The sequence below is a fragment of the Streptomyces formicae genome (genome assembly GCF_002556545.1).
GTDB lineage: Bacteria > Actinomycetota > Actinomycetes > Streptomycetales > Streptomycetaceae > Streptomyces > Streptomyces formicae_A.
The window spans coordinates 8,153,736-8,210,366 of the sequence record NZ_CP022685.1 but is presented as its reverse complement, the minus strand read 5'-3'; the positions used below and the strand labels follow the sequence as shown (position 1 = coordinate 8,210,366).

General features: G+C 72.6%; 49 protein-coding genes and 1 pseudogene (2 of these 50 running past the window's edge). 29 read left to right on the top strand and 21 right to left on the bottom strand.

All coding sequences use genetic code 11. The annotated features are described in order from the left end of the window. Both KY5_RS35690 and KY5_RS35685 read left to right on the top strand, forming a co-directional pair. Window positions 1-699 carry the end of a hydroxysqualene dehydroxylase gene (locus tag KY5_RS35690; RefSeq protein ID WP_098246082.1) on the top strand. It extends 1,095 nt beyond the left edge of the window, so only the last 699 of its 1,794 coding nucleotides appear in the window; the start codon falls outside the window, past its left edge; its stop codon occupies window positions 697-699. Between the two features lie 38 nt (window positions 700-737). Next, the gene (locus KY5_RS35685; protein ID WP_098246081.1) at window positions 738-1,685 is read left to right on the top strand and encodes a DUF3048 domain-containing protein; all 948 of its coding nucleotides are present in this window, start codon (window positions 738-740) and stop codon (window positions 1,683-1,685) included. A gap of 21 nt (window positions 1,686-1,706) precedes the next feature. Here KY5_RS35685 and KY5_RS35680 read toward each other — a convergent pair whose 3' ends face one another. Then, entirely contained in the window at window positions 1,707-2,198 is a 492-nt protein-coding gene (locus tag KY5_RS35680) for a MarR family winged helix-turn-helix transcriptional regulator (RefSeq protein WP_098246080.1), read from the bottom strand. Window positions 2,199-2,352: 154 nt separating this feature from the next. On the opposite strand from KY5_RS35680, the gene KY5_RS35675 reads away from it, so the two are divergent. Genes KY5_RS35675 through pcaD form a run of 6 tightly spaced genes read left to right on the top strand, consistent with a single transcriptional unit; the run spans window position 2,353 to window position 7,639 of the window. Then, window positions 2,353-3,108: a CoA transferase subunit A gene (locus tag KY5_RS35675; RefSeq protein ID WP_098246079.1), complete on the top strand. Its 756-nt coding sequence runs from the start codon at window positions 2,353-2,355 to the stop codon at window positions 3,106-3,108. Further along, window positions 3,108-3,779 (top strand): 3-oxoacid CoA-transferase subunit B, encoded by a 672-nt coding sequence (locus tag KY5_RS35670; protein ID WP_098246078.1) that lies wholly within the window; start codon window positions 3,108-3,110, stop codon window positions 3,777-3,779. Before KY5_RS35675 ends, KY5_RS35670 begins: the two co-directional genes overlap by 1 nt. Next, window positions 3,776-4,579 (top strand): protocatechuate 3,4-dioxygenase subunit beta, encoded by an 804-nt coding sequence (pcaH, locus tag KY5_RS35665; protein WP_098246077.1) that lies wholly within the window; start codon window positions 3,776-3,778, stop codon window positions 4,577-4,579. Before KY5_RS35670 ends, pcaH begins: the two co-directional genes overlap by 4 nt. Next, a complete protein-coding gene (pcaG, locus tag KY5_RS35660) occupies window positions 4,579-5,139 on the top strand; it encodes a protocatechuate 3,4-dioxygenase subunit alpha (protein WP_098246076.1) in 561 nt (186 codons plus the stop codon). The genes pcaH and pcaG overlap by 1 nt, the downstream gene beginning before the upstream one ends. Next, window positions 5,136-6,494 (top strand): 3-carboxy-cis,cis-muconate cycloisomerase, encoded by a 1,359-nt coding sequence (gene pcaB, locus KY5_RS35655; RefSeq protein WP_098246075.1) that lies wholly within the window; start codon window positions 5,136-5,138, stop codon window positions 6,492-6,494. Before pcaG ends, pcaB begins: the two co-directional genes overlap by 4 nt. Beyond that, complete coding sequence (gene pcaD, locus KY5_RS35650; RefSeq protein WP_199843379.1) at window positions 6,491-7,639, top strand: 3-oxoadipate enol-lactonase; 1,149 nt, start codon at window positions 6,491-6,493, stop codon at window positions 7,637-7,639. Before pcaB ends, pcaD begins: the two co-directional genes overlap by 4 nt. Here pcaD and KY5_RS35645 read toward each other — a convergent pair. Then, window positions 7,627-8,286: a TetR/AcrR family transcriptional regulator gene (locus KY5_RS35645; protein ID WP_098246074.1), complete on the bottom strand. Its 660-nt coding sequence runs from the start codon at window positions 8,284-8,286 to the stop codon at window positions 7,627-7,629. The genes pcaD and KY5_RS35645 overlap by 13 nt on opposite strands. A 130-nt stretch (window positions 8,287-8,416) precedes the next feature. On the opposite strand from KY5_RS35645, the gene KY5_RS35640 reads away from it, so the two are divergent. Next, window positions 8,417-9,856 carry a DHA2 family efflux MFS transporter permease subunit gene (locus KY5_RS35640; protein ID WP_098246073.1) on the top strand — a complete coding sequence of 480 codons (1,440 nt, stop codon included), beginning with the start codon at window positions 8,417-8,419 and terminating at the stop codon, window positions 9,854-9,856. Window positions 9,857-10,404: 548 nt separating this feature from the next. On the opposite strand, the gene KY5_RS35635 is transcribed toward KY5_RS35640, so the two are convergent. Both KY5_RS35635 and KY5_RS35630 read right to left on the bottom strand, forming a co-directional pair. Then, the gene (locus tag KY5_RS35635) at window positions 10,405-11,331 is read right to left on the bottom strand and encodes an SDR family oxidoreductase (protein WP_098246072.1); all 927 of its coding nucleotides are present in this window, start codon (window positions 11,329-11,331) and stop codon (window positions 10,405-10,407) included. Between the two features lie 21 nt (window positions 11,332-11,352). Next, window positions 11,353-12,117: an SDR family oxidoreductase gene (locus KY5_RS35630; RefSeq protein WP_098246071.1), complete on the bottom strand. Its 765-nt coding sequence runs from the start codon at window positions 12,115-12,117 to the stop codon at window positions 11,353-11,355. A 68-nt stretch (window positions 12,118-12,185) separates the two neighbouring features. On the opposite strand from KY5_RS35630, the gene KY5_RS35625 reads away from it, so the two are divergent. From KY5_RS35625 to KY5_RS35610, 4 genes are read left to right on the top strand one after another with little or no spacing between them, the layout of a single operon-like run. After that, a complete protein-coding gene (locus tag KY5_RS35625) occupies window positions 12,186-12,941 on the top strand; it encodes an enoyl-CoA hydratase family protein (protein ID WP_098246070.1) in 756 nt (251 codons plus the stop codon). Then, window positions 12,938-13,810, top strand: a complete 873-nt coding sequence (locus KY5_RS35620; protein WP_098246069.1) for a CoA transferase subunit A — start codon at window positions 12,938-12,940, stop codon at window positions 13,808-13,810. The genes KY5_RS35625 and KY5_RS35620 overlap by 4 nt, the downstream gene beginning before the upstream one ends. Next, window positions 13,807-14,577, top strand: a complete 771-nt coding sequence (locus KY5_RS35615; RefSeq protein ID WP_098246068.1) for a CoA-transferase subunit beta — start codon at window positions 13,807-13,809, stop codon at window positions 14,575-14,577. The genes KY5_RS35620 and KY5_RS35615 overlap by 4 nt, the downstream gene beginning before the upstream one ends. Window positions 14,578-14,612: 35 nt before the next feature. After that, complete coding sequence (locus KY5_RS35610; protein ID WP_234363264.1) at window positions 14,613-15,755, top strand: nitronate monooxygenase; 1,143 nt, start codon at window positions 14,613-14,615, stop codon at window positions 15,753-15,755. 52 nt (window positions 15,756-15,807) lie between these two features. On the opposite strand, the gene KY5_RS35605 is transcribed toward KY5_RS35610, so the two are convergent. The 4 genes from KY5_RS35605 to KY5_RS35590 form a co-directional block, all read right to left on the bottom strand. After that, on the bottom strand, window positions 15,808-18,459 hold the full coding sequence (locus tag KY5_RS35605; protein ID WP_098246066.1) for an ATP-binding protein: 2,652 nt from the start codon (window positions 18,457-18,459) through the stop codon (window positions 15,808-15,810). 138 nt (window positions 18,460-18,597) lie between these two features. Then, complete coding sequence (locus tag KY5_RS35600) at window positions 18,598-19,755, bottom strand: acetyl-CoA C-acetyltransferase (protein WP_098246065.1); 1,158 nt, start codon at window positions 19,753-19,755, stop codon at window positions 18,598-18,600. 46 nt (window positions 19,756-19,801) lie between these two features. Then, window positions 19,802-20,446: a TetR/AcrR family transcriptional regulator gene (locus KY5_RS35595; RefSeq protein WP_098246064.1), complete on the bottom strand. Its 645-nt coding sequence runs from the start codon at window positions 20,444-20,446 to the stop codon at window positions 19,802-19,804. Window positions 20,447-20,549: 103 nt separating this feature from the next. Continuing rightward, window positions 20,550-21,332: an SDR family oxidoreductase gene (locus tag KY5_RS35590; protein WP_098246063.1), complete on the bottom strand. Its 783-nt coding sequence runs from the start codon at window positions 21,330-21,332 to the stop codon at window positions 20,550-20,552. Window positions 21,333-21,428: 96 nt separating this feature from the next. Here KY5_RS35590 and KY5_RS35585 point away from each other — a divergent pair, with 96 nt between their 5' ends. The 4 genes from KY5_RS35585 to KY5_RS35570 all read left to right on the top strand — a co-directional run bounded on the left by KY5_RS35585 (window position 21,429) and on the right by KY5_RS35570 (window position 25,969). Further along, window positions 21,429-22,616 (top strand): acyl-CoA dehydrogenase family protein, encoded by a 1,188-nt coding sequence (locus KY5_RS35585; protein WP_098246062.1) that lies wholly within the window; start codon window positions 21,429-21,431, stop codon window positions 22,614-22,616. After that, complete coding sequence (locus tag KY5_RS35580) at window positions 22,616-23,608, top strand: acyl-CoA dehydrogenase family protein (RefSeq protein ID WP_098246061.1); 993 nt, start codon at window positions 22,616-22,618, stop codon at window positions 23,606-23,608. Before KY5_RS35585 ends, KY5_RS35580 begins: the two co-directional genes overlap by 1 nt. 158 nt (window positions 23,609-23,766) lie before the next feature. After that, window positions 23,767-24,936 (top strand): anhydro-N-acetylmuramic acid kinase, encoded by a 1,170-nt coding sequence (locus KY5_RS35575; RefSeq protein ID WP_098246060.1) that lies wholly within the window; start codon window positions 23,767-23,769, stop codon window positions 24,934-24,936. Window positions 24,937-25,042: 106 nt separating this feature from the next. Further along, on the top strand, window positions 25,043-25,969 hold the full coding sequence (locus KY5_RS35570; RefSeq protein WP_098246059.1) for a DUF2510 domain-containing protein: 927 nt from the start codon (window positions 25,043-25,045) through the stop codon (window positions 25,967-25,969). Window positions 25,970-26,169: 200 nt separating this feature from the next. Here KY5_RS35570 and KY5_RS35565 read toward each other — a convergent pair whose 3' ends face one another. Further along, a complete protein-coding gene (locus KY5_RS35565; RefSeq protein ID WP_098246058.1) occupies window positions 26,170-26,754 on the bottom strand; it encodes a TetR/AcrR family transcriptional regulator in 585 nt (194 codons plus the stop codon). Between the two features lie 167 nt (window positions 26,755-26,921). Here KY5_RS35565 and KY5_RS35560 point away from each other — a divergent pair, with 167 nt between their 5' ends. Together KY5_RS35560 and KY5_RS35555 are read left to right on the top strand one after the other, a co-directional pair. After that, window positions 26,922-27,758, top strand: a complete 837-nt coding sequence (locus tag KY5_RS35560) for a phosphatase PAP2 family protein (protein WP_098246057.1) — start codon at window positions 26,922-26,924, stop codon at window positions 27,756-27,758. Further along, window positions 27,755-28,693 (top strand): DMT family transporter, encoded by a 939-nt coding sequence (locus KY5_RS35555; protein WP_098246056.1) that lies wholly within the window; start codon window positions 27,755-27,757, stop codon window positions 28,691-28,693. The genes KY5_RS35560 and KY5_RS35555 overlap by 4 nt, the downstream gene beginning before the upstream one ends. 77 nt (window positions 28,694-28,770) lie before the next feature. Here the strand turns inward: KY5_RS35555 and KY5_RS35550 are convergent, their stop codons facing one another. The 4 genes and pseudogenes from KY5_RS35550 to KY5_RS35540 all read right to left on the bottom strand — a co-directional run bounded on the left by KY5_RS35550 (window position 28,771) and on the right by KY5_RS35540 (window position 34,533). Beyond that, window positions 28,771-29,646, bottom strand: a complete 876-nt coding sequence (locus tag KY5_RS35550) for a phospholipid scramblase-related protein (protein ID WP_098246055.1) — start codon at window positions 29,644-29,646, stop codon at window positions 28,771-28,773. Between the two features lie 171 nt (window positions 29,647-29,817). Continuing rightward, the gene (locus KY5_RS43000) at window positions 29,818-30,759 is read right to left on the bottom strand and encodes a class I tRNA ligase family protein (protein ID WP_267894308.1); all 942 of its coding nucleotides are present in this window, start codon (window positions 30,757-30,759) and stop codon (window positions 29,818-29,820) included. 95 nt (window positions 30,760-30,854) lie between these two features. Next, window positions 30,855-32,390, bottom strand: a pseudogene (gene valS / locus KY5_RS35545) (valine--tRNA ligase); the annotation flags it as partial. A gap of 85 nt (window positions 32,391-32,475) precedes the next feature. Further along, a complete protein-coding gene (locus tag KY5_RS35540; RefSeq protein ID WP_098246054.1) occupies window positions 32,476-34,533 on the bottom strand; it encodes a phosphocholine-specific phospholipase C in 2,058 nt (685 codons plus the stop codon). Window positions 34,534-35,095: 562 nt separating this feature from the next. Here KY5_RS35540 and mgtA point away from each other — a divergent pair. From mgtA to KY5_RS35520, 4 genes are all read left to right on the top strand, one after another. Then, window positions 35,096-37,828 carry a magnesium-translocating P-type ATPase gene (gene mgtA / locus KY5_RS35535; protein WP_098246053.1) on the top strand — a complete coding sequence of 911 codons (2,733 nt, stop codon included), beginning with the start codon at window positions 35,096-35,098 and terminating at the stop codon, window positions 37,826-37,828. Between the two features lie 93 nt (window positions 37,829-37,921). After that, window positions 37,922-39,127, top strand: coding sequence for a serine hydrolase domain-containing protein (locus KY5_RS35530; RefSeq protein WP_098246052.1), 1,206 nt, complete (start codon window positions 37,922-37,924; stop codon window positions 39,125-39,127). A gap of 23 nt (window positions 39,128-39,150) precedes the next feature. Beyond that, window positions 39,151-39,708 (top strand): DinB family protein, encoded by a 558-nt coding sequence (locus KY5_RS35525; protein WP_098246051.1) that lies wholly within the window; start codon window positions 39,151-39,153, stop codon window positions 39,706-39,708. Then, window positions 39,705-40,355, top strand: coding sequence for a TetR/AcrR family transcriptional regulator (locus tag KY5_RS35520; protein ID WP_098246050.1), 651 nt, complete (start codon window positions 39,705-39,707; stop codon window positions 40,353-40,355). The genes KY5_RS35525 and KY5_RS35520 overlap by 4 nt, the downstream gene beginning before the upstream one ends. On the opposite strand, the gene KY5_RS35515 is transcribed toward KY5_RS35520, so the two are convergent. Then, window positions 40,352-42,943 (bottom strand): beta-glucosidase family protein, encoded by a 2,592-nt coding sequence (locus KY5_RS35515; protein WP_098246049.1) that lies wholly within the window; start codon window positions 42,941-42,943, stop codon window positions 40,352-40,354. The two genes, KY5_RS35520 and KY5_RS35515, sit on opposite strands and share 4 nt — an antisense overlap. 281 nt (window positions 42,944-43,224) lie before the next feature. Between KY5_RS35515 and KY5_RS35510 the strand changes: the two genes are divergently transcribed. The 3 genes from KY5_RS35510 to KY5_RS35500 are packed head-to-tail and all read left to right on the top strand — an operon-like array spanning window position 43,225 to window position 45,448. Further along, on the top strand, window positions 43,225-44,148 hold the full coding sequence (locus tag KY5_RS35510; RefSeq protein ID WP_098246048.1) for an NADP-dependent oxidoreductase: 924 nt from the start codon (window positions 43,225-43,227) through the stop codon (window positions 44,146-44,148). Next, the gene (locus KY5_RS35505) at window positions 44,145-44,909 is read left to right on the top strand and encodes a GNAT family N-acetyltransferase (RefSeq protein ID WP_418952842.1); all 765 of its coding nucleotides are present in this window, start codon (window positions 44,145-44,147) and stop codon (window positions 44,907-44,909) included. Before KY5_RS35510 ends, KY5_RS35505 begins: the two co-directional genes overlap by 4 nt. Window positions 44,910-44,947: 38 nt before the next feature. Then, the gene (locus tag KY5_RS35500) at window positions 44,948-45,448 is read left to right on the top strand and encodes an FBP domain-containing protein (RefSeq protein ID WP_098246047.1); all 501 of its coding nucleotides are present in this window, start codon (window positions 44,948-44,950) and stop codon (window positions 45,446-45,448) included. 4 nt (window positions 45,449-45,452) lie between these two features. Here the strand turns inward: KY5_RS35500 and KY5_RS35495 are convergent, their stop codons facing one another. Both KY5_RS35495 and KY5_RS35490 read right to left on the bottom strand, forming a co-directional pair. After that, window positions 45,453-45,842 (bottom strand): (2Fe-2S) ferredoxin domain-containing protein, encoded by a 390-nt coding sequence (locus KY5_RS35495; RefSeq protein WP_098246046.1) that lies wholly within the window; start codon window positions 45,840-45,842, stop codon window positions 45,453-45,455. 7 nt (window positions 45,843-45,849) lie between these two features. Beyond that, the gene (locus KY5_RS35490) at window positions 45,850-47,190 is read right to left on the bottom strand and encodes a 6-phospho-beta-glucosidase (protein WP_098246045.1); all 1,341 of its coding nucleotides are present in this window, start codon (window positions 47,188-47,190) and stop codon (window positions 45,850-45,852) included. A 97-nt stretch (window positions 47,191-47,287) separates the two neighbouring features. Here KY5_RS35490 and KY5_RS35485 point away from each other — a divergent pair, with 97 nt between their 5' ends. After that, window positions 47,288-48,157 (top strand): hypothetical protein, encoded by an 870-nt coding sequence (locus KY5_RS35485; protein ID WP_098246044.1) that lies wholly within the window; start codon window positions 47,288-47,290, stop codon window positions 48,155-48,157. A gap of 67 nt (window positions 48,158-48,224) precedes the next feature. After that, complete coding sequence (locus KY5_RS35480) at window positions 48,225-49,547, top strand: MFS transporter (protein WP_098247694.1); 1,323 nt, start codon at window positions 48,225-48,227, stop codon at window positions 49,545-49,547. 53 nt (window positions 49,548-49,600) lie between these two features. Here KY5_RS35480 and KY5_RS35475 read toward each other — a convergent pair whose 3' ends face one another. The 5 genes from KY5_RS35475 to KY5_RS35455 form a co-directional block, all read right to left on the bottom strand. Then, on the bottom strand, window positions 49,601-50,092 hold the full coding sequence (locus KY5_RS35475) for a thioesterase family protein (protein WP_098246043.1): 492 nt from the start codon (window positions 50,090-50,092) through the stop codon (window positions 49,601-49,603). After that, a complete protein-coding gene (locus tag KY5_RS35470) occupies window positions 50,089-51,045 on the bottom strand; it encodes a 3-hydroxyacyl-CoA dehydrogenase NAD-binding domain-containing protein (protein WP_098246042.1) in 957 nt (318 codons plus the stop codon). Before KY5_RS35470 ends, KY5_RS35475 begins: the two co-directional genes overlap by 4 nt. Window positions 51,046-51,164: 119 nt before the next feature. Further along, window positions 51,165-52,061 (bottom strand): 3-keto-5-aminohexanoate cleavage protein, encoded by an 897-nt coding sequence (locus KY5_RS35465; protein ID WP_098246041.1) that lies wholly within the window; start codon window positions 52,059-52,061, stop codon window positions 51,165-51,167. 76 nt (window positions 52,062-52,137) lie between these two features. Then, complete coding sequence (locus tag KY5_RS35460; RefSeq protein ID WP_098246040.1) at window positions 52,138-52,986, bottom strand: TetR/AcrR family transcriptional regulator; 849 nt, start codon at window positions 52,984-52,986, stop codon at window positions 52,138-52,140. 95 nt (window positions 52,987-53,081) lie between these two features. Next, window positions 53,082-56,237 carry an AfsR/SARP family transcriptional regulator gene (locus KY5_RS35455; protein WP_159072676.1) on the bottom strand — a complete coding sequence of 1,052 codons (3,156 nt, stop codon included), beginning with the start codon at window positions 56,235-56,237 and terminating at the stop codon, window positions 53,082-53,084. Window positions 56,238-56,380: 143 nt separating this feature from the next. On the opposite strand from KY5_RS35455, the gene KY5_RS35450 reads away from it, so the two are divergent. Next, window positions 56,381-56,631, top strand: partial view of an FtsX-like permease family protein gene (locus tag KY5_RS35450; RefSeq protein WP_098246038.1) — the beginning only. Its footprint extends 2,314 nt past the window's final position; 251 of the gene's 2,565 nt are visible here — the first part of the coding sequence; its start codon is at window positions 56,381-56,383; its stop codon lies off the right edge, out of view.

The window sequence follows — 56,631 nt, the reverse complement described above, 5'->3', positions numbered from 1 at the left end:
TGCGACAAGCTGGAGACGGACTGGATGACGGGCATCCAGTTCTATCTGACGGAGCGTCCGCCCGTGGTCAAGGGCCACTTCAACTGCATCGACTCGCCCTGGTCGCTGACCGGCATCGCGCAGGCGGGCCACTGGCCCGAGCGCGACTTCCCCGCCGACTACGGGGACGGCGCCGCGGTCGAGTGCCTTTCGGTGGACATCTCCGAGTGGGACAAGCCCGGCATGCTGTACGGCAAGACGGCCAAGCAGTGCACCAGGGACGAGGTCGCCAAGGAGGTGTGGGCGCAGCTCAAGGCCGCGCTCAACGACACCGGCAAGACGGTGCTGAGCGACAGCAAGCTGCACTCGTGGTTCCTCGACCCCGGCGTCGACGGCCTCGGCACCCCGAACCCGACCAACGAGGACCAGCTCCTCATCCATCCCGTGGGCACCCTGCACAACCGCCCTTCGGCCGCCACGAAGATCCCCAACCTCTTCCTCTCCGGCGACTACGTCTCGGTCGACATCGACCTGGCGACGATGGAGGGCGCCAACGCGTCGGCCCGTCAGGCGGTCAACGCCCTGCTGGAGAGGGCCGGTTCGGACCAGAAGCCGTGCACGGTCACCCCGTTGTACCGGGTCCCCGCGATCGAGCTGCTCAAGCGCCACGACCGCACCCGCTACCGGCTCGGTCTGCGCAACGCCCTGGATCTGGGCTGACGCGCTGCGAACGGGCGGGTACGGGGTAGGACCTCCGCATGAGACGGCGGACGCACACGCGGATACGGGCCGGGGCGGCGGTGGCGATCGCGCTCGCCGCCCTGATGTCCGGCTGCACGATCGAGCCCGACGGCGGGGCGGACGGCAAGCCTCCGCCGGGCGCGGGCGACGGCGGCACCGTGCTCGCCGTGAAGATCGACAACGTGGGTCCCGCGCGCCCGCAGACCGGCATCGACGCCGCGGACGTCGTCTATGTCGAGCAGGTGGAGGCGGGCCTCAGCCGGCTGATGGCGATCTTCGCCTCGCACGTGCCGGACGTGATCGGTCCGGTGCGCAGCGCGCGCGAGACGGATCTCGAACTGCTGCGGCAGTTCGACGATCCGGTGCTCGCGTTCTCCGGTGCGCAGTCCAAGCTCCTCCCGCTGATCGCCGACGCGCGCCTGCGGGCACGGCCGCCCGGCAAGGCGCCCGGCGCCGCCTACTACCGGGGCGGCGGCAAGGCCGCACCGCACGATCTGTTCCTGCGTCCCGCCGCCCTGAAGGCCGCGCCGAGCGCGGGCGGGCTCGCGAGCACCGGGTTCCGGTTCGGCCCGCGCCCGGCGGGCGGCACGCCGGAGACCCGGCGCACGGTCCGCTTCCCCGCGGCCCGCTTCACCTTCGACTGGGTGGAGTACGAGGGGCGTTGGCGCATCGCGATGGACGGCGAGCGGGCCCGTACGTCCGCGGGCAAGGAGCTCAGCGCGTCCACCGTCGTCGTGCAGTACGTGAAGATCCGCGAGTCCCGCTTCCACGACCGCTCGGGCAACGTGTCGCCGTTCAGCGAGACGGTGGGCTCGGGCACAGCGCGGGTGCTGCGGGACGGCAGGGCCTACGACGCGCGCTGGAAGCGGCCGACGGCCGAGGACGGCACGGAGTTCACGACGGCGGACGGTGCCGCGCTGCCCTTCGCCAAGGGGCAGGTGTGGGTGGTGTACGCGAAGGCGTGAGCGCGGGGGGGCCTGGCCCTGTCAGCCCCGCGCGGCCGTTGCCGGTTCGCCCGGCCGGCGCGACCTGTCTTCTCCCGGGTTGCGCAGCCCCTCCGCCGCGTCCGCGACCCGCTGGATCAGATCGAAGAACACGCCCTGCTCGTCGGCGGAGAGCGGCGCGAGGAAGACCTGGTTCATCCGCGCCGTCCGCAGGGTGAGCTTGCGGTGCGTGCGCCCGCCCTCGTCGGTGAGCCGCAGCAGATAGCGGCGGCCGTCCCCCGGGTCGCGGACCTTGTCGAGCAGTTCGCGCCGGATCAGCCTGCTGATGACCTCGGCGACGGTCGAGCGGTCGAGCCCCACCCGCTCCCCCACGGTCCGCTGGTCGAGGCCGGGTTCGGCGACCAGGGCGTTGAGCACGGCGAACTGGGGCGAGGTGATCTCCTCGGAGACCATCGTGTTCCACAGGAGGTAGTGCGCCTGCTGCAGCCGCCGGGCCAGGTGCCCGGGGTGGGTGGCAAGGTCCACCGCGGCCATGGGATTCTCCTTCGTGCTTTTGTCGGTGCACTGAACGATACCCGGCTTCGGCACGCCTGATTACCGGTTCTTGCCATGCACTTCGCCAACTCCTACTCTCACCTGAATAGTCAGTGCTCTGATTAATTGGACACGAGGAGAGGGGGCCGCACGGATGGACAAGGTGGTGGCCACGGCCGCCGACGCGGTGGCCGACGCCGGGGACGGCGCGTCGTTCGCGGTCGGCGGCTTCGGCCTGAGCGGGGTGCCGGGCGAGCTGATACGGGCGCTGCACACGGCGGGCGTCACGGAGCTGCACGTGGTGTCCAACAACTGCGGAGCGATGGACTCCGGACTCGCCGTGCTGCTCTCCGCGGGCCGGATCGCCCGCGTGACCGGCTCCTACATCGGCGCCAACAAGGAGTTCGCCCGTCAGTACCTGGGCGGCGAGCTGGAGGTCGAGATGATCCCCCAGGGCACCCTCGCCGAGCGGCTGCGGGCGGGCGGCGCGGGCATCCCCGCCTTCTACACCCCGGCCGGCGTGGGCACCCAGGTGGCCGACGGCGGACTGCCCTGGCGCTACGACGGCGCGGGCGGGGTCCAGGTGGCGTCGCCACCCAAGGAGGTGCGCGCGTTCGACGGCACGGAGTACGTCCTGGAGCACGGCATCCGCACCGACTTCGCCCTCGTACGGGCGGCCAGGGGCGACCGGCACGGCAACCTCGTCTTCGCCAAGTCCGCGCGGAACTTCAACCCCCTGGCCGCGATGGCGGGCCGCGTGACGATCGCCGAGGTGGAGGAGCTCGTGGAGCCGGGCGCGCTCGACCCCGACGAGGTGCACCTGCCCGGGATCTTCGTGCAGCGGGTCCTCGCGCTCACCCCCGAGCAGGCGGCCGACAAGGGCATCGAGAAGCGGACGGTGAGCAACTGATGGCCTGGACCCGTGAGGAGATGGCCGCGCGGGCCGCCGCGGAGCTGCGCGACGGCCAGTACGTGAACCTCGGCATCGGCCTTCCCACCCTGATCCCCAACCACCTGCCGCCGGGCGTCGAGGTGGTCCTGGAGTCCGAGAACGGCATCCTCGGCGTGGGCCCCTACCCCGCCGAGGACGAGGTCGACCCGGACCTCATCAACGCGGGCAAGGAGACCGTGACCGTCCTGCCCGGCGCCGCCTACTTCGACTCGGCGCTCTCCTTCGGGATGATCCGCGGCGGCCACATCGACGTCGCGGTCCTGGGCGCGATGCAGGTCTCCGCCCGGGGCGACCTCGCCAACTGGGCGGTCCCCGGCAAGATGATCACGGGGATCGGCGGGGCGATGGACCTCGTGCACGGCGCCCGCACCGTCATCGCCGTCATGACGCACACCACCAAGGACGGCGCGCCGAAGATCCTGGACGAGTGTGCGCTGCCGCTCACCGGCAAGGCGTGTGTCGACCGGATCATCACCGACCTCGGCGTACTCGACGTCACCGAACACGGCCTGGCGCTCGTCGAGTTGGCGCCGGGCGTCCCGGTCGAGGAGATCGCTGCGAAGACCGCGGCGAAGGTCCACGTCCCCGAGGGAATCGCCCTCCCCGCAGCACGGAGCCGCACACGATGACGACGACCACACAGTCCCAGCACCCGCCCCTGCCCCGGCCCCGGCCTCTGCCCGACGGCCTCGACCAGCGCGCGATCGACGCCGAGGCCGACAGGGCCCAGTCGGCGGCGACCCCCGGGAACCACCCGCCGCGCGACTACCCGCCCTACCGCAGCAGCCACTTCCGCCACCCCGAGCAGCCCCTGATACCGGTCCGCGACCCCGAGGCGGTGGAGCTGAGCGGCCCGGCCTTCGGCGTCACCGACGTGACGGCCCTGGACCGCGACCTGACCCGGCAGCACCAGGGCGAACCGCTCGGCGAGCGGATCACCGTGAGCGGCCGGGTCCTGGACCGCGAAGGGCGGCCCGTACGCGGCCAGTTGGTCGAGCTGTGGCAGGCCAACGCCTCCGGCCGGTACGCCCATCAGCTGGACCAGCACCCGGCTCCCCTCGACCCGAACTTCACGGGCTTCGGCCGCTGTCTGACCGACGACTCGGGGGCGTACTCCTTCACGACGATCAAGCCGGGCGCCTACCCGTGGCGCAATCACGTCAACGCCTGGCGCCCCGCCCACCTCCACTTCTCCCTCTTCGGCACCGCGTTCACACAGCGCCTTGTCACGCAGATGTACTTCCCCGGGGACCCGCTCTTCCCTTACGACCCCGTACTGCGGTCGGTGACGGACGAGTCCGCGCGGCAGCGGCTCGTCTGCGCCTACGACCACGACCTGTCCGTGCCGGAATGGTCGCTCGGCCACCGCTGGGACATCGTCCTCGACGGCCCGTCCGCGACCCTCTTCGAGGAAGGCGAGCAGCACTGATGCGGCACTCCCCCGCCCCCACCCCCTCGCAGACCGTCGGGCCCTTCTACGGCTACGCGCTGCCCTTCCCGCGCGGCGGCGAGGTCGCACCCGACGGACACGCCGACACGATCACCCTGCACGGGTACGTGTTCGACGGAGCCGGACAGCCCGTTCCCGACGCCCTGATCGAGACCTGGCAGCCCGCCCCCGACGGCTCGCGCACGGGCGCGCCCGGGTCGCTGCGGCACGATCCCGTCACCGGGCGGGTGATCGGCAGGGACGGTGTCGCGTTCACCGGGTTCGGCAGGGTGCCGACCGACGCGGACGGCCACTGGACCGTGCGGACACTGCCGCCAGGCGGCGTCTCCTACATATCGATCGCCGTCTTCGCGCGCGGGCTGCTCCATCACCTGTACACGCGCGCGTACTTGGTGGACAAGCCCGGTGACGCGCTGCTCGGCTCGCTCGACGCCGAGCGGCGTTCGACGCTGATCGCGCGGAGCGAGACGGCACGCACCTACCGCTTCGACATCCGCCTCCAAGGGGCGGACGAGACCGTGTTCCTGGAGTTCGGGTGAGCGGGCTCCTCGTGGGCGGGCTCCTCTCCCCCGCCGCCGCGGGCTCGGCCGCCGAGGCGGCGACCTCCGACGCGGCCTTCCTCCAGGCGCTCCTGGACGCCGAGGCCGCGCTGGCCCGCGCCCAGGCGGCGGTGGGCGTCGCGCCGCAGGAGGCCGCCGCGGCCATCACGGACGCGGCCCGCGACGCGGCCCGCTTCGACCTCCGCGACATCGCGCTACGCGCGCGGGACGGCGGCAATCCGGTGATCCCGCTGGTCGCGGACCTGACGGCGGCGGTGCCCGCATCGGCGGCGCCCTACGTCCACCGGGGCGCGACCAGCCAGGACATCATGGACACGGCGACCATGCTGGTCTCCGCGCGGACCCTGGACCTGATCCTCACGGACCTGACCCGCACGGCCGACGCGACGGCCCGCCTCGCCTCGGCGCACCGCGACACCCCGATGCCGGGCCGGACCCTGACCCAGCACGCGGTCCCGACGACCTTCGGCCTGAAGGCGGCGGGCTGGCGCTCCCTGACGCTCGACGCGCGGGACCGGGTGCGGGCGGTACGGGATTCGCTGCCCGTGCAACTGGGCGGCGCGGCGGGGACCTTGGCCGCGATCGGCGTCTACGGAGAGGGCGGTGGGGAGGGAGACGGGGACGGCGACCCCGCACTGCGGGTGCTCGCCGCGTACGCCGAGCAGCTCGCGCTCCGCGAACCCGCCCTGCCCTGGCACACCCTCCGCACGCCCGTCGCCGATCTCGCGACCGCGCTCGCCTTCGCCGCCGGTGCGCTGGGCAAGGCCGGGGCCGATGTGCTCACGCTGTCCCGTACCGAGATCGCCGAGGTGTCCGAGGGGTCGGGCGGCGGGTCGTCCGCCATGCCCCACAAGGCCAATCCCGTCCGTGCCACGCTCGTCGTCGCGGCCGCGCGGCGCGCGCCGGGGCTCGCGGGGACGCTGCTCGGGTCGCTGGTCGCGGAGGACGAGCGGCCCGCGGGGGCCTGGCACGCCGAGTGGGAGCCGCTGCGGGAGCTGCTGCGCCTGGTCGGCGGCGCGGCGCACGCCGCGGCGGAGCTCGCGGAGGGGCTGCGCGCGCACCCGGACGCGATGCGCGAACACCTGGGCCTGACCGGTGGGCTGATCGTCTCCGAGCGGCTCGCGGCCGAGCTGGCGCCGCTGCTCGGCAGGGCCCGCGCGAAGGCGGTGCTGACCGAGGCGGCACGGCGTACCCGTACCGAGGGCCGCACGCTCGCGGAGGTCCTCGCCGACGAACCCGCGCTCAAGGACCTGGACCTGGCCGGGCTCACCGACCCCGCCCACTACACCGGCTCCGCCGGAGCCCTCACCGACCGTGCCCTGGAGCGACGTTGAGCAGCGCACCCCACCGCAGGATCCCGCACCACACCGTCGAGGGGCCGGGCACCGCGCCCCCGCTGATCCTCGGCCCCTCCCTCGGCACCTCCACCGCCCTGTGGGACGCCGTGGCGCCCGAACTCGCCACCACCCACCGGGTGGTGCGCTGGGACCTGCCAGGACACGGCGGCTCACCGGCGGATCTGATCGGTCCCGGCGCGAGGGTCGCCGAGCTCGCGGAGCTCGTCCTCGCGCTCGCCGACGCGCTGGGCATCGACCGCTTCGCGTACGCGGGAGTCTCGCTCGGCGGCGCCGTGGGACTGCGTCTCGCGGCCCACGACCCGGAGCGCGTGGCGAGTCTCGCCGTGATCTGCTCCTCGGCGCACTTCGGCGGCGAACGGCCCTGGCGGGAGCGGGCCGAACAGGTGCGCCGCGAGGGCCTGGCCACGCTGGCGGAGTCCGCGCCCGAACGGTGGTTCACCCACGGGTTCACGGTGCCCGGCCTCGTCGCCGACCACCGCGCGGCCGACCCTGCGGGCTACGCCGCGTGCTGCGACGCCCTCGCCGCCTTCGACATCCGGGATCGGCTCCCCTCGATCACCGCGCCCACGCTGGTGCTCGCCGGGCGCGAGGACCCCGCGACGCCGCCCGCCCACGCGCGGGAGATCGCCGACGGGGTGCCCGGCGCCTCGCTCATCGAGGTCGCGGGCGCGTCCCACCTGGCACCGGCGGAGCGGCCCGACGCCGTGACCGCCGCGCTGCGCGCGCACTTCAGGGGGCCCGCCGCGCGGGGAACGGCCGTGCGGCGCGAGGTGCTCGGTGACGCCCACGTGGACCGCGCGCAGGCGAACACCACGCCCCTGACGGCCCGTTTCCAGGACTTCATCTCGCGCTACGCGTGGGGCGAGATCTGGACCGACCCGACGCTCACGCGCCGCGAGCGCAGCATGGTCACCCTGACCGCGCTCGTCGCGCACGGACACCTGGACGAGCTGGCCCTGCACGTCCGTGCGGCCCGCCGCAACGGGCTCACGCCCGAGGAGATCGGCGCGGTGCTGTTGCAGACGGGCGTGTACTGCGGGGTGCCCGCGGCCAACGCGGCGTTCGCGGTGGCGCGGCGGGTCTTCGACGAGGACGATCCCAAGGGAGGTCAGACCGCGTAGTACCCGAGGAACATGTCGACACCGGTGACGATCAGACGCTCCGTCAGGTCGTCGCTGATCTCCGTCCCGTACGCGCCGAAGACCAGGTGCGGGAAGACCAGCAGCGAGTAGAGCTGGATGACCGCGGCCTCGGTGTCGGGGATGGCCAGGCGCCCCTGCTCGGCGAGTTCGCGCAACGCCCCCGCGACCGCCGGGTGGTGGCTCTCGGGGCCGTGGTGCTCCCACGCCTTGCCGAGCGAGGGGAAGCGGTGGATCTCGCGGGCCACGAGCTGTCGCAGGGCGCTCATGTCCTGATCGGTGCGGACGGCGTCGACCCAGGCGCGGGCGGCGGACAGGAACGCCTCGCGCAGGTCGTCCGCCCGTGTGAGGCCGTCGAGCGCCGCCACCGATGACGAGGCTCCGAGGGGTTCGTCGAGCGCGCCCGCGATCACGGCGGTGAACAGCGCTTCCTTGCTGCCGAAGTGGTTGTAGACGGTCACCTTGGAGACGCCCGCCTCGGCGGCGATGGCGTCCATCCCCACGCCGAAGCCGTCGCGCAGGAAGAGCGTCCGCGCGGCCGTGACGATGGCTTCCCGCTTGCGCTCGGCGCGGGCACCGGTGGGCAGCGTCCTGGTGGTCGGCTCGGTGCCGTCCGACTTCGTGCTCATGGCCCGTACCTTAACAGCGACCTGAACTGAACAGTTGAGTTCACATGAACTGCACCGTACAGTTCATAATCGTGAGGCAGGCCGGACAACCGGCCTGCCCGGCTAAGCCCACGCCTTGGGGGAACCCGCCATGACACACCCACGCCCGCACGCACACCCACAGCCGCCCCACAACGCCCCCCACACGGCGCGTGGCAACCGCACATGGCCCCTCCTCGCCCTGCTCTGCCTCGCCCAGTTCATGCTCGTGCTCGATGTGACCGTCGTGAACGTGGCGCTGCCGAGCATGGCCGCCGACCTGGGCCTCGGCCGCACGGCGCTGACCTGGGTGGTGACGTCGTACGCGCTCTGCTTCGGCGGTCTGATGCTGCTCGGCGGTCGCCTCGCCGATGTGTTCGGGGCGCGTCGCACGCTGCTCGCGGGGCTCGCGCTGTTCACGGCCGCCTCGCTGTTCACCGGTCTCGCGCCGAACGCCGCCGCGCTCATCGCGGGCCGCGTCGCGCAGGGCGTGGGCGCCGCGCTCCTGTCGCCCGCCGCCCTCGCGATCCTCACCACGACGTTCGAGGGGCCCGCGCGGCACCGGGCGCTCGGCGTCTGGGCGGCGATCGGCGGCGCGGGCTCCGCGATCGGCGTGCTGCTGGGGGGACTGCTGACCGATGGTCCGGGCTGGGAGTGGATCTTCTACGTCAACGTCCCTGTCGGCGTCGCCCTGTTGGTGGCCCTGCCCCTGCTCGTCGCCGCCAGGACGCCGCGCCCCGCACGCCTGGACGTCCCCGGCGCGCTGCTCGCCACCGCGGGCACGGGCGCGCTCATCTACGGCCTGGTGGAGGCGGGTGACAGCGGCTGGTCCGACGTACGGACGCTGCTGCCGGTCGTGGCCGCGGTCCTCGCGTACGGGGTGTTCGCCGCGGTCGAGCGGGCCCACCGCAGCCCGCTGATCGACCTGCGGATCCTGCGCCGCAGGCCCGTCGTGGCGGGCGCGTACCTGATGCTGGTGGCGACCGCGCTGCTGATCTCGCTGTTCTTCCTGGGGTCGGTGTATCTCCAGGAGGTACGCGGGTTCGGCGCGCTGCGCACCGGGGTGCTGTTCCTGCCGGTGGCCGTCGCCACGGGGCTCGGCGCGCACCTGGGCGGGCACTTCGTGGGCCGTGCGGGCGCCCGCCCGACCGGGACCGCCGGGCTCGCGCTCGCCGCGCTCGGCACGGGGACGCTCATCGGGATCGGCTCGGAGGGCAACGCGTGGGCGACCGTCGCGCCGGGCCTCTCCGTCGCCGCGCTCGGCCTCGGCGCGGTCTTCGTCGCGGCCACCACGACCGCGCTCGGATTCATCGCCCCCGAGGAGGCGGGAATCGCCTCCGGCCTGGTCAACACCTTCCACGAGGTGGGTGGTTCGGTGGGGGTCGCGGTGGTCTCCACGGTCGCCGCGACCGGAATCGCGAACGGTTCGAGCGCCGCTTTCGGCGACGCCTTCACGGTGTGCGCGACGGCCGCCGCGGTGAGCGCGGCGGCGGTACTCGTGATCGTGCCGAGGGGGACGGCCCGCATCACGGGCGGGCCGCACGCGCACTGACGGAGCGCGGGTCCAGGGCCTGCTGGTGGTGGGGCCGGTAGGCCCTCACCAGGTGTGGGCCAGGCGATCGGGCGAACGCTGCGCGCGGCGGGCAGGGACCGTGCGCGGCGATCGGTGACCTCGCGGGCGCCCGCGCACACCTCGCCGAGTGCGGCGCCAGCCCCGGCGAAGGCCGGGCGAGGACACTCGGACAAGGGCGGCACACAGCCCGCATCGCGAGCGGGCCGCACGCGCGTCGAGGGGACACGGGCGCGGCGGACCCGCTGGTACTGGAGGCCGGGCAAAGCCCGCACCGGGCGCGGAGGCCGGGCGATCGTCCCCCTCGCGGAGACCGACGGAACACGCCCCGACAAGGGTGGGACACAGCCCTCACCACAGACGGGCCACACCCGCACTGACGGCACCGGAGCCGTGCCCCCCCCCGGCGGCGAGCGGTAGGCAGGTCCATCGGCGACGGGAACCGGACCGGCGCGTCCCGGCGACGAGCGTCACCTGGACGCCCACCGGCAGCGCGACCCGCGCGGACACGTACCCAGCCCTTCGCGGGCTCAGCGCGCCCCGTACACCGGCTGCGGCGCCTGCGCCTCGGCGAGTAGTTTCAGGGTCGCCTCGCCCGCGTCGGCGGGGGTCCACCGGGATCCCTTGTCGGTGGTCGGGCCGGGGCGCCAGCCCTCCATGACGGTGATGCGGCCCGCCTCCGCCTCGAAGACGCGGCCCGTGACCCCGGCGGACGCGGCGGAGCCCAGCCAGACGACGAGCGGGGAGACGTTCTCGGGGGCCATCGCGTCGAAGCCGCCGTCCTCGGGGGCGGCCATCGTGTCGGCGAAGGTCTGCTCGGTCATCCGGGTGCGCGCGGCGGGCGCGATCGCGTTCACCCGCACTCCGTAGGAGGCCAGTTCGGCGGAGGCGACCAGGGTGAGGCCCAGGATGCCCGCCTTGGCGGCGCTGTAGTTCCCCTGTCCGACGCTGCCCAACAGGCCGGCCCCGGAGCTGGTGTTGACCACGCACGCGTGCACGGCGCGCCCCGCCTTCGCCTCGGCCCGCCAGTACGCGCCCGCGTGCTTCAACGGCAGGAAATGGCCCTTGAGATGAACCCGCATCACCGCGTCCCAGGCGTCCTCGTCGAGGTTGAGCAGCATCCGGTCCCGCAGGAAGCCCGCGTTGTTGACGAGGGTGTCCAGGCGGCCAAAGGTGTCGAGGGCGGTGCGCACGAGGGACGCGGCGCCCTCGCACGTCGCGATGTCCCCGCCGTGCGCGACGGCTTCGCCGCCCGCCGCGCGGATCTCCTCGACGACGTCGTGCGCGGGCCCGGCCGAGCCCCCGGAGCCGTCGGGCCCCACGCCGAGGTCGTTGACGACCACTTTGGCGCCCTCGGCGGCGTACGCGCGCGCGTGGGCCCGGCCCAGGCCGCGGCCCGCGCCGGTGACGATGACGACGCGGCCCTCGCAGAGCCCGGACTTGTCGACTGACGGCATGGCAGAACTCCTCGGATGCGTTCAGTGGTTGACGGACGCCTCGGCCAGGAAGGCGGGCCGTTCGCCGCCGCCGTGCAGCCGGAGTGCGGCGCCGCTGATGTACCGGGCCCGGTCGGAGGCGAGGAAGACGCAGGCGTCGCCGACGTCGGAGGGGTCGGCGAGGCGGCCGAGCGGGACGGTGCGCGCGACGCGTTCGACGCCGTCCTCGTCGCCGTAGTGCAGATGCGCGCTCTCGGTGCGGGCGAGGCCGAGCACGACCGTGTTCACGCGCACGGCGGGGGCCCATTCGACGGCCATGGTCCCCGCCAGGTTCTCCAGGCCCGCCTTCGCCGCGCCATAGGCACCGCTGCCCGGCGACGGCCTGGTCCCGCTGACGCTGCCGATCATCGTGATGCTGCCGCCCGACTCCTGGGAGCGCATCACCTCGTACGCGGCGAGCGAGGCGTAGAGCGGGGCGAGGAGGTTCAGTTCGACGATCTTGGCCTGGCGGGCCGGGGCGGACTCGGCGAGCAGACCGAAGGGCGTGCCGCCCGCGTTGTTCACGAGCGCGTCCACGCGGCCGTGGTCGGCGGCGACTTCGGCGAAGAAGCCGTGGGCCGCCGAGGCGTCGCGCAGATCGAGCGGCCTGAACTCGGCGCTCTCGCCCGCCACTTCGACGGGCTCGTCCGGGGGCCTGCGGGCGCAGACGACGACCCGGGCACCCTCGGCGAGGAAACTCCGGGCGATTCCGGCACCGACGCCCCGGGTGCCGCCGGTCACGACGACCACCTGTCGTGTGTCAGTCATCGCTGCTACCTTTCCAACTAACAAATGTTTGGTTGAAGGCGTGTGATTGAAAGGTAGCGGATCCTCTGATGCCTGTCTCCACCTCCGTCCCCGACAAGGGCGTGGCCGTCGTCACCGTCGACTACCCACCCGTCAACGCCCTTCCCGTGCAGGGCTGGTACGACCTGGCGGACGCCCTGCGCGCCGCCGGGCGCGACCCCGGGACGCGCTGCGTCGTGCTGACCGCCGAGGGCCGCGGCTTCAACGCGGGCGTGGACATCAAGGAGATGCAGCGCGACACCGGACACGCGGCGCTGATCGGCGCCAACCGCGGGTGCTACGCGGCCTTTTCGGCGGTGTACGAGTGCGAGGTGCCGGTCGTCGCGGCCGTGGCCGGGTTCTGCCTGGGCGGCGGGATCGGCCTCGTGGGCAACGCGGACGCGATCGTGGCGAGCGAGGACGCCACGTTCGGCCTGCCCGAGCTGGACCGGGGCGCGCTCGGCGCCGCCACCCACCTGGCCCGCCTGGTGCCGCAGCACCTGATGCGCGCCCTGTACTACACCTCGCGCACCGCGACGGCCGCCGAGCTGCACGCGCACGGCTCCGTGTGGCGGGTCGTCCCCCGCGCCGAACTGCACGAGGCAGCCCTGGAGTTGGCGCGGGAGATCGCCCGCAAGGACGGCACGCTGCTGCGGTTCGCTAAGGCCGCGATCAACGGCATCGACCCCGTGGACGTGCACCGCAGCTACCGCTTCGAGCAGGGCTTCACCTTCGAGGCGAACCTCAGCGGTCTGGCCGACCGCATCCGCGACGACTTCGGCACACAAGGGGAGGGCAGGGCATGACCGGCGCGATCGACAAGAGGATGACGTCCGACGAGATCGTGGGGCGGCTGCGCAGCGGAATGACGCTCGGCATCGGCGGCTGGGGCTCACGGCGCAAACCGATGGCACTGGTGCGCGCGCTGCTGCGGTCGGACGTCACCGATCTGACCCTCGTCTCCTACGGCGGACCCGACGTCGGCCTGCTCGCCGAAGCGGGCCGGATCCGCAAGCTGATCACCGCCTTCACCACGCTCGACTCGATCCCCCTCGAACCGCACTTCCGCGCGGCACGCGAGCGCGGCGCCTTCGAACTGGTCGAGCTGGACGAGGCGATGTTCATGCAGGGCCTCACCGCGGGCGCCCAGCGGCTGCCGTTCCTGCCGATCCGCGCGGGCCTCGGCTCGGACGTCCTGCGGGTCAACCCCCAGCTGCGCACGGTCACTTCGCCGTACGAGGACGGGGAGGAGCTCGTCGCCGTGCCCGCGCTGCGGATGGACGCGGCCCTGGTCCACATGAACCGTGCGGACCGCTCGGGCAACGGCCAGTACCTGGGCCCCGACCCGTACTTCGACGACCTCTTCTGCGAGGCCGCCGACACGGCGTACGTCTCGTGCGAGCGCGTCGTGGAGTCCGCGGCCCTCACCGAGCACGCCGCGCCGCAGACGATGCTGATCTCCCGGCACTCCGTGACGGGCGTCGCCGAGACGCCCAAGGGGGCGCACTTCACCTCCTGCGTGCCTGACTACGGCCGCGACGAGCCCTTCCAGAAGGCGTACGCCACCGCGGCGGCCGACCCGGACGCCTGGGACGCCTTCCGCGCCCGGTTCCTCGCCGGTGACGAGCGCGATTACCACCTGGCCGTCCAGACCTGGCACAAGGAGCAGCGATGACGTCGACGACCGAACGGACCGCCACCCGCGCCGAGTACTGCGTGATCGCCTGCGCCGAGGCCTGGCGCGACGCGGGCGAGATCCTCGCGTCCCCCATGGGCACGGTCCCCGCGGTCGCGGCCCGCCTCGCCAAGCTGACCTTCTCCCCCGACCTGCTGCTCACCGACGGCGAGGCGCTGCTGATCGGCGACGTGCCCGCCGTGGGCGCCGCGTCGACGGTCACGGAGGGCTGGCTGCCCTACCGCAGGCACCTCACGATGGTGATGGGAGGCAGGCGGCACGTGATGATGGGCGCGAGCCAGATCGACCGCTTCGGCAACCAGAACATCTCCTGCATCGGCGACTGGGAGCGGCCCAAGCGGCAGTTGCTCGGGGTGCGCGGCGCGCCGGTCAACACGCTCAACAACCCGGTGAGTTACTGGATCCCGCGCCATTCGCCGCGGGTGTTCGTGGCGAAGGTCGACATGATCAGCGGCGTCGGCCACGACAGCGCGGCCGCCGCGGGCCCCTCGGCGACCCGCTTCCACGATCTGCGCCGCGTCGTCTCCGACCTCGGCGTCTTCGACTTCGCGACACCCGACCACGCGATGCGGCTGGTCTCCCTGCACCCGGGCGTCACCGTCGACCAGGTGCGCGAGGCCACCGGCTTCGAGCTGTCCCTGCCGGACGACGTCCCCGTCACCCGGGAGCCCACCGGCGAGGAACTGCGCCTGATCCGCGACGTGGTGGACCCGAGCGGCCTGCGCGACCGCGAGGTGCGCGCATGACGCGGGAGCCCTCCACTCCGCCACGACCAGCCTCCCTGGACACCGCACTGACCAGGCTCGTCGGCGTCCGGCATCCGATCGTGCAGACGGGGATGGGCTGGGTGGCGGGCCCGCGCCTGGTCTCCGCGACGGCCGACGCAGGAGCCCTCGGCATCCTGGCATCGGCGACCATGACGGTCGAGCAGCTCCGCTCGGCCGTCCGCGAGGTCAAGTCCCGTACGGACGCGCCCTTCGGCGTCAACCTCCGGGCCGACGCGGGCGACGCGCGCGACCGGGTCGGCATCATCATCGACGAAGGAGTGCGGGTCGCCTCCTTCGCGCTCGCCCCCTCCAAGGAGCTGATCGCCGAGCTCAAGGACGCGGGCGTGATCGTCATACCGTCGATCGGCGCGCGGCGCCACGCCGAGAAGGTCGCGGCGTGGGGCGCCGACGCGGTCGTCGTCCAGGGCGGCGAGGGCGGCGGGCACACCGGCGAGGTCGCCACGACGGTGCTGCTCCCCCAGGTCGTCGACGCCGTGGACATCCCGGTGATCGCCGCGGGCGGCTTCTACGACGGCCGGGGCCTGGTCGCCGCGCTCGCCTACGGAGCGGCGGGCGTCGCCATGGGCACCCGCTTCCTGCTCACCTCGGACTCGACGGTCCCCGACGCGGTCAAGGCCCGCTACCTCGCGGCATCCGTCAAGGACGTCACGGTCACCACGCGCGTGGACGGCCTGCCGCACCGCATGCTCCGCACGGACCTGGTGGCAGCCCTGGAGAAGTCCGGCCGCCTCGCCTCCCTCACCCGCGCGATACGCCACGCGGCGGCGTTCCGTAAGGTCTCCGGCCTCAGCTGGCCCCGCATGGCCCGCGAGGGCCTGGCGATGAAGCACGGCAAGGACCTGACCTGGAGCCAGGTCCTCCTGGCGGCGAACACCCCCATGATGCTCAAGTCGGCGATGGTGGACGGCCGCCCCGACGCGGGCGTCATGGCCTCCGGCCAGGTAGCGGGCCTGATCGAGGACCTCCCGACGTGCGCGGAGCTGGTGGAGAGGATCATGACGGAGGCAGCGGAGACGGTGACGCAGCTAGGTTCGAGATCCAGCCCGTCAGACGATCGACGACCCGAGGGACCAAAATTCAGCCCGTCAGACGATCAACGACCCGAGGGACCAAAATTCAGCCCGTCCGGCGTTTGAGGACCGGGGTCCGGGGCAGAGCCCCGAGGCAGGACCCCGGACCACATCCACCTCACCGCCGCACAAGCCCCAGATGATCCAGCGCCCGGTCGGCAAGACCATCCGCTCCGCAGGTCCGCGCCAAGGTCAACCCACGCTCGAGCTCCACCGCCGAGTCCGCGGCGATCCCGTACTCGACACGCGCCACCGCGTGCTCGTACGCACAGGGAGACGCCTCCAGATACGTCGCCGCCTGCCGGTACAGCGCGACCGACTTCGCTCCCGTCTCCAGCGACGCCGCACACCTCAGCGCCTCGCCGATCGCCGTGTCCGTGCCGAAGCGCTCGGCCTGCATGCGGGCGTCGGCGACGAGGTGCCCCGCGCGCTTGGGGTCCTCGTGGGCCAGCGCTCGGGCGAGGTCGTAGGCCCACGGAGCGAGGACGGTGTTGTACTGGCCGCGCGCGGTCAACGCCTTTGCCGTCGCCTCCAGTTCGTTGAGGCCCTCCTCCGTGCGCCCGAGCGCGAGCAGCAGCCTGCCCCGGACGGACGGCGCGTCGGGCACGTAGATCGTGGAGGCCGACGGCGGCGCGAAGCCGTACCGGTCGGCGACGGCGCCCGCCTCGTCGACGTGGCCGCGCGCGAGCAGCGTGTCGATGAGCATGCTGGCCGCCTCCCAGTGCATGGGCAGGCCCTGACCGACCCGGTCGGCCAGGCGCAGGCTCTCGCGCAGGGAGCGCTCGGCGTCGTGCAGCCGCCCGCGCCTGCGGTACACATAGCCGAGGAAGGCGTGCGACAGGGCGAGGTGACCGCCGCTCCAGCCCGCCGTCTCGTACGCCCGTACCGCCTCGGTGAACAGGCTCTCGGCGCGGTCGAGCCGGTCCGAGAAGGCGTACGAACCACCCAGCATCAGGCGGAGTTCGAAGCTCCACTCGGTGTCGGTCCAGCCGAGTCCCGGTGCGAGCCTGCCGTTGACGAGGGCGCGGTCGCAGAGCTCGACGACCAGTTCGGCGTTCTCCCCGCGGGTCATGGCGTCGAAGGCGCGCAGGATCAGCAGGGCGCGCTCGGCGTTGTCCCGGCCGGAGAGGGGTCCGGCGAGCGCGGCGAGCCGCCGGGAGCGTCCCGGGGAGTCCTCCTCGCCCGCGTGGATGCCCTCCCACATGTAGTGCACGGCCTGGAGCCGCAGCCGCGCGGGCCCCTCGTCGAGCCGCTCCGCCTCCTCGGCGATGGCTCGCAAGCCTTCTTCCAGCTGGTCGTTGTGGACGAGGGCCTGGGAGAGGCGGCAGACGGCGTCGACGCGCAGCTCCTGGTCGAGGCCGCGCACGGAGAGCGCTTCGCGCAGGTGGGAGATGGTCGTGGCGGGTGAGGTGAGCAGAGTGGCGCAGCCCAGTTCGTAGAGCACGCGCGCGTGGATCTCCGGCAGGGGCGGCTCGCGCAGGGCCCGCTCAAGACAGCGGCGGGCCGCGTCGGGCGCACCGACCGCGAGGTGTTCGGCGGCGGCCTGGCGCAGCTGGTCGACCAGCTCGGGGTCGTCGTCCGGGTGGACCTCAAGGAGATGCCGGGAGGCGGCAGCGGCGCCCTGGCCGTCGCGGGCGACGACGGCGGCCGCCACGCCGTGCATGGCGGTGCGGGTGGCCCCGGGGATCGAGCGGTAGACCGTGGTGGCGATCAGGGGGTGGACGAATTCCAGGCCGTCGTCACCGGTCACCAGGATGCGGGCCGCGCACAGACGTTCCGCGCAGCGTTCGGCGGTGTCGATGGGCATGACGGCGAGCGAGGCGGCGAGGTCGAGGGAGATCCCGCTGCCGAGGATGGCGGCGGCCCAGGCGAAGCGGGTGGCGTCCGTGCCGAGTCCTTTGAGGCGGTCGACGAGGCCACGGCCGCGAGCCGTGCGGTTGAGGGCGCGCAGTTCGTCGGCGGAGCCCTCCACGGGTTCGAGCTCGCTGTCCTGCACCTTGGCGAGGAGTTCGACCGATTCGTACGGGTTGCCGCCGGTGACCGCCCAGACCTCGCGACAGAACGGGGCGTCGGCGTGCTCACCGAGGGTGGCGCGCGTCAGGCCCGCGGCGGCGGCCGGGGTGAGGGCTTGCAGGGTGGCGAACGAGCGGGCGTGGTCGGCGACCGTCGCCAGATGGCGAGCGCTTTCCCCGATGGCCTCGCCGGGCCTGCGGGCGACCACGACGAGTACGGGCAGTTCGTCGAGGCGCTGGGCGAAGGTGGCCAGCCAGTGCAGCGTCTCCTGGTCGGCCCAGTGGGCGTCGTCGATGAGCAGGACGAGCGGCCATTTCAGCTGGGCGAGCCGTGAGACCACCTCGACGAGGCCGTCGCAGACGCCCTGCGGGTCCGCCTGGTGGCCGCCCGGCTCGGCTATGCCGAGGGCCGGACCCGCGATCTCGTACCAGTCGCCGAGGTATTCGCGTGCCTCCTCGGGCGAGAAGGAGACGAGTGCGGGCTGCAGGAGCTGGCGTACGACGTTGAACGGGACGGACGTGACCGCCTCGCCGCCGCGCACGGACCAGACCGTGGCGCGGCGGGCCTCCGCGATGCGACGCACTTCGGCGAGCAGCGCCGTCTTGCCGATGCCCGCCTCCCCGCTGAAGGTGAGCAGGCCGCCGGCCGTCGTGACATCCGCGCAGAGTTCCTCGACGGCCTGCGTCGCCGCGGCGAGTTCGTCTTCGCGCTCCCACAGCGGGGCCCAGGCGGCTCCTCCGGGCCGTCCCTGCGTCATCGCGCTACCTCCCGGGGTCGCTCAATCGACGTACAGAAGTCGAGACTAGCCGGGTCCGGGCCGCCGCGGAGGACGGTCCGCGCAGGTACTCCCGCAAGGGGTGAGGGACGTTGCTTCCGCGTGACCGCGGAGCGGGGTTCAGAGACGCTCGATGATCGTCACGTTCGCCTGGCCGCCGCCCTCGCACATGGTCTGGAGTCCGAACCGGCCGCCGGTGCGCTCCAGTTCGTGCAGGAGCGTCGTCGTCAGTTTCACGCCACTCGCCCCGAGCGGATGGCCGAGCGCGATCGCACCCCCGTTGACGTTGACCTTCTCCGGGTCGGCGCCGGTCTCCTTGAGCCAGGCGAGGACCACGGGCGCGAACGCCTCGTTGATCTCGACGAGGTCGATGTCGTCGAGCGTCATGCCGCTCTTCTTGAGGGCGTACGCGGTGGCGGGGATCGGCGCGGAGAGCATCCGGATGGGGTCCTCGCCCCGCACGGAGAGGTGGTGGACGCGGGCGCGGGGCGTCAACCCGTGTTCCCGCACGGCCCGTTCGCTCGCGATGAGCAGAGCGGCGGCGCCGTCGGAGACCTGTGAGGAGCAGGCCGCGGTGATCGTGCCGCCCTCCAGGACGGGCTTGAGGCCCGCCATCTTCTCCAGGGTGGTGTCGCGGCGCGGGCCCTCGTCGGTGGTGACCTCGCCGTGGGCGACGAGTTCGCGGTCGAAGCGGCCCTCGTCGATGGCGCGGATCGCCCGCCGGTGCGAGCGGAGTGCGAACTCCTCCATGTCCCCGCGGGATATGCCCCACTTCTCGGCGATGAGCTGGGCGCCGTGGAACTGGTTCACGGGCCGGTCCGCGTAGCGTGCGCGCCAGCCCTCGCTGCCCGCGTAGGGGCCTTCGGTGAGGCCGAGGGGTTCGGCGGCCTGCCGGGACGCGAAGGCGATGGGGACCATCGACATGTTCTGGGTGCCGCCCGCGACGACCAGGTCCTGGGTGCCGGACAGGACGCCCTGGGCCGCGAAGTGCACGGCCTGCTGGGAGGATCCGCACTGCCGGTCGATGGTCACGCCCGGCACCTCCTCGGGCAGCCCGGCCGCCAGCCAGCTGGTGCGGGCGATGTCCCCGGCCTGCGGCCCGACGGTGTCCAGGCAGCCGAAGACGACGTCCTCGACGGCGGCGGGGTCGACGCCGGAGCGCTCGACGAGCGCCGTCAGGACGTGCGCGCCCAGGTCGGCGGGGTGGACGTGGCTGAGCCCTCCTTTGCGCCTGCCGACGGGCGTGCGGACCGCTTCGACGATGTAGGCCTCGGCCATGACTGCGTACTCCTCGGTCGTGGCGCGCCGCGGGTGGTCGCGCCGCTTACGTGCGTACGGAGATGCCGTCCAGGACCATCGACAGGTACTGGCGGGCGATCTCCTCGGGGCTGTGGCCGCCGCCGGGGCGGTACCAGGACGCGGCGACCCAGACGGTGTCGCGCACGAAGCGGTAGGCGAGCCGGATGTCCAGGTCGCCGCGGAAGACCCCTTCCGCGACGCCCCGTTCCAGCGTGGTGAGCCAGGCCTTCTCGAAGCGCTGCTGCGAGTCGGAGAGGTACTGGAAGCGCTGCTGGGCGACCAGGTGCTTGGACTCCTTCTGGTAGATCGCGACGGCGGCGCGGTGCCGGTCGATCTCCCGGAAGGACTCGGTGACGAGCGCTTCGAGCGTTTCGCGCGGGTCGAGCTGGGCCTTGAGCACGTTGTCGTACCCGTCCCACAGCTCGGTGAGGAAGGTGCGGAGGATCTCTTCGAGCATCGACTCCTTGGAGTCGAAGTGGTAGTAGAGGCTGCCCGCGAGCATGCCCGCGGCGTCGGCGATCTTGCGGACCGTCGTCGCGTTGTACCCCTGCTCGGCGAAGACGTCGGCGGCGATGCCGAGGAGTTCGCGGCGGCGCTCGGGTGAGGGGCTCACCTGGGCCTTCTTCTTACTGGTCTGTGACTTGCTGGTCTGCTGTTTGGGATTCGGCACACGGTCATTCTCCGCCCACGCGCTTCGCTGGATTCACCATCGGAGTCTGCGGGCCGCCGCTGGCTGGTCGCGCAGTTCCCCGCGCCCCTTCGGGGCCCACCCTCTAGGCGTGCTGGCTGCTGACCGAGACCGTCTCGCCCGTCATGTACGACGAGTAGCCGCTGGCCAGGAAGACGATGACGTTGGCTATCTCCCACGGCTGCGCGTACCTGCCGAACGCCTCGCGTGCGGTGAGCTCTTCGAGGAGCTCGGGCGAGGTGACCTTGGCGAGGTGGGGGTGCATGGCCAGGCTCGGCGAGACCGCGTTGACCCGGATGCCGTGCGGGGCGGCCTCCACGGCGGCGCAGCGGGTGAGGGCCATGACCCCGGCCTTGGCCGCCGCGTAGTGCGCCTGGCCCGCCTGGGCGCGCCAGCCGAGCACCGACGCGTTGTTCACGATCACGCCGCCGCGGTCGGCGGCCCGCATGCGGCGCAGTGCGGCGCGGGTGGAGCGGAACGTGCCGTTCAGCGTGACGTCGATGACCTTGTCCCACTGCTCGTCGGTCATCTCGGTGAGCTCGGCGGTGCCCCCGAGGCCCGCGTTGTTCACCACGATGTCCAAGGGGCCGTGTCTGCGCTCCGCCAGGTCGAACAGCGTCTGGATCTGCGCCGCGTCCGTGACGTCACAGGGCGCCCCGTCGATCCGGTCGGCGCCGAACTCGTCGGCGAGCGCGGCCACCGACTCCTTGGTGCGCCGGGCGTGCGCGTCGCCGATGACGACGCGCGCGCCCTCCTCCAGGAAGCGGCGCGCGGTGGCACCGCCGATGCCCGCCCCCGCGGCCGCCGTGATCACGGCGGTGCGGCCCGCGAGCAGGTCGTGCGCGGGCACGTAGCCGGGTGCTTCCATGGGCGGCCCCCCGATTCCGGTCTCGGACTCTCGACTGCGTACGCCCTTCAGGCTAATCTACCAAACACTTGTTAGGGAAGGGTTGGTGGGCCACGGATGGACCTCGAATTCACCGCAGGGGAAGCCGAGTTCAGGCGGCGGGCGCGCGACTGGCTCGCCGCGCACGTGCCGCCGAGACCGCTGCCGTCACTGGAGACGGCCGAAGGCTTCGCGGCCCACCGCGCGTGGGAGCGGGAGCTCGCGGCCGACCGGTGGTCGGTGGTCTCCTGGCCCGAGGAGTACGGCGGACAGGGCGTCGACATCGTCAAGTGGCTGGTGTTCGAGGAGGAGTACTACGCGGCGGGCGCGCCGGGCCGCGTCTCGCAGAACGGCATCAACCTCCTGGCACCCACCCTCTTCGACCACGGCACCGAGGAACAGCGCGCGCGGGTGCTCCCCTCCATGGCGAGCGGCGAGGTGATCTGGGCACAGGCATGGTCCGAGCCCGAGTCGGGTTCGGACCTCGCGTCCCTGCGCTCCACCGCCCGCCGCACGGACGGCGGTTGGCTGCTCAGCGGGCAGAAGACCTGGTCGTCGCGGGCCGCGTTCGCCGACCGCGCGTTCGGCCTGTTCCGCAGCGAGCCGTACGAGAACCACCGGGACAAGCCGCACCGGGGGCTGACGTACCTGATGTTCCCGCTGGACGCGGACGGGGTGACGGTGCGTCCCGTGGGGCGCCTCGACGGCAAGCCCGCCTTCGCCGAACTCTTCCTGGACGACGTCTTCGTGCCGGACGAGGACGTGCTCGGCGAGCCGGGGCAGGGCTGGCGGATCGCGATGTCCACCACGGGGACCGAACGCGGCCTGATGCTGCGCTCCCCCGGCCGCTTCCTCGCCTCCGCGGACCGTCTCGTACGGCGCTGGCAGCAGAGCGGCGACCCCGCCGACACGGCGCTGCGCGACCGCGTCGCCGACGCCGTCATCGGGGCGCGCGCCTACGAGTTGTTCACCTGGGCCAGCGCGTCGCGCTTCGCCGCAGGGGAGACGATCGGCGCCGAGTCCAGCCTGAACAAGGTCTTCTGGTCGGAGTACGACATCGCGCTGCACGAGACGGCGCTCGATCTGCTGGGCCCGGACGGTGAGTTGACGGGCGACGAGCCGACCGAGGGCGATGCGGCGGAGGACCACGGCTGGTCCGAGGGGTACGTCTTCGCGCTCGCGGGCCCCATCTACGCGGGCACCAACGAGATCCAGCGCGACATCATCGCCGAGCGGCTGCTCGGACTGCCGAAGGGACGTCGCTGATGAGGTTCCTCCTCGACGACGAGCAGGGCGAGTTCGCGCGCTCGCTCGACGCCATGCTGACCGGCGCGGACACCGTCGCGGCCGCGCGGGCCTGGGGCTCGGGCGACCACGCTCCGGGGCGCGCCGTGTGGGCACGGCTCGCGGACGCGGGGGTCTTCGCGCTTCCGGTGCCCGAGGAGTACGAGGGCGTGGGGCCGCTGTCCGTCGAAACGGCCGTCTCCTTGGTGGAGTTGGGGCGGCACGCGGTGCCGGGTCCAGTCGTCGAGACCGTGGCGTCCTGCGCGCTCCTGACCCGCCTCGCCGAGCTGGGCGACACCGCGCCCGCCAAGCGGTTCCTGCCCTCGCTCGCCGCGGGCGGGCTCAGCGCGACGCTGACGCTGCCCGGCTGCGGGCCCTACGCCCTGGACGCGGACGCGGCGGACCTGCTGTTCACCGTGACGGACGACGGGCTGCGGCTCGCCCCCGGGCACGCGCGCGTGCGCCGTTCCCTGGACCCGGCACGGCGGCTCGCCGCGCCGCTGCCCGGCGGGGAGCGGCTCGCTTCGGGACCCGCCGTGGCCGCCGCCGCCCGGCACGCGAGGGACTGGGCCGCGCTCGCGACCGCCGCCCAGTCACTCGGCGTGGGCCTCGCGCTGCTGGAAAGGACCGTCGCGTACGTCAAGCAGCGCACCCAGTTCGGCGCGCCGATCGGCACGTTCCAGGCCGTCAAGCACCGCGTCGCCGACGTCCTGGTGGGCCTGGAGTTCGCCAGGCCGCTGGTGTTCGGCGCCGCGTTGACGATGGCGCCGGGTGATGTCGCCGCCGCGAAGGTGACGGCGGCGGAGACGGCGTACGGGGCGGCGCGCGCCGCGCTCCAGCTGCACGGCGCGATCGGGTACACGGCTGAGTTCGATCTCTCCTTGTGGCTCACCAAGGCCCGTGCGCTGCGCGGGGCTTGGGGGGATCCCGGGGTGTGGCGCGGCCGGGTGCTCGCGGCGCGCGGGGAGGGGTGAGCGGCCGGGGCGGTCGTCGCCGTGCGGCGGCCCGAGGGATGTTTGCCGAGCTCGCGGGAAGCTGCACCCCGTGCCTGTTTCGGGCAAGACGCGTTGCCCCCGCCCGTCAGGTGCGATGATCAATCACTCCGCTGAGCCGACCCGGAAGGAGGCCCCACGTGCGCGTGATCGGGCTCATGTCAGGGACCTCGTACGACGCGATCGACGCGGCAGCCGCCGATCTGACGCTCGACGGGGACAGGCTGACGCTCACTCCGCTCGGGCTGATCAGCCGGGGCTACGACGCGGGGCTGCGCGCCGGGCTCGCCGCCGCCCTGCCGCCCGCGGAGACGACGCTCGCCGACGTCTGCCGCCTGGACACCCTCATCGGCCGGGCCTTCGCCGCAGCGGCGGTCGAGGCCGACCGTGAACTGTGCGACGGGCAGGCCGAGCTGGTCGCCTCGCACGGCCAGACCGTCTACCACTGGGTGGCGGACGGGCAGGTGCACGGCACTTTGCAGATCGGGCAGCCCGCGTGGATCGCCGAGGCGACGGGGCTGCCCGTGGTCGCCGACTTCCGGCCCCGTGACATCGCGGCGGGCGGTCAGGGCGCGCCCCTGGTCAGCATGGTGGACCGGATGTGGCTGCGCGGCCGCCCCGGCGCCCCCGCCGCGCTGAACCTCGGCGGCATCGCCAACATCACCGCCCCCGACGGCACCGCGTTCGACACGGGCCCCGCCAACGCCCTCATCGACGCCGCGGTGCACGAAGCGACGGGCGGGCGCCTGGAATACGACCTGGACGGCGAGCTGGCCGCGCGGGGCACGGTCGACGAGGGCCTGCTCGGACAGCTCCTCGCCGAGCCGTACTACGGCCTGCCCGCGCCGAAGACGACCGGTAAGGAACTCTTCCACCTGCCGTATCTGCGTACGGCGTTGAAGGGGTACGAGGCGCTGCCCCCCGAGGACGTGGTCGCCACCCTCACCCGGCTCACCGCCCGCACGGTCGCCGACGCGGTCCGTTCGGTGGCCGCGTCCGAGGTCATCGCCTCCGGCGGCGGCACCCGCAACCCGGCGCTGATGGCCGCGCTGCGGGCGGAGTTGGGATCGGTCCCGGTGCGGACCTCCGACGAGCTCGGGCTTCCCTCGGCGGCCAAGGAGGCGTACGCCTTCGCGGTGCTCGGGTTCCTGACCCTGCACGGGCTGCCCGGCACCGTTCCGGCGAGCACGGGGGCACGGCATCCGAGCGTGCTCGGTTCCATCACACCGGGGCGGCGCGCCGCCTGGCCGCCCCCGGTGGCCGCGGACGCGGCACCCTCACGGCTCGTCATCAACGGCCAGGGACACTGACCTCAGGGACCCCGGAAGGCGCCGCCAGGCCCAGGACGTGGGCCTGGGCGGCCAATTCGGGCCCCCTCTCATCCTGCTTTCACGCGGGGCTCATACGCTGGCGCCCATGACCCAGATGACTCCCCCAGGCTGGTATCCCGACCCCGGCCAGACGGCCGGCGGACCTCCCACCGAGCGCTGGTGGGACGGGAGCGTGTGGACGGATCAGGTGCGCGCGGCGGGCGGCGCCGCGCACCCGACCCAGCCGGTGTATCCGGCCTATCCCGGGCAGCCGCCCGCCCCTCGGCGGCGACTGCGCGTCGCGATCGCGGCGGGCGTGGCGGCCGTCGTGCTCGCGGGCATCGGCGGCGGCGTGTACGTCCTGACCGCGGACGACGACGGGGACGGCGGCAGCGACGCCGTGGCGGACAAGCCGTCGCCCGAGGCCCCGCGGAATCCGGGGGCGCCCGAATCCCCGGGACCGCAGGCTCCTTCGCCCGAGGCGCCCGAGGGCGAGAAGGGGTTCGCCACCGACCCGGTCAACGGCATCAAGATCCCCATACCCGACGGCTGGGCGGGCGGGACCACGGAGCGGGGTGCCGCCGTACAGACCGATCCGATCCCCTGCCCGGGGAACGCCTCGGAGAAGTGCACGCGCGGCAGCGCGTACTCCCAGTCGGCCGAGGCCCTCAAGCTCGACGCCGACTCGCCCGAGGCGGCCGCGAAGGCGGACATCGCGAAGAACGCCAAGGAGGGGTACGGCGGCAAGACCTACGGCAAGATCACCTCGCACAAGGTGCTCGCCTCCAAGAAGGTCACCGTGGCGGGCCAGGAGGGCTATCTCGTCCGCTGGAAGGCCGTGACGCAGAAGAGCGACGACGGCTACGTCCAGTCGCTCGCCTTCCGCTCCCCCGCCGACAAGTCGAAGCTCGTCGTCGTCCGCATGGGCATCGACGTGAACAAGGAAGCCCCCTCGCTCTCGGCGATGGACAAGATCACCGAGGGCATCAAGCGGGGCGATGTCGGCGGCGGAGGTGCCGGGCAGAACGTGTAGCCGACGCGACCTCGGTCGGCGGGGAGGCCGGTGCGGCACCGGCTCCCGATCGACCGGGCGGGGTTCCTCACCGCTCTGGAGGAACCCCGTCCGGCCTGGTGGTGCGCGCCGCCCCCGTCCCCACGGTGCGGCGCGGGCAGACCCGGATCCCGTCATCCGGCGGAACCGGGCCCACGATCATGTGACGCCCCTGGTCGGCGTCAGGTCAGCCCGAGACCGGGCAGGACGCAGGCCTCGACGAAACGGACCAGGTACTCCTCGTCCGCGTACTCACCTTCGATGATGGGCCGCGCCCTCAGCACCCCGAACAGCTGCAGCGTGACGAATTCCACTGCGGGGTGCCCCTCGGCGATCTCCCCGCGCTCCACGCCGCGCCGGATGATCGCCTCCATCGCCTGGCGCTCCGGCTCGATCAGCGTCTCGCGCAGCGCCCGCCGGAGCTCCTCGTCCTGGAGCACCGCGTGGCTGAGCGCCTGGACCAGCATGGTGTCGCGCCCGGAGCGCTCGCCCGCGGCACGCGCCGCCGCGCGCAGGTCCCCCGCGAGATCACCGGTGTCGATCTCCGCGAACCGCACACAGCGGCTGGCACGCAGCGCCGCGGCCACGAACTGGGGCTTCGTCTTCCACTGCCGGTAGAGCGTGGACTTGCTGCACCGCGTGCGGGCGGCCACGCCCTCCATGGTCAGCGCCTCGTAACCGCACTCGCGGAGCTGGTCGAGGACGGCCCCGTAGAACTCCTGCTCACGCTCCGGCGTGATCTTCGAGCGGCTCGACGTCGACGTCATGACTCTTCCCCTCGGTGCGACTGGCCCGATCGGCCTCATCGATACGCCAGTGTACCGGTACGTTTCCGTACCGGTACGCTTCCGTATCGGTACACTGGCGTATCGATGAGTGGGGAGATCCCTCACTCGGCACCGCACCACCTGTCATCACGCAAAGGGGCCGGGGGATGGATTCCCGAACCGAGCCTGCCGAACGGGAGCCGGACATAACCGTCCGGGAGCCGGACGCGACCGCCGTCCGGAAGCCGGACACATCTGCCCGACCGCCCCTCGTCCGCGAGCTCCTTCTCGTCGCAGGACTCTTTCTCGTCTACAAGTTCGGCAGGCAGCTCGCCAACGGCCACACGGGCGAGGCCTTCCACAACGCGCACCGCGTCTGGAACGCCGAGCGGACGCTGCACCTGCCCGGCGAGGGCGCCGTGCAGAACGCGCTCATGAGCAGCGACACCCTGATCCACGTCGCGAACACCTACTACGCGGCCGTGCACTTCCCGGCGACGCTGCTGTTCCTGGTCTGGCTGTACCTGCGCCGCCCCCGGCACTACGTCTGGACGCGGCGGGTGCTCGCCGCGCTCACCGCCGCGGCGCTCCTGCTGCACCTCGGCTTCCCGCTCGCCCCGCCGCGCCTCCTGGACGCCGCGCACCTCGTCGACACCGCGCAGGTGTACGGGCCCTCGGTCTACGCGTCCGAACCCGCGACGGACACCATGGCGAACCAGTTCGCGGCCATGCCGTCACTGCACTTCGGCTGGGCGCTGATGCTCGCCGTCGGCATGATCGTGGCGACCTCGTCGCGGTGGCGCTGGCTCTGGCTCCTGCACCCCTTGGCCACGCTGCTCGTGGTCGTCGGCACCGCCAACCACTACTGGCTCGACGCGATCGTGGCGAGCGCGCTCCTCGGCGTCGCGCTCGCGGTGATCCGGCTGCCGCGAGCGGGGCGCTCGCTGGTCGTGCGCCGCTCCGCGCCCGCGCCGGAGCTGGTCGCCTCGGGGGCGGGCCGGTGAACGCCACCCTGCTCGCCGTCGCGCTCTCCCTCGTCTCCGCCGCCGCGTACGCCGCTGCCGCGGTGGCACAGGAACGGCTCGCCTCGCGCGTCTCCGAGGGCGAGAGCGGAGTGCTGCGGATGCTCGGCAGCGGCGCGTGGTGGTCCTCGGTCGGGCTCAACGCGTCCGCGGCGCTGCTGCACGTGGCGGCCCTGAAGTACGGGCCGCTCACGCTCGTCCAGCCGCTGGGCGCGCTCACCCTCGTCGCCGCCGTACCGCTCGGCGCGCGGCTCGCGGGCCGCCGGGTGACCCGCCTGGAGTGGCGCGGCACCGGGCTCACCCTCATCGGCCTCGGCGCACTGCTCCTGACCGCGTCGGGCCCCGCACCCGACGACAGCCTGTCCGTGCCGGAGGCGCTGACCGTCGCCGCCGCGACCATGGCGGTCATCGGGATCCTCTCCCGGCCCGGCACGCGCCCGGGGCTGCGCCACGCGACCGCTTCCGGCTTCGCCTCGGGCGTCGCCTCCGCGCTCACCCAGACCGTGACGGTCGCCGTGACGGACCGGTCGGGACCGCTGCTCAGTCCGCAGGTGATCGTCGTGGCACTCCTGGTGGCGGCGTTCGCCGCGGGCGGCCTGCTGCTCTCGCAGACCGCCTACCGCGGCGGCCTCGGCGCGCCGCTCGCCGTGGTGACGCTCGCCAACCCCCTCGCGGCCTCGATGATCGGCGTGACGCTGCTCGGCGAGCGGCTCCAGGGCGGCGTGGTCGGCATCGCGCTCGCGGTGGCGGGGGCGGGAATCGCGGCGTACGGAGTCGTGGTCCTCACCCGCTCGCCCCGAACCGTCGCGGACGGGCCCGTGCCGGACGCCTTGACCTCGATCCCCGGTCAGCCGGGGGCGCCCGAAGGGGCGCGGGGAACCGCGCGCCCAGCCACATCGGGCCTGCGGAGCGCGTAGGACGAACAACGAAACGGCGCCGGTCGCTCCCCCGGAAGGGAGCGACCGGCGCCGCTGTCACGCAAGAACAGACCACGTCACCCGAAGCCGCGAGCGTCCTGCTTCAGCGCCGTGTCCACGGTGAGCGCGGTCGCCACGACCAGGCTCAGGAGCGGCTCGGGCAGCTGGTAGTGGATCTGGAGGACATAGTTGTCCGCGGTGGTGAACATGGTCTTGGCGAGACCTTCCCAGGTCTTCGTGATCCGGGCGACCTCGTTGTCGGCGTGGTCGACGATCGAGAAGTTCCAGGCGCGCCAGTTCTCCGCCTTGATCGCGCCGACCTGCTGGCCGTTCACCATCATGCCGAAGTTGATCTTGCCGATCATGTTCTGCTGGACGATCTCGCCGATCGGCTGGCCGTCCGCGCGCTCGACGATCACCCGCGACTTCATGAACTTGCGGGGCCGGGTCAGCAGCATCTGCGGCTGACCGTAGGCGTCCCTGATCTCCAGCTTGTGGGTCATGAACTGGTCGAGGCTGGAGACGAAGCGCGCGACCTTCTTCAGCGTGCTCTGGCCGACCTGGACGACCGAGCCGAGCGCGTTGCCCGACTGGTCCATGACGCTGTACTCGTTGGTGAGTTCGATGAGCTTGGCCTTCTGGTTCACCACCAGGACCGGCTCGGTGAACAGGGTGCCGCCGCCCTGTGCGGCGGGCGCGACCCCGGCCTGCTGCTGCACCTGGCGCTGCACCTTGGCCGGGTCGGCCATCGGCGGTGCCTGCGGCTGGCCGAACTCGCCTCCCTGGAACTGGGCCTGCTGCGGGACCTGCTGGGCCGGGGCGGCCTGAGCCTGGGCCTGCTGGGCCGGGGTGGTGTGGTCGGTCCACTGGGAGCCGTCCCACCAGCGCAGGAGTTGGGCCACGCCGTGCGGGTCCGGGTGCCAGCCTGCAGGAATGTTCGAATGCGTTGTCACTCGGGGCACCCTACCCGTCGTATATCGGCCATCCGCCAGTGTTTTACCCAGGTGTGACGTCCGACTCACTCCGGCCACGATGGCCGGAATTCCACCGCTTCGTGAACACCTGCGGGAGCGTCGTGGCTGGTCGCGCAGTTCCCCGCGCCCTTTACCGGGCCGCCCCTCATGTCAGAAGACCACCTCGACCCGCAGGGGCCCCTCTCCCTCCCGCACCTCCACCGCCCCGATCCTTCCCGCCGCCCGCACGTCCGCCTGCGCCGCCGCAAAGCGGTCGAGAGTGGCGCGCGGTGCCCTGAGCGTCGCCTTCGCGACCTCCGCGCGCATCGACAACCGTGCCTGCGACTTGGCCCTGCGGATGGCCCCGATGGCCTCCGACGCCGTGGTCAGGACCGCCGCGTCGCCCGCGTGTTCCCGCAGCGCGGACGCGTCCGGCCAGGAGGCTCGGTGCACCGAGCCCTCGCGCCACCACGACCAGACCTCCTCCGTGACGAACGGCAGGACGGGTGCGAACAGGCGCAGCAGGACGTCGAGCGCCGTGCGCAGGGCCGCCCGTGCCGATCGGGTGGCGGCCGCGTCGCCGTGGTCGCCGTACGCGCGGGCCTTGACCAGTTCGACGTAGTCGTCGCAGAAGCGCCAGAAGAGCTGTTCCGTACGTTCCAGGGCGCGGGCGTAGTCGAAGGCGTCGAAGGCCGCGGTGGCCTCCTCCACGGTCGAGGCGAGCGCGGCGAGCAGTGCGCGGTCGAGCGGCTCGGTGGCGCGCGCGTCCTCGGGGACGTCGCCGGTGCTCAGGACGAACCTGCCGACGTTGAGCAGCTTCGTGGCGAGGCGGCGGCCGATCTTCATCTGGCCGATGTCGAACGCCGTGTCCGTGCCGGGGCGGCCGCTCGCCGCCCAGTAGCGGACCGCGTCCGAGCCGTGCTCCTTGAGCAGGTGGCCCGGCGTGACCACGTTGCCCTTGGACTTCGACATCTTCTTGCGGTCGGGGTCCAGGATCCAGCCGGAGATCGACGCGTGCCGCCAGGGCAGCGCGTCGTGCCCGGTGTGGGCGCGCAGGACCGTGGCGAACAGCCAGGTGCGGATGATCTCGTGGGACTGCGGGCGCAGGTCCATCGGGAAGACCCGGGCGAACAGGTCGGGGTCGGCGAGCCGTTTCCGATCTGCGGCGTGAGGGAGGACGTGGCCCAGGTGTCCATGACGTCCGGGTCGCCGGTGAAGCCGTGCGGCTCGCCGCGCTGGGCCGCCGCGTACCCGGGCGGGGTCTCCGCGCTCGGGTCGACGGGGAGCGCCGAGCGGTCGGGGACGATCGGGTGGTCGTAGTCGGGCACCGCGGCGCCGTCCAGCGGGTACCAGACGGGGATCGGGACGCCGAAGAAGCGCTGACGGCTGATCAGCCAGTCGCCGTTGAGGCCGCCGACCCAGTTCTCGTAGCGGACCCGCATGTGCGGCGGGTGCCAGGTCAACTCCGCTCCCCTGGTAAGGAGTTGGTCGCGCAGGGCGGTGTCCCTGCCGCCGTTCCTGACGTACCACTGGCGGGTGGTGACGATCTCCAGGGGCCTGTCGCCCTTCTCGAAGAACTTGACCGCGTGGGTGACGGCGCGCGGCTCGCCCCGGAGGTCGCCGCTCGCGCGCAGCATCTCGACGACCCGCTCGCGGGCGGTGTGCGCGGTGGCGCCCGCCAGCTTCGCGTACGCCGCGACCGCCGCCGGTGTCTCGACGCCGCTCGGCGGCTCGGTGCGGAAGCGGCCGTCCCAGCCGATCACCGGGCGGGTGGCGAGCCGCAGTTCGCGCCACCACGTCACGTCGGTGGTGTCGCCGAACGTGCAGATCATCGCGATGCCGGTGCCCTTGTCCCGCGCGGCCAGCGGGTGGGCGACGACGGGGACCTCGACGTCGAAGAGCGGGGTGCGGACCGTCGTGCCGAACAGGTCCTGGTAGCGCTCGTCGTCCGGGTGCGCGACCAACGCGACGCAGGCGGGCAGGAGTTCGGGCCGGGTGGTGTCGATCAGGACCGTGCGGTCATCCGTGCGCTCATCCGTGCGGCCTTCCGCCCGATGGAAGGCGAGCCTGTGGTAGGCGCCTGGCCGCTCCCTGTCCTCCAGTTCGGCCTGGGCGACCGCCGTGCGGAAGGTGACGTCCCACAGCGTCGGCGCCTCGGCGACGTAGGCCTCACCGCGCGCGAGGTTCTCCAGGAACGCGAGCTGCGAGGTGGCACGGGCGTTCGCGTCGATGGTCTGGTAGGTGTGCGACCAGTCGACGGAGAGGCCGAGCGTCCGCCACAGCTCTTCGAAGACCTGCTCGTCCTGGACGGTGAGCCGCTCGCACAGCTCGATGAAGTTCCGCCGGGAGACGGGCAGTTGCCGCTTGTCCGGCTTCTCGGGCGGGGTGAAGTCCGGGTCGTACGGCAGAGTGGGGTCGCAGCGGACGCCGAAGTGGTTCTGGACGCGGCGCTCGGTCGGCAGACCGTTGTCGTCCCACCCCATGGGGTAGAAGACTTCCTTGCCGCGCATGCGCTGGTAGCGGGCGATGGTGTCGGTGTGCGTGTACGAGAAGACGTGGCCGACGTGCAGCGAGCCGCTGACGGTGGGCGGCGGGGTGTCGATGGAGAAGACCTCGTCCCGGGGCCTCGACCGGTCGAAGGCGAATACGCGCGACTCGTCCCAGCGCCTCGACCATGTCGCTTCGAGCCCGTCGAGGACGGGCTTGTCGGGGGCCCCGGAAGGACGGGGAGCGGCGTTCGTCATGCGTCCGGATGCTATCCGGGGCGGTGCGCGGCCGCCGCTCGTTTTCCCTGCGGTTCTCTTGCTCGCCGGAGCCCCCGGCCACGCGTCAGCCCGTGATGATCGCCGGGTCGCTGACGCCCGCCCTGCCGGTCTCCACGTGGCCCGCGAGGCGCCGCAGGAAGCCGGTGTCCGCGTCGGACTTCACGGTGACGTCGTACCAGCGCTTGCTCGCCCGCAGGTCGACGGTGTGGTCCACGGAGGCGCCCGCCCTGACCTTGAACGTCTGGCCCGCGCCGCCGTAGGCGTTGGTCACCGTGAGGTTCACGTCGGCGGTGCCCGCGTTCTTCAGGGTGAGCTTGAGGTTGCCGGTCTTCTTGTCGTGCCGGGCGATCACCTCGGGGCCCGCCTTCTTGCCGGGTCCCTTGAAGGTGCGCAGGAAGCCGTTCGGGCCGAAGACGGAGAGGTCGTACGCGTCCTTGGAGTACGCCGAGTTCCAGGTGTCGGCGACGGTCTTGCCCGCCTCCGTGGTGTACGTCCAGGGGCCGTCGGTGCGGTTGGCCGAGCGGACGTGGAAGCAGACACCGGCGGCCGCGCCGCCGCCGAAGGTGAGCGTGAACTTGCCCGCCGCCGGGTCGGCCGCGCCGTCCACGAGCGGGGCGTAGGGCAGCGGGCGGGCGGGCCGCGAGCCGCGCTCCTGCTTGGGCAGCGCCGGGTTGGCGGGCGCCTTGGGCAGGTAGTCGGGGTGGCGCTGGTGGTCCGGCGGCTCGTAGGCCGCGGTGTCCGGGAGGTCCGCCGGGTCGGTGTCCTTGCCGCTGAAGTCGAAGGCGGAGGTGAGGTCGCCGCAGATCGCGCGGCGCCACGGCGAGATGTTGGGCTCCTTGACGCCGAAACGGTTCTCCATGAACCGGATGATCGACGTGTGGTCGAAGACCTCGGAGTTCACGTAACCGCCGGTGCTCCACGGCGAGACGACGACCATCGGGACGCGCTGGCCGAGGCCGTAGTGCCCGGCCGCGTAGCCCGCGCTGCCGGGGAAGTAGTCCAGCGTCGTGTCGACGGTGGACTTGCCCTGGTTGGCGTCCTTGGGGACGTACGGCGGCACGACGTGGTCGAAGTAGCCGTCGTTCTCGTCGTAGGTGATGAACAGCGCCGTCTTGGCCCACACCTCGGGGTTGGAGGTGAGCGCGTCGAGGACCTGGGAGATGTACCAGGCGCCGTAGTTCACCGGCCAGTTGGGGTGCTCGCAGAACGCCTCGGGGGCGGCGATGTAGGAGACCTGCGGGAGCTTGTCGGCCTTCACGTCGGCCTTGAGCAGGTCGAAGTAGCCGTCGCCCGCCTTGGCGTTGGTGCCGGTGCGGGCCTTCTCGAAGAGCGGGTCGCCGGGCTTGGCGCCCCGGTACTTGTTGAAGTAGAGCAGGGAGTTGTCGCCGTAGTTGCCCCGGTAGGCGTCGTCGATCCAGCCCCAGTGCCCGGCCGCGTCCAGGCCGTCGCCGATGTCCTGGTAGACCTTCCAGGAGACGCCCGCCTGCTCCAGGCGCTCGGCGTACGTCGTCCAGTCGTAGCCCGCCTCCTGGTTGCCGAGGACGGGACCGCCGCCCTTGCCGTCGTTGCCGACGTGGCCCGTGAGCATGTAGTAGCGGTTGGGGTCGGTGGCCCCCATGAACGAGCAGTGGTAGTCGTCGCAGACGGTGAACGCGTCGGCGAGCGCGTAGTGGAAGGGGATGTCGTCCCGCTTCAGGTACGCCATGGTCCGCTCGGACTTCGCGTTGATCCAGTTGTCGTACGCGCCGCCGGCGAAGGCGCTGTGGCCGCCCGCCCAGTCGTGGTCGAGGCCCGCGATGAACTGCATGCCCAGGTCCTCGGCGTCCGGGTGGAAGGGCAGCACCTCCTTGCCGCCGCCGCTCTGGTTCCAGACCGGCTTGCCGCTGGGCAGGGTCACCGGGCGCGGGTCGCCGAAGCCGCGTACGCCCTTCATCGTGCCGAAGTAGTGGTCGAAGGACCGGTTCTCCTGCATGAGCACCACGACGTGCTCGACGTCCTTGATGGTGCCGGTGGCGCGCCGGGCGGGCAGGGACGCGGCGCGGGCGATGCTCTGGTTGAGCATGGCGAACGTCGCGGTGCCGCCGGCCAGCTGCATGAAGCGGCGCCGATTGAGTTCAGGCATGAGTATGTGGACCTCGTGTTGTGTGGGGGACGCGAGCGGGGTGAAGTGTGCCAAGGGGAACAAGGGATACGGAAGGGTCTGTGACGGGCGTGTGAAGAGAAGTCCAACCTCTGACGGTGAGGACACAAGTCCCGGCTATTTGGGACTTAAGGCCCACATTTGACATACGGGAATACACATGTCTCACTTGGCCGTGCGCCACTCCGAGGCGTGTTCTTCTCCGTCCCGCGATCGCAAGGAGGTGTTCGGGATGAGTCCCGAAGGAAGTCCTTGCGTCAGCGGTGACCTTCTCTGAGACGGCTTTCCGCCTCCCTTGAGGCTGCTTCCCGTCTCTTCTGAAGCCGCTTTCCGTCTCTCCTGAAGCCGCCCCGCGCCGCTTCCGAGCACGGTTTGCTCCGCTGTTTCCCTTTTCCGTCGCGCTGTCGTCGCGGCGATGTCCCCTGCTCTGCCTCCGGCCTTTCGCCGCCGGTACGACCAGGGATTTCTTCACGCCCCATCCACACATTCACGTCCTCGTGCACGGGCCTGCTTCGTCATGCCCCCGCACGGAGGGAGGTCTGCCATGAACAAGCTGATTCCCCAGGTACGCCCGGCGTCGCCGGGCGAGAACCCCGAGCCCCGTACCCCCGGCGGCCGCCGCGAGCGCAAGGCCGCCGAGCTGGAGACCCGGACCCGCGAAGTCGGCTCGCGGCTCGCCGACTTCAGCGCGAGCCCCGCCCGCGACGTCCTGCGCGAACTCGGCGCGAGCACCCGCGGGCTCCGCCAGGACCAGGTCCTCGAACGTCAGGAGCGGCACGGCGCCAACGTCGTCGCCCACGAGACGGCGCCGCACTGGACGTGGCAGCTCGCCAAGTCCTTCTGGAACCCCTTCATCGGCGTCCTCGTCGTCCTCGCCGCCGTCATGTTCTGGCAGGACCCCGCCGACCCCGGCGTCCTCATCCTCTCCGCGATGATCCTGATCAGCGCCCTGCTGCGGTTCTGGCAGGAGTTCCGCTCCACCCGGTCGGCCCAGGCGCTCAAGGCCCTGGTCACCACGACTTGCGCGGTGCAGCGGCGCTGGAGCGAGAAGGCGGGCACCGAAGAGGTGCCCATGGAGGACGTGGTCCCTGGCGACATCGTGCGGCTCGCGGCCGGTGACATGGTCCCCGCCGATCTGCGGCTGCTCACCGCCAAGGACCTGATGGTCAGCCAGGCCGCCCTGTCCGGCGAGTCGCTGCCGGTCGCGAAGGCCGACACCCGCGGACACGACTACGGCCAGAAGGCGACGGCCGACCCCGTCGAGGCGGACAACCTCTGCCTGATGGGCACGTCGATCACCTCGGGCACGGCCACCGGCGTGGTCGTCGCCACCGGCACCGACACCTACTTCGGCTCGATGGCGGGCGCCCTGGTCGGCGACCGTCCGCAGACCAGCTTCGACCTGGGCGTCAAGCGCGTCAGCTTCCTGCTCATCCGCTTCATGCTGGTGATGGTCCCGATCGTGCTCGCCATCAACGGCTTCACCAAGGGCGACTGGAACGAGGCGCTGCTCTTCGCGATCTCCGTGGCGGTCGGCCTCACCCCCGAGATGCTGCCGATGGTGGTCTCCGCCAACCTGGCGCGCGGCGCCGTCGCGATGTCCCGGCACAAGGTGGTCGTCAAGCAGCTCAACGCGATCCAGAACCTGGGCGCGATGGACGTGCTGTGCACGGACAAGACCGGCACGCTCACCGAGGACCGCATCGTCCTCGACCGCTACCTCGACGTGCACGGCCACGAGGACGCCGAGGTCCTGGAGTACGCCTACCTCAACTCGCACTTCCAGACGGGCCTTCGCAACCTCATGGACCAGGCGGTCATCGACCGCGTCGACGAGGCCGAGGAGGTTGTCGTCGACACGCGCTACACGATGGTCGACGAGATCCCCTTCGACTTCGCGCGGCGGCGGATGTCCGTCGTCCTGAACCGCAACGGCCTCCTCGGTGACGTGGGCCGCCCCGAGCACGTCATGGTCACCAAGGGCGCGGTCGAGGAAGTGCTCGGCCTGTGCACGCACATGATGGACCGCGGCCGGCGGGTCGAGCTGACCGACCAGCTGCGGGCCCATGTGACCTTCGTGAGCGAGCGCAACAACCGCGAGGGGCTGCGCGTGCTCGCCGTGGCGACCCGCACCGTGCCCACCGCCCGCGACACCTACACGGTGGCGGACGAGTCGGAGCTGACGCTCGTCGGCTTCCTCGCCTTCCTCGACCCGCCGAAGAAGGACGCGGCGGCCGCCCTGCGCGCGCTCGCCGAGAACGGCGTCGCCGTCAAGGTGATCACCGGTGACAACGAACTGGTGGCCGCGCGGGTCTGCGCGGACGTCGGCCTGGAGACCGGTGAGCTGATCACCGGTGCCACCGTCGACCAGGTCGACGACGTCGAGCTGATCCGGCTCGCCCGTACGACCACGGTGTTCGCCAAGGTCAACCCGGTCCAGAAGGCCAGGATCGTCCGCGCCCTCAAGGCCGACGGGCACACCGTCGGGTTCCTCGGGGACGGCATCAACGACGCGGCGGCGCTGCGCGAGGCCGATGTGGGCGTCTCGGTGGACACGGCCGTGGACATCGCCAAGGAGTCCGCGGACATCATCCTGCTCGAGAAGGACCTGACGGTCCTGGAGCAGGGCATGTTGATGGGCCGTCAGACCTTCGGCAACACCATCAAGTACATCAAGATGACCGCGTCGTCGAACTTCGGCAACGTCTTCTCGGTCCTGGTCGCCTCGGCGTTCCTGCCCTTCCAGCCGATGCTCGCCATCCAGCTGCTCGTGCAGAACCTCTGCTACGACATCAGCCAACTCTCGATCCCCTGGGACCGGATGGACAAGGAGTACCTGCGCAAGCCGCGGAAGTGGGACGCGAAGGACATCGGCCGGTTCATGATCCGGATCGGCCCGATCAGCTCGATCTTCGACATCACGACGTTCCTGGTGATGTGGTACGTCTTCTCGGCCAACACGGTCGGCGAGCAGACCCTGTTCCACTCCGGCTGGTTCGTCGAGGGCCTGCTCTCGCAGACGCTGATCGTGCACATGATCCGTACGCAGAAGATCCCGTTCGTCCAGTCGCGGGCCTCCCTGCCGGTCCTCGTGATGACGGGCTCGATCATGCTGCTCGGCCTGTGGCTGCCGTTCTCGCCGCTGGCGTCCGCGCTCTCGCTCGAGCCGCTGCCGATGAGCTACTTCCCGTGGCTGATCGGGACGCTCCTGGCGTACTGCGCGCTGACGCAGGGCGTGAAGACGTGGTACATCCGGCGCTATCACAGCTGGCTGTGATGTGCCGGTCGCGCTGACACGGGACTAGGTGCTGGGGGCATCCATACGGGAGAATGGCTGCCCCTGGCACCTCCTTACCCCCCGAGGAGAACCATGCCCCTGCGCGTCCATGGAACCTGCGCCCCCGAGTTCGCCGAGGTGCGGGAGGAATTCGAGCGGAACTTCGCCGAGCGGGACGACCTCGGGGCCGCGGTCGCCGCCGTCGTCGACGGCGAGTTCGCCGTCGACCTGTGGGCCGGTGACGCGGACCTGACGGGCACCCGCCCGTGGCAGCGCGACACGCTCGTCAACGTCTACTCCGTCACCAAGGGGATGACGGCGCTCTGCGCCCATCTACTGGCGGACCGGGGCGAGTTGGAGCTCGACGCGCCCGTCGCGCGGTACTGGCCCGAGTTCGCGCGCGAGGGCAAGGACGACATCCCGGTGCGCTGGCTGCTCAGCCACCGCGCCGGGCTCATCGCGCCGGGCGAGCCACTGGCGCCCGGCGCCCTGTACGACTGGGAGCGGGTGACCGACGCGCTCGCGTCGACGGCGCCGTGGTGGAAGCCGGGCAGCAGGCAGGGCTACCACGCGGTGACGTTCGGGTTCCTGGTCGGCGAGGTGGTGCGGCGGATCACGGGCGTCTCGCTCGGCACGTTCCTGCGCACCGAGGTGACGGGGCCGCTCGGCGCCGACGTGCACATCGGCACGCCGGAGAGCGAGCACGGACGGTGCGCGGACCTGGCACCCGCGCTGAGCCTGCCCGCGCCCGCGGCGGAACAGGCCCTGGCGGACCAGCCGTTCGGCGCCCCCGAGCCACCGATGCGCGGGATCGACGACCATCCGATGGCGCCCGTCACGCTGGCCATGCGCTATCTGCCGATCAGCGACGTGAACGGCCCCGCCTACCGCGCGGCGGAGATCCCCTCGGTCAACGCCCACGCCACCGCGCGCGGACTCGCCACGGTCTACGGCGAGTTGGCGGCCGGACGGCTGCTCGGCGCGGACACGCTGGAGCGGCTGCGGACCCGGCAGAGCGAGCCGGAAGAGCCGGACCTGGTGCTGCGGGGCCTCACCCCGTTCGGCGAGAACTGGCCCTGGGCGCTGGGCTACATGCTCAACCAGTACGGCCAGGCGGGCTCCAACCCGCGGGCGTTCGGGCACGGCGGCATGGGCGGCTCCTACACCTTCGCCGACCCGGAGAACGGCGTGGCGTACGCGTACGTCATGAACCGGATGGGCGGCGGCACCTCCGGTGAGGACCTGCGCAGCATCCACCTGGTCGGCGCGCTCTACCGGGGCCTGCACGCCCGCGACTGACGCACCCGGGCGATGATGGCCCCATGAGCGCACCCCAGAGACGCATCACGTTCTTCACCGACGACGCGGCGGACACCCGCTTCAAGGGACCGAGCACCGGGGACGAACGCACCCTGCTCACCGACCAGTTGTCCATCCAGCGGGCCACGCTCGAGCTGAAGTGCGCGGGCCTCACGAAGGAGCTGGGCGAGCGGTCCGCCGCGCCGTCCACCCTCTCCCTGCTCGGCCTGGTCCGGCACGTGACCGACATGGAACGCCGCTGGTTCCGGCTCTGTCTGGCCGGGCTCGACGAGCAGCCGCTCTACGCGACGCCGGACAACGCCGACAACGACATCGACGGGGCGGCGGCCGACCCGGGCCCCGAGACGGTCGCGGCGGCCTGGGCGGCCTGGCGCGCCGAGGTCGAGTTCGCCGAACGCTTCGTGGCCGAGGCGCCCCACTTCGACATCGAGGGCCACAACCCCTGGCGCGGCACGGTGTCGCTGCGCTGGGTGCTCATCCACGTGATCCAGGAGTACGCCCGCCACAACGGCCACGCCGATCTGCTCCGTGAGCGGATCGACGGGGCGGTGGGCCTGTGACCCCGGCGGCTCCGCGGCGGTACGCCGCCGCGGAGCCGCGCAGGGCCGCCATCGTGGAGGCGGCCCTCGGCCGCTTCGCGCAGGCGGGCTATCTGAACGCCTCGCTCGCCAGGATCGCCGCCGACGCGGGCACGTCCGCGCCGGTGATCGCGCACCACTTCGGCTCCAAGGACCGCCTGTTGATGGCGGTCCTCGAAGCCCGCGAGGAGCGCACGGCCCGTACGTTCGGGCCGCTCCAGGAGGCCGTGCGGGGCGAGGACGTGCGGGAGCTGTTCCGCGCGGTCCTCGCCCTCGCGGAGTACAACCTCACCCAGCCGGGCCTGATCCAGCTCTACACCCGCCTCTCCGCGGAGGCAGGCGACCCCGCCCATCCGGCGCACGGCTACTTCACCGAGCGGTACGAACGGGTTGCCGGCGTCATCGCCGACGCGCTGCGCCGCTCCCTGGCAGCGGGCCAGCTGCGCCCCGACACCGATCCCGTCCTGGTGGCCCGCGAGATCCTCGCGGTCTCGGACGGCCTCCAGGTCCAGTGGGCGTTCACCGGGGGCCGCCTGGACTTCATGGCGCTGTACCGGGCCCATCTGGACCGGCTGGCCCGTGCCGTCACGGTGGACGGCACGGGCCTCGCGGAGCCGGCCGGGGGCTAGTGCAGGGTGCCGGTCAGCCGGATGTCACGCGACGATGCCCCGACGTACACCGCGCGCCTCCCCGCGGGGCGCACCCAGCGTCCACGCCCGGTGTCCCAGTAGGAGAGCTGCCGCTCAGCCACGCGCAGCGTGACCCGCCGGGAGCGGCCGGGCCGCAGCTCCACCCGCTCGAAGGCGGCGAGCGTCTTCAAAGGCAGCTCCACGCCAGCGTGCCGGGGCGGCCCGACGTACACCTGCGGCACTTCGGCGCCTTCGCGGTGCCCGCGGTTGGTCACCGTGAAGGACACCTCGTACTCCGGGCCCGCGCGCCGCACGGAGAGCCCCGAGTAGCCGAACTCCGTGTAGGACAGGCCGTGTCCGAACGGGAAGAGCGGTTCGGTGCCCGCCTTGTCGAAGCCCCGGTAGCCGGTGAAGACGCCTTCGCTGTACGTGACGGTGCCCTCGACCCCGTAGTAGCGCTCGGGGTGGGCCGGGTCGAGCGTCGGGTGGTCGCTCTCCTTCTTCGGCCAGGTGACGATGGACTTGCCGCCGGGGTTGGCGCGGCCGAGCAGCAGGTCGGCGGTGGACCAGCCGCCTTCCTGGCCGACGTACCCGGCGTGCAGGACCGCGCGGACGTCCCGGCGCCACGGCATCGTGACGGGCCCTCCGGTGTTGAGCACGACGACGGTGCGCCGGTTGGCCGCCGCGACGGCCGCGATCAGTTCGTCCTGGTGGGCGGGCAGGGCGAGCGTGGTGAGGTCGCCGCTGCCGCCGAGCGCGCCGCCCTCGCCGTTGTAGGCGAAGACGACGGGCGTGTGCACGCGCCGGGCGAGCCGGGCCGCCGCCGCGATGCGCGCGGCCCGCCGCTCCGGTGTGACCCAGGCGAACCTGACCTGGACGGGGACGCGTTCGACGACGGTCTCGTCCCATCCGGTGGCCTTGACGACCAGGGCGTAGGAGCGGCCCGCGGTGAGTTTCACCGGCGCCGCCCTGCCGTTGTCGAGGCCGTCCGTCGTGGGCACGATCGAGGACCATTTACGGGTGAAGGCGTCCCGCACGCCGGACGCGGTGGCGAGCTCCTCGCCGTCCAGGCTCAGCGAGACGGCCGCGCCCCAGCCCTGGATGTTCAGCGCGTACTCCCCCGTGGCGGGCGGCACGAGGGTGCCGGTCCACTCGGCGGCCGTGCCCACGGGCAGCGCGTCGTCGCCGGTGAAGTCGATGGTCTCGTCCGTGCCGCCGCCCTTACGGGTCAGCCCGCCGGGGAACACGGACGCGGGCACGGCCGTCCCCGTGAGGTCGACGCCCACCTCGTAGGCGATCTTCCGGCCCGACGTGCGGCGCAGCGCGTCCAGGGGGCTGACCATGCGGTCCTCGAAGCCGTAGGCGCGTTCGCCGGAGACCGAGACGGCGACCTGGCCCGCGGTGGGGCCGATGGGGGCGAGGTCGCGCAGGGCCGCGCGGGAGAGCGGGAGTCCGCCGTCGTTGGCGAGCAGCACGGCGCCCTGGACGGCGACCTCGCGGGCGAGGCGGGCGCCCGCCTCGACGTCGATCCGCTCGCGGGCGGGCACGCGGCTGCCGTCGAGCATGCCGAACGCGTCGTACCGGCCGAGGATCCGGGAGACCGCCGTGTCCAGGGCCGCCACCGGTAGGGAGCCGTCCGTGATGGCCTTCTTCAGGGGCTCGCCGAAGTGGGAGCCGTCCCACATCTGCATGTCCAGGCCCGCTTGGAGGGCGGCCGTGGAGTGGGTGGCGCCCCAGTCGGAGGTGACGAAGCCCTCGAAGCCGAGCTCGCCGCGCAGGATGTCGGTGAGAACGGTGTGGTTCTCGCTGTTCCAGGGGCCGTTGAGGTGGTTGTAGGCGGACATCACCGAGGCGCAGCCCGCGCGGACGACGGCTTCGAAGGCGGGCAGGTACAGCTCGTGCAGGGTGCGCTCGTCGACCACGAAGTCGTAGGAATTCTCCGGCTGTTCGCGGTCGAACTCGTGCAGGCGCTGGTTGTTGGCGAGGAAGTGCTTGGCCTGGGCGAGCATGCCCTGCGCCTGGACGCCCTCGACCTGCGCGGCGCCGATGAGCCCGTTCAGGTACGGGTCCTCGCCCGACTGGTCCTTGTTGCGGCTGAAGAACGGGGTGCGGGAGAGCTCGATCTGCGGGGCGAGCAGCACGTCCTGGCCGAGGGTGCGGCCCTCGCGGCCCATCACCGCGCCGTACGCGCGGGCGAGTTCGGGATGGAAGGAGGCGCCGAGCGTGGAGACGGGCGGGAGTCCGGTCGCGGAGCTGGCGACGTTCACGCCCGCCGGGCCGTCGGTCAGGCGCAGCTCGGGGATGCCGAGCCGGGCGACGCCCGGGAGGTAGCCGGCCTGGCCCAGTCTGCGCGGGTCGGCTGCGCCGTGCACGAGGCTGATCTTCTCGTCGAGGGTGAGGCGGGCGAGCAGCTTCCGGACGCGGGGTCCGGCTGTCGCGGAGCGGGTCGCGGGGCTCCCCGCGAGGGTCGCGGGGGCCGCTGCGGCGGGTGCGGCCGTGGCGAGCGGGCCCGCGGCGGCGACGAAGGCGAAGGCGGCCGCGGTGCCGCCCAGTTGCTTCAGAAGTTCACGGCGAGTGGTGGCGGGCATGGCGAATCGACCTCCGGAACGCGGCTCTTGGGCATGCCGGACTGGTCGGCGACGCCAAGACCTGAATGCGTCGGCCGCGCCAGTGCGGGTCTACGGGGCCTGAGTGTTGATTGGTTGAACACTCAAGGTCAAGGGTCGGTCCGGGAAAACTTTTGGACCCGTTCAGTTTTTGCTCGTTACGGCCTCGTGAACGCTCCTCCGCCCCGGGAATAGTCGGGCGATCTTGGTGGTCGTCCCCTACGGAAGCCGATCCAGGCAAGATCGAAGTGAGGGGAGTCCAGATGCCCAAGGCGTACGTATTCACCGAGCACGGCGGTCCCGAGGTGGAGACCTTCCTCGACCTGCCGCGACCGGAGCCGGGGCCGGGGCAGCTGCTCGTCGCGGTGCGCGCGGCGGGCGTCAACCCGGTCGACTGGAAGCTGCGCGCGGGCAAGCGGCGGCCCGGACAGGGGCCGCTGACCGGCCCCGAGGTCCTGGGCAGCGAGGTCGCGGGCGTCGTGGAGCGGGTCGGTCCCGGCGTCGAGGGGTTCGCCGTCGGCGACCCCGTGTTCGGCAACCCGGTCACGGGCGGATACGCCCGGTACACGCTGGTACCCGCGGCCATCGCCGCGCACAAGCCGGACACCCTCTCGTTCACGGACGCGGCCACGCTGCCGGTCGCGGCGGCCACCGCGTACGACGGACTGCGGCAGCTCGACCTCCCGCCGGGGTCGACGCTCCTGATCACCGGCGCAGGGGGCGGTGTCGGGGTGGCCGCGACGCAGATAGCCGTGCACTTCGGGCTGCGCGTGGTGGGTACGGCGAGCGCGGGCAAGAAGGAGTTCGTCGAATCGCTCGGCGCGGTCCACGTGGCGCGCGGGCCCCAACTTGCCGAGCGTATAAGGGAGTCGGCGCCCGGCCACCGCGTCGACGCGATCCTCGACCTGGTCGGAGGGCCCGACCTCGCGGAGGTCGCGGGGCTGCTCGCCGACCGGGGGAAGCTGATCACCGCGGCCGCCAAGGAGGCCGTCGCCGAACTCGGCGGCGCCCCGGTCGCCAGGGCCCGCACCGCCGAGGTCCTCGACCAGGTCGCGCTGCTCGCCGTGGCGGGCGTGCTGCGCCCGCACGTGACGGCGACGTACCCCCTGGAGCGCGCGGACGAGGCGCTGCGCGCCGTCGAGGACGGCCACGCACAGGGCAAGATCGTGATCGAGGTGACCGCGTGAGCCGGGTCCTGCCCGAGCCGGGGCCCGCGGCTCGGCCGCGGGACCATGCCCCGCACCCCCTCGACAACCCCGCCTACGCCTCGCTCACCGGGCCGCACGCCCACCTGGCCGAGCGGCGCGGACGGATCGTGCGCTATCCGCTCGACGTGTCGCCGTGGCTCGCGCTCCCCGACGACGCGGGGGAAGCGGACTGGGCGGACCTGGCCGCGCTCGCAGGGCCCGGCACCGAGGTGCCGCTGCCGGGGACGACGGCGGATCCGCCCGACGGGTGGGAGCTGACCTTCGTGCTGGACGGCGTGCAGCTCGTGGACGACGGGATCGCCGCCGCGCCGGACCAGGAGGCCGTGCGGCTCGGGCCCGCCGACGTGCCCGAGATGCTCGACCTGGTCGAGCGCACGCAGCCGGGCCCCTTCCTGCCCCGCACCGTCGAGCTCGGCACCTACCTGGGCATACGGCGTGGGGGCGCGCTCGTCGCGATGGCCGGGGAGCGCCTGCACCCACCGGGCTGGACCGAGATCAGCGCGGTCTGCACCGACCCGGCCCACCGCGGGCACGGCCTGGCGACGCGGCTCGTCCTCGCCGTCGCGCACGGCATCAGGGAGCGCGGCGAGACCCCGTTCCTGCACACCTCCGCACGCAACACCGGCGCCATCCGGCTCTATGAGTCGCTCGGCTTCCGGCTGCGGCGGACCACGCAGTTCCGTGCGGCGCGCACGCCGGGACCCGCGGTCGCGGGGGAAGACGTCGCCGGGGAAAACTGAGAGGACGGTCGCGGCGGGCCGTTGATAGCTTCTGGATCATGCAGCCCGTGAGTGAGAACGAGATCCGCGCGTCCTTCGTGAACTGCTCGAAGGGCGAGGCCCGCAGGCTCACCCTCCCCGCGGGCTTCGCCGACACCCCCTGGTCCGACCTGGACTTCCTCGGCTGGCGCGACCCCAAGGCGCCCGATCGCGGGTACGTCGTGACGTGGCGCGAGGGGCAGCCGGTGGGGATCGCGCTGCGGGCGTCGTCCGGGGCGCGCAAGAGCCTGCTCAAGTCCAGCATCTGCTCAGTGTGCGTGACGCCGCAGTCCGGCTCCGGCATCACGTTGCTCGTCGCCCCCAGGGCGGGGGCGGCGGGGCGTCAGGGGAACTCGGTCGGGCTCTACATCTGCGCGGACCTCGCCTGCTCCCTCTACGTACGGGGCAAGAAGACGACGGCGCTCGCGCGGCGGTTCGAGGAGAGCCTGTCGCTGGAGGAGCAGAACGAGCGGACCGTGCGGAACCTGCGGGGATTCTTGGACCAGGTGCTCGCGGACTGAAGCATCACAGCTTGCGCGGGTCCACCAGTTGGAGTTCCAGCGTCGGTGACAGCTTCGCGATGCCCGGGCCGCCCGCCTCCGCCCATGCCAGTATCCCGTCCACCGACGCGTCGTCCGTGACGAAGCCGATCCAGGCCGGGCGGCCGCCTCGTCTGCGACCCTCGTGGGACGGCTGGACGACGACGATGTTGGCCTGGCCGCACGGGCCCAGGCAGTCGGTCGTGCGGAGTGCGAAGCGGCCGCGTGAGGCCGCTGCCGCCGAGCGCAGCCGCTCCAGTTGCCAGACGTGGTCGATGCCGGGGTTCTTGCGGGCGTCGCCGCAGCAGCAGCCCCTGCACACGACGAGCGTGCAGGGGCGGCGTGCGGCGGCACCGATGGAGACGACGGGACTCATGCCGTGATCATCTCAGGTACGCGAGTCCGGGGTGCACGCCCCGGTAGCCCTCCGCGAGACGGCGCGCGACCGTCACCGAGTCGACGAGCGGATGCAGCGCGAACGCCTTGACCGCGGTGGCGAGCGAGCCGCTGTCGGCCGCCGCGAGCACCTCGCGCTCGACGGCCTTGACCGCGCAGACGAGCCCGGTGGCGTGGCCGGGCAGCGGGCTCACGGACAGCGGGTGGGCGCCGTTGGCGTCCACCGAGCACGGCACCTCGATGACGGCGTCCGCGTCCAGGGCGGAAAGCGTGGTGCCGTTGCGGACGTTGAGGATCAGCGTGGCCCGCTCGTCGCGCGCGATGGCCCGCATCAGAGCGAGGGCGACCTTCTCGTACCCGCCCGATTCGAGGTCCTCGTCCGCCCGCTCCCCCGCCCCCGACGCCTCCCGGTTCTCCGCCATGTACGTCGCCTCGCGCTCGGCCCTGGTGTCGTCCCAGGTCTTGAGCGCGGGGACGGCGGCGCGGGCCATCTGGGCGTAGAAGCCGCCTTGTTGGTCGTGGAGGAAGGCGCCGCGGGTCTGCTCCGCCTCCTGGTAGGCGCGGACGGTCTCGCGGTTGAAGTAGTAGTAGTGCAGGTATTCGTTGGGGATCGCGCCCAGCGACCTGAGCCAGTCGGTGCCGAAGAGCCTGCCCTCCTCGAAGGAGCCGAGGAGTTCCGGGTCGGCGAGCAGGCGCGGGAGTTCGTCGCGGCCTGCGATGCGCAGCCCTCGCAGCCAGCCGAGGTGGTTGAGGCCCACGTAGTCGATGAACGCCTCGTCGGGGTTGCCGCCGAGCACCCGCGCGACGCGGCGGCCGAGGCCGACGGGCGAGTCGCAGATGCCGATGACGCGGTCGCCGACGTGCCGGGACATGGCCTCGGTGACCAGGCCCGCGGGGTTGGTGAAGTTGATGACCCAGGCGTCGGGGGCGAGTTCCTTCACGCGGCGCGCGATGTCGACGGCGACGGGCACGGTCCGCAGGCCGTACGCGATGCCGCCCGCGCCGACCGTCTCCTGCCCGAGGACGCCCTCGGCGAGCGCGACGCGCTCGTCGGCGGCCCGCCCCTCCAGACCGCCCACGCGGATCGCGGAGAACACGAAGTCGGCGCCGCGCAGCGCCTCGTCGAGATCGGTGGTGGCGGTGACGGACGGCGCGTCGGGCACGCCGTCGGCCTGTTCGGCCAGGACGCGGGCGATGGCGCCGAGCCGCCCCGCGTCCAGGTCGTGCAGGACGACCTCGGTGACGCGGCCCTCCGCGTGGTCGCCGAGCAGCGCCCCGTACACGAGCGGGACGCGGAATCCACCGCCGCCGAGAATGACCAGCTTCACGCCTCAACCACCTTCTGTCGGACCATGTATCGGCTCCTCTCACGTTACGTACGATTGCGCCGCAGCGACCCGAACCCCCACGGAGGTACGCACACCGATGAGCCCGAAGAGATCACTCAAGACGTCCGCCGCCCTGCTCGGCGCCCTCACACTGGCCCTGTCGACGGCCTCGGCCGCCTCGGCCGCGCCCCGCTCCCCCGGCGGCTGGCAGGAGTCCGGCACGTCGTACGTCAGCTCGCTCACCGGCAGCCAGGGCCTGGCGAGCCGCGCGGACGGCGGGCTCCTGTACCGGGGGCTCGGCTCCATACCGCTCGATCTGCGCGTCAAGGGCTGGGGGCACATAGGCGACCCGGACATCGCGCGGGGCCACACCTTCGACGCCTACCAGGGCGGCGACGACGCGAAGTCGAAGATGTACGCGGTCACCACGCCCGGTGGGCAGCGCTACCTCTACGAACACCCCCTGGACCCGGGCGAGAAGCTCAACAACTCCTTCGCGGCCGTCTCGCCCGACGCGCAGTGGCTGGTCTCCGGCGAATGGGGCGACCAGAACCGCCTCCAGGTCTTCCCCGCCCCGCTGCTCAACTCCTCGACCCCGCCCACCGGGGGCACCCTCGCGCAGGCCGGGCAGATCTCCCTGGACAAGCCGGTCCGTGACATCCAGGGCTGCGACTTCGCCTCGGACACGCGCCTGGTGTGCGCCTCCAACGACGTGTCCAAGGAGCTCTTCCCCGAGGACCGCCCGGTCCTCCAGGTCGACCTGGAGCGCCCGCTCGACGGCAAGCCGGTGACCGGCCACGTCTCCAGCCTCTTCGCGTCGCCGCAGCGCAGCATCTGCTCCGGGGGCTTCGAGACGGAGGGCGTGGACTACGACTCCGAGCGCGGGACGCTGCGCGTGGAGGTCGTTCCGCCCGCGCCGTGCCTGGTGACGACGGCGGTCTACTCGTACAAGCCGACGACCGGCTGAGCGCACGCCCCGTCCGCCTGACGGACAGCACGTGTGGGGCGCCGCCGCGCAGGGGAAGGTCGTGATCATGACACAGCACGACGAGCAGGTGACGACGGCCTCCTCTGCCGACGCCCACACCTCCGCCCACGCCCACGAGCGGCGCCCCGTGCGCCAGTTGCTCGCCGCTTCGGTGGGCAACGCGGTGGAGTGGTACGACTGGTACGCGTACACGTTCCTCGCGACGTACATCGCGGGCCAGGTCTTCCCCAAGGGATCGGGGAACTCCCTGGTCCCCCTGCTCTCCACGTTCGCCGTGTTCGCGGTGGGCTTCTTCATGCGACCCGTCGGCGGCCTGCTCATGGGCGCGGTCGCCGACCGGCGCGGCAGGCGTGCGGCGCTCACCGTCACCATCCTGCTGATGGGCGGCAGCAGCCTGCTGGTCGGCCTGACCCCGACGTACGCGTCCGTGGGCGTGCTCGCCTCCGTGGTCCTCGTCGCCGCGCGGCTGCTCCAAGGGCTCTCGGTGGGCGGCGAGTTCGCGGCCTCCACGACGTTTCTCGTGGAGTCGGCGGGGCCGGGGCGGCGCGGGCTCTTCTCCAGCTTCCAGTACGTCTCCACGAGCGCGGGCCAGCTCGCGGCGTCCGGCGTCGCGGCGCTCCTCGTCGCCACGCTCAGCGAAGGGCAGATGGACGGCTGGGGCTGGCGCCTTCCGTTCCTGATCGGCGCGGCGCTCAGCCTGGTCGGCTTCTGGATCAGGCAGGGCGCGCACGAGACGCACCGGGCGCCCGCCGCACAGGGCGAGCGGCCCGGCCTGTTCGACGCGCTGCGGCACCATCCGCGCCAGTCGCTGCTGATCTGCGGCATCACGGCGGGCGGCACGCTCGCCTACTACACGTGGACGTCGTACCTGCCGACGTACGCCGAGCTGAACACCGACATCGACAAGAGCGACGCGCTGCTCGCGGGCACCCTCTCGCTGGGCTTCTTCGCGCTGCTCCAGCCGCTGGGCGGGCTGCTCTCCGACCGGATCGGGCGCAGGCCGCTGCTGCTCTTCTTCGGCGTGGGGTTCGCCGTGCTGAGCGTGCCGCTGCTCAAGTCCCTCACGGGGTCGTTCGGTTCGCTGCTGCTCGTGCAGTGTGCGGGGATGGTGCTGCTCACCGGGTTCACGTCGATCTCGGCGGCGGTGAACGCGGAGGTGTTCCCGGCGCGGGTTCGGGCGGCCGGGATCGGGTTTCCCTACTCGTTGACCGTCGCGCTCTTCGGGGGCACGGCCCCGTACATGGGGACCCTGTTCAAGGAGATCGGGTCCCCTGGGTTGTTCCCCGTGTACGTGGCCGTGCTGTGTGTTCTCTCTTCGGTGGTGTATCTGCGGCTGCCGGAGACTGCGCGTCAGCCGCTTGAACGGTGAGGTTGCTCTTTGGGTGCGGGCCGTGGGGGCTGGGTGCGCAGTTCCCCGCGCCCCTAAGCAGCCCGGGGCACCTCGGCGATTGAGCGGCCTGCCCAGTCGGGGGCCGGTTCGGTCAAGGCCGTGAGGTGCTCGCGGATCTCGTCCGGGAACGGGGTCGTGCGGCCCGCGTTCTGGTCCACGTGGAGGGCGAGGAGTTCCGTCGTCGCCACGGGGGTGGCATCCGGCGACGGGTCGGCGTCCGCGTCCTCCACCACGTACATCTCGTGCGTGAAGCGTGTCTTCTTGGCGTCGGCGCCCAGCATGCGGGTGCGGACGGTCAGGTGGGCGCCCTCGGGGACGTCGTTCAGGTACCGGATGTGGGACTCGACCGTGTAGAGGGAGCAGCCGGTGGACTCGCGGTAGCCGGCGTGCAGGCCCGTCTCGATCATCATGGCGTCGGTCGCGTAGCCGAAGACGAGGACGTAGAAGGCCTCGCTCATGTGGCCGTTGTAGTCGATCCACTCGGGGCGGACCTGCCGGCGGAGCAGGGGCAGGGGCTCGGTCACTTCGTGCCTCCGTTCAGGCGCCCGGTGGCGCGCAGGACGTCGATGACGCCCTGGTCGCGCTCGGCGACGAGATCGGCGATGGTGCGCCCGTCCGCCTCCTCGTCGCAGCCCGCGACCACCGCGTCGTACAGCTTCTTGTCGAGTTCGGGGGCCTCCAGGCGCGTCCACGGCGACTTCAGGGAGGGGCCGAAGTGGTCGAGCATGTGGGCCATGCCGCCCTCGCCGCCCGCGAGCGCGAAGGTGAGCATGGGGCCCATGAACGCCCAGCGCAGGCCGGGGCCCTCGGTGATGGAGTCGTCGATCTCCTGGACGGTGGCCTCGCCGTTGGCGACCATGTGCAGGGCCTCGCGCCACAGCGCTTCCTGGAGGCGGTTGGCGATGAAGCCGGGCACCTCGCTCTTCATGGTGATCACGGACTTGCCCGCGACGTCGTAGAACCGCGACGCCCAGGCGACCGCTTCGGCGTCGGTGCGCTCGCCGCCGACGACCTCGACGAGGGGGATGAGGTAGGGCGGGTTGAAGGGGTGGCCGACGACGAGGCGCCCGGGGGTGGCGGCCGTGGTCTGCATGTCGGTCATCGGGTAGCCGGAGGTGGAGGAGGCGATGACGACTCCGGCGGGCGTGGCCGCGTCGAGCTCGGCCAGCAGGTCGCGCTTGAGCTCCAGCTTCTCCGGTGCGCTCTCCTGCACGAACTGCGCGTCGGCGACGGCCTCTTCGAGGGTCGCGGTGACGGTGAGCCGGTCCTGCGAGGCGCCGTCGGCGAGGCCGAGCTGGGTGAGCGCGGGCCAGGCTGCCTCGACCAGGCGACGCAGCTTCGACTCGGCGTCGGGCGCCGGGTCCCAGGCGGTGACGTCGTAGCCACGGGCCAGGAAGTGGGCGACCCAGCCGCCACCGATGACGCCCGCGCCTATGCAGGCGACGCGGCGGACTTCTTCAGGGGTGGTGGTGGTCATGGGAGTGGGGTTCCAATCGTTGCCGCGGGGGGGTGCCCCTTCCGGGACACGCGGGGGGATGCCCCTTTAGGGGCGCGGGGAACTGCGCGACCAGCCACGACGGCCCCGCAGTCGAAGAGCTACGAACGCGGCCGCAGGCCAAGCTTCTGGCGGGCCTCGTCCGGCGTGGCGACCCGCGACCCGAGGTTCTCCGTGATCCGCACCGCACGCTCGACGAGCTGCGCGTTGCTGACCTTGTTCCCCTTGCCGAGGTAGAGGTTGTCTTCAAGACCCACCCGCACCTGTCCGCCGAGCAGGATCGACTGGGCGACCCACGGCATCTGCATGCGGCCGAGCGCGAAGCTGGCCCACTGGGCGCCCTCGGGCAGCATGTTGACCATGGACTGGAGGACGCCCGGGTCGGCGGGGGCGCCCCACGGGATGCCCATGCAGAGCTGGAAGACGGTGGGGTTGTCGAGCAGCCCCTCCGCGAGGAGCTGCTTGGCGAACCAGAGCTGACCGGTGTCGAAGATCTCCAACTCGGGCCGTACGCCCAGCTCCTGGATGCGCTTGGCGCCCTGGCGGAGCATGTCGGGGGTGGAGATGTAGAGGTTGTCGCCGAAGTTGAGCGAGCCGCAGTCCAGGGTGCAGATGTCGGGCAGCAGCTCCTCGACGTGCGGGAGGCGGTCGAGGCCGCCGACGAGGTCCGTGCCGGGCAGCTCGCCGAGCTCCTTCAGCGGCTCGACCGGGTCGATGACGAGGTCGCCGCCCATGCCCGCCGTCAGGTTGATGACGACGTCGGTGCCGGTCTCCTTGATGCGCTCGACGACCTCGCGGTACAGGCGCGGGTCGCGCGAGGGGTCGCCGGTCTCGGGGTCGCGGACGTGGATGTGCACGACGGCGGCGCCCGCCTCGGCGGCCTCCACCGCGGAGGTGGCTATCTGCTCGGGCGTCACGGGCACGTGCGGGCTCTTGCGGACGGTGTCGCCCGCGCCGGTCAGGGCGCAGGTGATGATCACGTTGTCGTTCACGGGCATGCGGAACTCTCCCTCGGGGGTGGGGTGTTGAGTGCGGGGAACGGTCGTACGGTGCGTACGGGAGCTCGGTGCGCGGTCAGTGCGCGGTCAGCGTGGCGTCGACGTACGCGGTGAGGGCCTCGTGCATGTCGTCGGGGCCCGCCCCGGGGCTGTCCGGGGTGGCCGCGAGGACCTGGGTGGCGAGGCCGTCGATCAGCGCGGTGAGACGCAGCGCGGCGGCCGCCGGGTCGGCGAGGCGGAAGACGCCCTCGGCGACGCCGCGGCGGATGACGTCGGCGACGGTGGTGCGCCACTGCCGGTAGTAGTCGGCGTGCAGTCGGCCCACGGCGGTGGAGCGGGCGGCCTCCGCCCACAGGTCGAGCCAGACGCTCCACTGCCAGCGCTGTTGCGGGGTGCGCGGGATCTGCAGCTCGATGAGCTGGCGCAGCTCGTCGGCGGCGTCCGCGGCGTCGGCGACGCGCGCGGCGCGCCGTGCGGTGTCCTCGTCCATGCACCAGCGCACGGCCGCTTCGAGCAGGTCGTCGCGGCCGGGGAAGTGGTAGTGGATGGCGGCGGTGCTGGTGTCGCAGGCCGCGGCGATGTCCTGGACGCGGACGGCGTGGAAGCCGTGCTCGGCGATGAGGCGGACGGTCTCGCGGATGATCTGGAGCGGGCGGCCGCCCTCCGGGGAGCCGCCCGCGGCGCGCGGGCGCCGGGCGGGCGACGCGGTGGGCGCGGTGCCCAGGAGCCAGCCCGCGTCGACGCCGCCGGTGGCGGCGATCCGGGCCAGCTCGGCCGCGGTGAACCTGCGGGTGCCGCCCAGGGAGCGGGACAGCTTCGAGGGGTCCATCACGATCCGGCGCGCGAATTCGCGCTGGGTCACGTCGGCGTCCGTGATGACTTTGCGTACGCGCTCGGCGACGTCGTCCCGCTGCTCTGGCTGCATGGTGAGCCACCGTACCCATGCGTTGCGATCAGCACAACATGGGACTCGCTAGTCTCCAGCACGCAGCGCGATTGCGTCTCTGACTGATGCATCAGTCACTTGCGCAACGGCCCGGTGGCTGCGGGCACCGCGAGGTGGAAGGGGCACTCGGTGCTGCGCGGCGGCGACGCGGCGCACAGCACGTCGTCGAGGCGGGCGCGCAGGGGCCCGGCCTCCGCCTCCTCGGCTCCGAGGCCCGTCAGGCCCGTCAGGCCCCGCAACGGCAGGATCTCCGCATGCGCCCGGCCCGAGAGCCTCGCCGCGCGGAGTGCGTGTTCCCAGCGGATGTGGGCCAGGACCGTGTCGCCGCGCTCGGCGGCGAGGCGGCCGAGCACGGCGAGGTCGTGGGCCGCGCACTCGGGCCTGCGTCCCTCCTGGTAGCCGGAGACCGCCGTCAGGTGCAGTCGTTCCGCGGTGTCCTTGTCGCCGCGCGCCGATGCGACAAGGGCTCGCAGCGTCGCCGTCTTGGCCTGGAGGTAGGGCTCGCCGGTCTCCTTGGCGTACGCGTCCATGCCGCGCGCGAAGGACTCGGCACGGGCCGGGTCGCCGTCGCCCGCCGCCGCGTAGCCGAGCAGCGCCTTGACCCAGGCGGCCTCGTGTTCGGAGCCGATGAGGAGGAGTTCCTGGTGGACGCCCTGCCAGGAGCGCAGGGCGGCGGCGCGGTCGCCGATGCGCTCCTGGGCCATGCCGGTCATGATCAGCGCCGTGGCCGCGGAGTGCGGGTCGATGCCCGACAGGAGTTCGCGCGCGGTGACGGCGGCGGTCAGCGCCTGCCGGGAACGGTCCTCGGCGACGAGCAGTTCGCTGTGGAAGAGCTGCCAGACGCCGGTCTCCCAGCCGTGCCGGTAGGCGTCGAGCGCGCCCTCGGTGCGGTCGGCGGCCTCGCGGGCCTCCGCGAGGCGTTCCTGGCGCACGTGCACGGTCAGCGCGAGCGCGCCGACGAAGGCCACGACGGCGTCGTCGCCCGCCGCCTCCGCCGCGGGCAGCGCGCGCCTGAGGAGTTCCTCGTCGCCGTGGTCCTGGCGGATGTTGACGCCGAGCCAGCCGCACCACGCGAGCGCCTCGGCGTACCAGGGCGCAGCGGGCGTGGTGACCTTCAAGGCGCGGGCGAGGCGTTCGCGTCCCTCGGCCTGACGGCCCGCCGCGGCCCAGTGGAGGGCGAGGCGGGTGGCGATGCGGGACGCGAGCAGCGCGTCGGCGTCGTCCGTGCCCTCGCCGCCCTGCAACCAGTCCAGGCAGGCGGTCACCTCGGGCGCCGCCGCGCTCATCTCGGCGTACGCCGCTCGGAATCCGCCGGTGCGCATGCGCCGCGCGGTGCGTTCGGCGAGGGTGGCGACCCAGTGGGCGTGGCGGCGCAGGACGGTGGGCTCCTCGCCGTGCTCGGCGAGGGAGGCGCGGGCGTACTGACGCACCGAGACCAGCATCCGGTAGGTGGGGCGGTCCGCCGAGGGGACGAAGACGAGGAGGGACTTGGCGGCGAGGCGGGCCAGGGTCGTGGGCGCGGCCGCTCCGGCGACCGCTTCGGCGGCCTCGGGGGTGAAGCCGCCGGTGAAGACGGAGACCGCCCGCAGGACGGCACGCTCGTCGGGGGAAAGGAGCTGGTAGCTCCAGTCGACGGCGGAGCGCAGCGTGCCGTGCCGGGCGTCGGCCGACCACAGGCGGGTGTCCAGGACGCCGCGCCGGGCGCGGAGTTGGCCGACGATGCCGTCGAGCGGCGCGGTCGCCGCCTTGGCCGCGACCAGTTCGATGCCCAGCGGCATCCGGTCGACGGCCGCGCAGACCTCGCCGATCTCGTGGTCGAGCGCGGCCTCCGCGGCACCGGGAGAGAGGCGGCGCAGGCGGGTGCGGAAGAGCCGCGCGGCGTCGTCGCCGGTCATGGGCCGCAGCGCATACGGGGTCTCGTCCGCGACGCCGAGGCACTCCCTGCTGGTCGCGAGGATGCGCAGGCCGGGGCAGCCCGCGAGGAGTTCGGCGGCCACCTCGCCCGCGTCGCCGAGCACGTGCTCGCAGTTGTCGAGGACGATCAGGGGGTGGGCGCTGCGGTCGGCCACGGCGCGGATCCGCTGGCGCGCGGCCCGCGGCCCGAGCCCGCCCGTCGCGACCTCCATGGCGTCGGCGACGGCGGCCGTGACCCCGCCGGGCGCGCAGGGCACCAGGTCGACGCGCCACACCTCGGCGCCGGGCCGCTCCTCGCGGGCGGCGGCGGCTAGCGCGAGCCGGGTCTTGCCGAGACCCGCGGCGCCGACGACGGTCACCAGGCCCGGATTCCTCAACAGCCGCCGCAGGTCGCGGAGTTCCTCGCCACGCCCGATGAAGTGCGGGTCCGCGGCGGGCTCGTACGCATCGGGGTCGGAGTGGGCGGCGTGGCGGTCGCGCCGGTCGAAGGATCCCGAAGGGGCGGGCGCGGCCGAGGGAGGCGCGAGAGCCGTCGTGCGGGCGGGCGTGGCGGCCAGCACGGCCCGCTGGGCGGCGCGCAGTTCGGGCCCCGGCTCGATGCCGAGCCGTTCGCGCAGGTCCGCGCGCGCGACGCGGTAGACCTCCAGCGCCTCGGCCTGGCGTCCGCACGCGTGCAGGGCCTGGATCAGCAGGGCGCGCAGCCGCTCCCTGTCGGGGTCCTCGTGCACGGCGGCCCGCAACTCCTCGACGAGCGCGGGCGCGTCGGCCGCCGTCTCGCCGTCGTGCTCCACCACGCCCGCGTGGGCGACCACGTCGAGTTCCGCCTCGGCCCGGTGTTCGAGCGCGGTGAGCCGCAGCGCTTCGAGGCGGTCCCGCTCCTGCTGGACGAACGGCAGCGCGGGCAGCCCGCCGAGAGGCGGCCCCGGGTTCCTGTGCAGCAGGTCGCGCAGGGCGGCGGCCCGCCGGTCGGACCCGCCGCGCCCGCGAGCGGCGGCGAGTTCGGCCTCGAAGCGGCGTACGTCGAAGGAGTGCCCTGCCAGATCGAGGCGGTAGCCGGCCGGTCCGGTGCGGATGAGGCCGGGGGCGTGCGGGTGCAGGGCGCGGCGCAGCTTGGCGACGGCCGTGTGCAGGGCCGCGGTGGGGTCCTTGGCGCGGGCACCCGTCCACAGTTCGCTGAGGATCCTGCCGCCGCTGACCGCCGACGGCGCGTGCAGCAACAAGAAGGCGAGAAGTGCCCGTTGGAGCGCGCCGGGAATGGGCACGAGGCGCCCCGCGTCGTCGCGCACCACGAGCTCACCCAGTAATTCGAACTCCATGGCCGACATCGGATCACGCGGCGGGGCGGGCTGCCACCGGTTCGCCGGACAGGCTCGACGTCCGCCGCGGCCCGGGGACATCGCGTGGACAGGTTTTGGACAGGGCGCCCCGTGATCCTTGGGGACGTGATGAGGAGGCCTTCGTGCTGAGGCTGGCGTTTCAGACACTGCGCACGCGACGTGCGCTGTTCGCGGGTTCCCTCGCCGCGGTCACGCTCGCCCTGATGCTGCTCACCGCGTCGGGGGTGCTCCTCGACTCCGCGCTGCGCGGAGAGGGCGAGGCGAACCGCTTCGACGCCGCGTCGCTCGTCGTGACCGGCGACCGGGACGAGGGACTCGACGGCAAGGACCACTCCCCCGGTTTCGGCGACGTGGAGGCGCCGCTGGTGCCGCG

Bases quoted from the DNA above. Each gene is read 5' to 3' on its own strand.
- KY5_RS35510 (WP_098246048.1), top strand. From the start codon at position 43,225: ATGCCCAAGGCGTACGTATTCACCGAGCACGGCGGTCCCGAGGTGGAG.
- KY5_RS35530 (WP_098246052.1), top strand. From the start codon at position 37,922: ATGCCCCTGCGCGTCCATGGAACCTGCGCCCCCGAGTTCGCCGAGGTG.
- KY5_RS35600 (WP_098246065.1), bottom strand. From the start codon at position 19,755: ATGGCCGAGGCCTACATCGTCGAAGCGGTCCGCACGCCCGTCGGCAGG.
- KY5_RS35560 (WP_098246057.1), top strand. From the start codon at position 26,922: ATGGATTCCCGAACCGAGCCTGCCGAACGGGAGCCGGACATAACCGTC.
- KY5_RS35525 (WP_098246051.1), top strand. From the start codon at position 39,151: ATGAGCGCACCCCAGAGACGCATCACGTTCTTCACCGACGACGCGGCG.
- KY5_RS35500 (WP_098246047.1), top strand. From the start codon at position 44,948: ATGCAGCCCGTGAGTGAGAACGAGATCCGCGCGTCCTTCGTGAACTGC.
- KY5_RS35590 (WP_098246063.1), bottom strand. From the start codon at position 21,332: ATGGAAGCACCCGGCTACGTGCCCGCGCACGACCTGCTCGCGGGCCGC.
- KY5_RS35540 (WP_098246054.1), bottom strand. From the start codon at position 34,533: ATGCCTGAACTCAATCGGCGCCGCTTCATGCAGCTGGCCGGCGGCACC.
- KY5_RS35670 (WP_098246078.1), top strand. From the start codon at position 3,108: ATGGCCTGGACCCGTGAGGAGATGGCCGCGCGGGCCGCCGCGGAGCTG.
- KY5_RS35635 (WP_098246072.1), bottom strand. From the start codon at position 11,331: ATGCCGTCAGTCGACAAGTCCGGGCTCTGCGAGGGCCGCGTCGTCATC.
- KY5_RS35495 (WP_098246046.1), bottom strand. From the start codon at position 45,842: ATGAGTCCCGTCGTCTCCATCGGTGCCGCCGCACGCCGCCCCTGCACG.
- KY5_RS35685 (WP_098246081.1), top strand. From the start codon at position 738: ATGAGACGGCGGACGCACACGCGGATACGGGCCGGGGCGGCGGTGGCG.
- mgtA (WP_098246053.1), top strand. From the start codon at position 35,096: ATGAACAAGCTGATTCCCCAGGTACGCCCGGCGTCGCCGGGCGAGAAC.
- KY5_RS35465 (WP_098246041.1), bottom strand. From the start codon at position 52,061: ATGCCCGTGAACGACAACGTGATCATCACCTGCGCCCTGACCGGCGCG.
- KY5_RS35640 (WP_098246073.1), top strand. From the start codon at position 8,417: ATGACACACCCACGCCCGCACGCACACCCACAGCCGCCCCACAACGCC.
- KY5_RS35675 (WP_098246079.1), top strand. From the start codon at position 2,353: ATGGACAAGGTGGTGGCCACGGCCGCCGACGCGGTGGCCGACGCCGGG.
- KY5_RS35585 (WP_098246062.1), top strand. From the start codon at position 21,429: ATGGACCTCGAATTCACCGCAGGGGAAGCCGAGTTCAGGCGGCGGGCG.
- KY5_RS35645 (WP_098246074.1), bottom strand. From the start codon at position 8,286: ATGAGCACGAAGTCGGACGGCACCGAGCCGACCACCAGGACGCTGCCC.
- KY5_RS35625 (WP_098246070.1), top strand. From the start codon at position 12,186: ATGCCTGTCTCCACCTCCGTCCCCGACAAGGGCGTGGCCGTCGTCACC.
- KY5_RS35480 (WP_098247694.1), top strand. From the start codon at position 48,225: ATGACACAGCACGACGAGCAGGTGACGACGGCCTCCTCTGCCGACGCC.
- KY5_RS35605 (WP_098246066.1), bottom strand. From the start codon at position 18,459: ATGACGCAGGGACGGCCCGGAGGAGCCGCCTGGGCCCCGCTGTGGGAG.
- KY5_RS43000 (WP_267894308.1), bottom strand. From the start codon at position 30,759: ATGGACCTGCGCCCGCAGTCCCACGAGATCATCCGCACCTGGCTGTTC.
- KY5_RS35515 (WP_098246049.1), bottom strand. From the start codon at position 42,943: ATGCCCGCCACCACTCGCCGTGAACTTCTGAAGCAACTGGGCGGCACC.
- KY5_RS35620 (WP_098246069.1), top strand. From the start codon at position 12,938: ATGACCGGCGCGATCGACAAGAGGATGACGTCCGACGAGATCGTGGGG.
- pcaG (WP_098246076.1), top strand. From the start codon at position 4,579: ATGCGGCACTCCCCCGCCCCCACCCCCTCGCAGACCGTCGGGCCCTTC.
- KY5_RS35565 (WP_098246058.1), bottom strand. From the start codon at position 26,754: ATGACGTCGACGTCGAGCCGCTCGAAGATCACGCCGGAGCGTGAGCAG.
- pcaH (WP_098246077.1), top strand. From the start codon at position 3,776: ATGACGACGACCACACAGTCCCAGCACCCGCCCCTGCCCCGGCCCCGG.
- KY5_RS35460 (WP_098246040.1), bottom strand. From the start codon at position 52,986: ATGCAGCCAGAGCAGCGGGACGACGTCGCCGAGCGCGTACGCAAAGTC.
- KY5_RS35570 (WP_098246059.1), top strand. From the start codon at position 25,043: ATGACCCAGATGACTCCCCCAGGCTGGTATCCCGACCCCGGCCAGACG.
- KY5_RS35485 (WP_098246044.1), top strand. From the start codon at position 47,288: ATGAGCCCGAAGAGATCACTCAAGACGTCCGCCGCCCTGCTCGGCGCC.
- KY5_RS35580 (WP_098246061.1), top strand. From the start codon at position 22,616: ATGAGGTTCCTCCTCGACGACGAGCAGGGCGAGTTCGCGCGCTCGCTC.
- KY5_RS35680 (WP_098246080.1), bottom strand. From the start codon at position 2,198: ATGGCCGCGGTGGACCTTGCCACCCACCCCGGGCACCTGGCCCGGCGG.
- KY5_RS35455 (WP_159072676.1), bottom strand. From the start codon at position 56,237: ATGGAGTTCGAATTACTGGGTGAGCTCGTGGTGCGCGACGACGCGGGG.
- KY5_RS35470 (WP_098246042.1), bottom strand. From the start codon at position 51,045: ATGACCACCACCACCCCTGAAGAAGTCCGCCGCGTCGCCTGCATAGGC.
- KY5_RS35615 (WP_098246068.1), top strand. From the start codon at position 13,807: ATGACGTCGACGACCGAACGGACCGCCACCCGCGCCGAGTACTGCGTG.
- KY5_RS35630 (WP_098246071.1), bottom strand. From the start codon at position 12,117: ATGACTGACACACGACAGGTGGTCGTCGTGACCGGCGGCACCCGGGGC.